This is a genomic window from Streptomyces sp. NPDC006476, assembly GCF_040612015.1.
In the GTDB taxonomy this organism is placed as follows: domain Bacteria; phylum Actinomycetota; class Actinomycetes; order Streptomycetales; family Streptomycetaceae; genus Streptomyces; species Streptomyces griseorubiginosus_B.
In genome coordinates this window covers 55,019-111,678 of sequence record NZ_JBEXPK010000002.1, presented here as the reverse complement: position 1 = coordinate 111,678, position 56,660 = coordinate 55,019, and the positions used below count along the sequence as shown (strand labels likewise).

Here is a 56,660-nt window from a genome sequence, read left to right as displayed (position 1 = left end):
CTCGCCCCAACTCCCCCTGTCCAGAAGGGGATTCCTCGTCGCCGGTGCCGGGGTCGCCGCCGGTCTCGGCCTCGCCGCCGCGCCCGCGCGAGCCGCCGAGCGAGCGCGCCCCTTCGGCCGGTACGGTTCGCCGCACCGCCGTCTCACCCCGGGGACCCTGTACGTCGACCCGCACGGCCGCGGCGACTTCACCTCCGTCCAGGCCGCCGCTGGGGGTACCTCCCGGGCTTTCGGCACTGGGGGAGGGAGCGGCCGGACGCTGGTCATCGCTCCCGGGACCTACCGGGAGACGGTCCTCCTCGACGTCACCCGCACCGAGGCCACCTGGATCGGCGCCTCCGAGGACCCCCGTGACGTCGTGATCGTCCACGACAACGCCAACGGCACCCCCAAGCCCGGCGGCGGCACCTACGGCACCTCCGGATCGGCCACGACGACCGTGCAGGCCGACGGGTTCACCGCCCGCTGGATCACCTTCGCCAACGACTGGCTGCGCGCCGACCACCCGGACATCACCGGCACCCAGGCGGTCGCCATCAAGGTGCAGGGCGACCGGAGTTCGTTCATCGGCTGCCGTTTCCTCGGCCACCAGGACACCCTGTACGCCGACTCGACGGCGCTCGGCGCCTTCGCCCGTCAGTACTTCGCGCACTGCTACGTCGAGGGCGACGTCGACTTCGTCTTCGGACGGGCGACCGCGGTGTTCGAGCACTGCCACTTCCGCACCCTGAACCGCACCGACCTCGCCGCCGCGCCCTACGGCTTCGTCTTCGCGCCCTCCACGGCGGTCGCCAACCCGCGCGGTTACCTGGTGACCAGGAGCCGGGTGAGCAGTGAGGCCCCGGACGGCTCCTACAAGCTGGCCCGTCCCTGGGTGCCGGGGTCCGACCCCACCGCCCGTCCGATGCTCACCGTCCGCGAGACCTGGCTCGGCCCCGGTATCGACGCGGTGGCCCCCTACACCAACATGTCGGACACCCATCCCTGGCAGGACCAGAGGTTCGCCGAGTACCGGAACACCGGGCCGGGCTCCGTGATCAGCGTCCCCGCGAACCGGCCCCAACTCAGCGCCTCGGAAGCGGAGTCGGCGACCCGGGAGGCCTACCTGGGCGACTGGGCGCCCTGGAAGGAGGGCTGCTGAGATGCGCCGACGCACCCTCCTGGCGGGCATCACCGGCGGCCTGCTCCCCGCAGCCGCCGGACCCGCCCTCGCCGGAGGCCGCCGTATCTTGCACGTCCGCCCCGGGGAGTCGGTCCAGGCGGCCGTCGACCGGGTGGACGGACCCGGCTGGACGATCGTCGTGCACCCGGGGACGTATCGCGAGGTCGTCAACGTCCCTGCGCGGGCAGCCGAGTTGACCGTGCGCGGTGCCGTCCGTGATCCGCGCGCCGCGGTCATCGTCTTCGACCACGCGAACGGCACGAAGAAGCCGGACGGGACCACTTACGGCACCGCGGGCTCGGCCACCTTCACCTCGGCGGCCCCCGGACTGACCGTCCGCGACCTGACCCTGGCCAACGACTGGCTGCGCGCCGACCATCCCGACATCACCGGCACCCAGGCGGTCGCCGCGTACACCCACGGCGACCGCACGCTCTTCGAGAACGTCCGGGTGCTGGCCCACCAGGACACCCTCTTCGTCGACACGACCGCGCTGGACGCCTTCGACCGGCAGTGCTTCCGGCGCTGCTACATCGAGGGCGACGTCGACTTCGTCTTCGGGCGCGCCACCGCGGTGTTCGACCGCTGCCACTTCCACACGCTGGCACGGGACGTCGACTTCACTCCCAAGGGCATGGTCTTCGCCCCCTCCACGGCCCGCGCCAACCCGCACGGCATCCTCGCCGTCCGCTCCCGGATCACCTCCGGTGCCGAGGACGGCGCGTACAAGCTGGCGCGGCCCTGGGTGCCGTCGTACGAGACCACCGCCTGGCCCTCGCTCGTTGTCCGGGACACCTGGATCGGGCCCGGCGTCGACCCGGTCGCCCCTTACACCAACATGCGCGACGCCTACCCCTGGCAGTCCATGCGCTTCAACGAGTACCGGAACACCGGTCCGGGCGCCGTGATCTCCGTTCCCGAGAACCGGCCCCAACTCACCGACTCCGAGGCCCGGTCGCACACCCCGGCGGCCTACCTCGGCGACTGGCGTCCCTGAGACGCCGACCCCGTCCCCCGACAGCACGACGAAAGGACCGCACTCCATGTCTCGTCGTACCGCCCTCACCCTCACCGCCGCTCTCGCGCTCGGCACCGGACTCGGCGTGCTCCCCGGCCAGGCGCAGGCCGCGACCGTGGTCGTCAGCAACTCGACCGATCTGACCAACGCCATCAAGAACGCCAACGCCGGCACCGTCATCCAGGTCCGCGGCGGCACCTACTACCCGACGGCCACCCTGCAGTCCACGGCCAACGGCACCTCCTCGTCGCCGATCACGCTCACCGCGTACGGCTCGGAGACCGTGAGGATCGACGGGTCCTCGCTGCCGTCCGGTTCGTGGATCTTCAAGCTGACCGCCGACTACTGGAACGTCTCCAACCTCACCTTCCAGAACTCCCCGGACAGCGCGGTGGTCTGCCAGTCCTGCACCGGCACCAACTGGAACAACGTCAAGACCATCAACGGCGGCGACTCCGGCTTCACGCTCACCGGGGACGGCACGGTCGGCAACACCGTGAAGAACCTGGACAGTTACGGCAACTACGACGCCGCCGAGCACGGCCAGAACGCCGACGGCGTCGCCATCAAGTTCGGCTCCGGCAGCGGCAACCTGGTCACCGGGGCGCGCCTCTACAACAACTCGGACGACGGGATCGACCTGTGGTCCTTCTCCTCGCCGGTCACCATCGAGCACACCTGGTCCTTCGGCAACGGCGTCAACCGCTGGGGCGACTCCGCCTTCGAGGGCAACGGCAACGGCTTCAAGCTGGGGGGCAACGGGGTGACCGTCGCCCATGTCGTCAACAACTCGGCCGCCTGGGGCAACGCGGGCAACGGGTTCACCGAGAACTCCAACACCGGGGCGATCGTCATCAACCGCACCACCGCCTACGCCAACGGCAAGTGGGGCTACTACTTCGCCACCGGCGGGGCGAAACTCGGCAAGAACCTGGCGGTGAGCAACGGCGGCGGCTCGGTGAGCAAGGGCTCCGCGGTGACCTCGGCCGGCAACAACTGGGACTCGGGGATCTCGACGCCGGCCTTCAAGTCGACGGACGCGTCGAGTTGTTACAACGCCCGCACGTCGGGCGGCTCCCTGCCGGCCACCACGTTCCTGACCACCGGCAGTACGACGATCGGAGCCACGATGAACTGAACGTTGACGGAAGGTCGGTGACGCGCGTAGAAACCTGTCATGCATAAGTCACTGCGTTTCGTGGCCGTCGCCGCCACCTGTGCCCTCGCCGGTGCCGCCCTCTACGGCGCCGGCGCGGCCACGGCCGGTCAGTCCACCGCGAACTCCACGCACGAGCCCTACAACATCGGGCTCCTGGTGAAGGACATCGACACCTACTACGGCACCACGGCGGACGCGGGGGGCGTGTACCAGGCGTCCCCGACCAGCCCGTACGCCACGGACCTGGCGCACATCGACGCCGCCGCCCGCAAGTACATCGACCAGGCGGCCCGCAAGGCGCACCACCGGGGCGAGAAGCCCGCCGTCGTCTTCGACATCGACGACACGCTGCTGCTCAGCCTCGACTACGAGAAGCGCTACAACTACACGTACAACGGCACCACCTGGGCCGACTACGTGAACAAGGCGGACCGCCCGGGCGTGTTCGGCAGCGCCGAGCTGGTCCAGTACGCGGCGAAGAAGGGGGTCGAGGTCTTCTACAACTCCGGTCTCAGCGAGGCGCAGCGTGCGGCCGCCGTCGAGAACCTGAAGAAGATCGGCGCCGACGTGAACCTCGACGCCGCGCACATGTTCCTCAAGGACAAGGCCAACCCGCCGTCCTACCTGAACTCCTGCGCCACCCCCGGCACCTGGACCTGCACGACCGTGCAGTACAAGTCCGGCACGCGCAAGCACATCGAGGACGACCTCGGGTACGAGATCGTCGCCAACTTCGGCGACCAGTACTCCGACCTGGACGGCGGCTACGCCGACCGCACGTACAAGCTGCCGAACCCGACGTACTTCGTCAGCTGAGGCCCTCCAGGGTCGGCACGACCGGCTGAAGGGTACCGTCCGCGGCGAACCACAGCCGGTCGATGGTCGTCTCCCGGTGCATGCCGTCCCCGCCGGGTCTTCCGGGGCCGTTCAGGGCGAACCGGTGGTAGATGACGTACCACTCGTCGGCGCCGGGCACCTTCACCACGGAGTGGTGGCCGGTGCCGAGGATGCCGTACTCGGGGCGCTTGGACAGGATCGTCCCCCGCTCGGTCCACGGGCCGAGCGGGGACGGTCCCGTCGCGTAGGCCACGTGGTAGTCCTCGCTGCGGGTGTCGTCCTCGGACCACATGAAGTAGTACGTGCCCTCGCGCTTGACGACGAAGGAACCCTCACGGAAGTCGCGCGGGGTGATCTCCTCGACTTTCGACGGGTCGTACGAGGTCATGTCGTCGTTCAGCGGCACGACGTACGCGTGCCCGTTGCCCCAGTAGAGATACGACGTCCCGTCGTCGTCGGTGAAGACGGCCGGGTCGATCATCTGGCCGCTGAACCGCCCCTTGGCGACCAGCGGTTCACCGAGTACGTCCGTGAAAGGGCCGGCCGGAGAGTCGGCCACCGCGACGCCGATCTGCTGCTCGGCGCAGAAGTAGAAGTAGTACCTGCCGTCGTGCTCGGCGATCGTGGGCGCCCACGCGTACGAGTCCGCCCAGGAGACGTCCGTCCCCAGTTCGAGAACGACCCCGTGGTCCTCCCAGTGGACCAGGTCCGGCGAGGAGTACGCCCGGAAACTCGTGCTGCCCCAGCCCGGGTTGCCGTCCGTCGTCGGGAAGATCCAGTACCGGCCGTCCAGATGGTGCGCGTCCGGATCGGCGGTCAGACCGGGCAGGACCGGACCGCCGGTGCGGACGGCTTCGACGGTCCAGGTGCGGGTGCTGCCGTCGGCGGCGGTCAGGGTGTACGTCCGCGGGGTGCGGAAGTCGCGGGCCGTACCGGACGCGGGGGTCAGGGCCGCACCCTCGGCCACCGCCAACTCCGGTGCGAGACGGGAGAGATCGGCGTCCGGCTCCATCGGCAGCACGACCTTCGAGGACGCCTCCGTGACGACGGCGTACGCCCGCTGACCCGCCGCCGTCGCGTCCACCACCGACGAGGGAGTGGCGGGGTACGCGGCCAGCAGCCGGTCGTACTCCTCGCGTGTCACCGGAAGTACCGTGCCGTGACGGGGACGTGTGGGCAGCTGGTGGTTGACGGACATCGTCCAGGTGCCGGAGTCGAGGTCGGTGGTCTCGAAGGGGACGTAACCGCGCCCGCCGTACTCGTCGATGAACAGGTACCACTTCTCCTCGGTGTTGGACCGGAAGACCGTGGGCCCCTCACCGTGCTCGATCGACCCGCCGCCGATGCGGTCGCCGACGAAGTCGTACGTGGTCGCGGTCAGGCTCGTCGACTTCTCCGCGGTGATGAACTTCGAGCCGGGTGAGCCGGAGGACGGGTCGCGCTCGTCCTTGGTGAAGCGGTAGTAGGTGTCCCCGTGCCCGATCACCGTCGAGTCGATCACCGAATGGCCGGGGTCGAACCAGATCCGGGGCGCGCCGAAGGTGCGGAAGTCCTTCGTGGTCGCGTACATCATGCGGTTGTGGGTGTCGGCCGTGTGGGCCGGATCGTCGTCGGCGTACAGCTTCGACGCCCAGAAGACGACGTACTCGCCGAGGGAGTCGTCCCAACAGGCCTCCGGTGCCCAGACGTTGCCCGCATGGTCGGGGGCGACCCGCACCAGGCGCCGGTCGGTCCAGTGGACCAGGTCGGTGGACTCCCAGACCATGACCGACGTGCTGCCGTGCCGCTGGACCTCGTCCCAGCTCCCGCTGCTGTCGCCGTACATGCGCAGGTCGGTCGCGATCAGGTAGAACCTGTCGCCCTCGGGGGAGCGGATCACGAACGGATCGCGCAGACCCTTCTCGCCGACGTCGGAGGCGAGAACGGGCCTGCCCTGGTTCAGTTCCCGCCAGTGCAGCGGGTCGTCGCCGCGGCTGAGGGCGTAGCGGATCTGTTCGCCGTCGGCGGTGTCCTCGCCGGTGAAGTAGACGAAGAGGTAGCCGGCGTACTTGGGGTGGTTCACAGGCAATCCTGTCGGAATGTGATTGTTTCTGTTGGGTGCGGTGTGGCTCGATGAGAGTTTCAAGGGATTTCCTGCCCCACGGCAACCTCGGCGTCAGCACACCGGCCTTGAGGTCGACGGACGCGACGAGCGCGTACGGCGCCCGCGAGGCCGACGGCTCCCTCCCCGCGACCACCTTCCTCACCACGGGGCCCACCGCCATCGGCGCGAGCATGAACTGACGCGCCTGGAGACACGGACGCCCCGCCGGTCGTCACCGGCGGGGCGTCCCTTCGCCGACGAGGGGGGCTCTGTCGGCGGCTGCCGGCCGAGGGGGGCTCAGGCCAGCAGGTCAATGCAGTCGAACGAGGTCCCGGCGCTCAGAAACCCTGTGCCGCCCGAACCGCTCACCACGTCGAGCTTCAGTACGTTGTACCGACGTACGTCCGTCTTCCACCCACTGGAAGGGACGCTGAAAGTGAAGGTGTGGTTGTTTCCCCGGTACGAACCCGTGGTGAGAGAGCGCGTCGAGGGCCGTGAGGGCGCTGTGGGAATGGCCGAAACCCAGTCGTTGACGGTGACCCGGGGCCGCCCGCGACGGCGGCGCCGGTGGCGGCCACGCCGGTCGCGGAGGCCCCGAGCACCCGTCTGCGGGTGAGGTGCTTCTTGTCTGCGCTCAAGGGTCGGGATCCCGTCGTGCTCGAATGTCGCTCAGCTGGGTGGAGGGAGCCTTGCGCTTCCTGGTTGCCGCAGCGGAGGAAAAGGGTTGCCGCCCGTCGCAGGTTTTCTTACGAGTCGCCATCGCCGGAGGTGTGCGCCGCGAAGTCGCCGCCCACGGCCCGCCGATCGCCGTCCGCCATCGCGTTGATCGTGTACGAGTCGCCCCTGGCGTCCCGGCCGCCGCGCTGGTGGTTGTACTGCCCGGCGAACACCCACTCGCCCTTGGGGACCGTACGGCCCTCCTTGAGTACCCAGGTGTAGACCAGGAACCCGTCCTGCTCGCCGACCGTGAAGGTGAAGTCCTGTTCCGGCAGCGAGCGCCAGGCCCCGGTCGAACTCACCCCGCCGCTCTGCGCGACCTTCAGCTGGACGGTCAGGGCGGTGAGCTGTGCCTGGGTCTTGAGCATGACGTCGCTCTGCGCCCAGAAGTCGTTGCTGTGCGGGTTGACCGAACCGTCCGACCACAGCGGGCCGTCGCTCTCCCCGCCGGCGGACGGCAGGACGGAGACCGGGGCCGAGGGCCGCACGGTGGACGGGGTGCCGCTGGGCCGGTGCGTCGTCCCGGAGGCCCGGCTGGGGTCCGGGTCCACCGGCGGCAGCGGCGCCCGGCTGGTCGCGTCCGGTGACGGCGTGGGCGTCGGCGAGGTCTCGACCGTCTGCTGCCGGGCGGGCGGGTCGTCCTTCACCGCCGAGGCCACCGCGTACCCGCCGACCGCGAGCATGCCGGCCACCGCCGCCGTGGCACCCGCGACCCGGGCCCAGCCCCACACCGGGGGACGGGTCGCCCGGTGGTCGCGGCGGTCCTGGCGGGTCATGCCCCGCTCGACGCGGGCCAGGATGCGGGCCCGGTCCGGCTCGTGCGCCTTGGCCGCCTCTTTCAGCCGGGCGCGCAGCTCGTCGTGCACGTCCTGCTGCCTCATCGGTCCGTTCCTCCGGTCTCGCCGCCGCGCGCCATCGCCGCGTGCACCTTCTGTGGAGCGCCCTGGGAACCGAGGATCTTCTGCAGCTCGGCCATCCCCTTGGACGTCTGGGACTTAACCGTACCCACGGAAACACCCAGGGCGAGCGCGGTGTCCTTCTCCGACAGATCGAAGGCGTGCCGCAGCACCACACAGGCCCGCTTGCGGAACGGCAGCCTGCGCAGGGCCTCCTGTACATCGACCACGCCCGCTATGTCCGGATTCTCGGTCTTCTCCTCACGCTGCGACCAGAAAAGCGAGATCCGCCGGCGCTCGCGCACCGCGCTGCGGACCCGGGTACGGGCCAGATTGGCGACGACGCCACGGGCGTAGGCGACCGGGTGATCGGCCGCACGCACGCGGTCCCAGCGGTGCCACAGGGCGAGCAGCGCGTCCGCGGCCAGATCGTCGGCCGCGTCCGCGTCGCCGGTCAACAGATGGGCGAGCCGTGACAGTTCGGCGTAGTGCTGCTCGAAGAAGGCATGGAACTCCATGGAGGCCGCGTCGTCGACGACAGTGCCCATGGGCACCCTTCCTGTGTGTGTCATGCGAATGACTTGTGATCTTCCGGGGCGCGCCCGGGCGAGATCCGGAAGCGTAGCAGTGATCGTTGTCCGGTTTCGTACGGGGCTTCGAACGCGGTGTGACGGGGCGATCGATTCCGTAACCCGAAAGGGACCTGAAAGAGGTTCAACGCGGGAACACTCCAGCCAGCATCCGCACACGATCAATCAGCCCATAGGAGCACCATCCATGTCCGACACGAAGAAAGCGGCCGACCGGCCAAGTGCCGCGCCGCCAGGGGCGAACGGTGTCGACCGGTTCTTCCGGATCTCCGAGCGGGGATCCAGCTTCGGCCGGGAGATACGCGGCGGCTTCGCCACCTTCTTCACGATGGCCTACATCCTTGTCCTGAACCCCATCATCCTGGGCAGCGCGAAGGACAAGTTCGGCCACCAGCTCGACACCGGCCAACTCGTCACCGCCACCGCGCTGGTGGCCTGTGTGATGACGATCATCATGGGCGTCGGCGGCAACCTCCCGCTCGCCATCGCCGCGGGCCTCGGCCTCAACGCCGTCGTCGCCTTCCAGCTGGCCCCGCTGATGAGCTGGCCCGACGCGATGGGCCTCGTCGTCCTCGAGGGCATCCTGATCTGCGTGCTGGTCGTCACCGGGCTCCGCAAGGCGATCATGGACGCCATCCCGCAGCAGCTGAAACAGGCCATCGGGGTCGGCATCGGGCTCTTCATCGCGTTCATCGGGTTCGTCGACGCTGGGTTCGTCAGCCGTATCCCGGACTCTGCCCAGACCACCGTGCCGGTGCAGTTGGGCGCGGTCGGCCGGCTGACGGGGTGGCCGGTGCTGGTGTTCTGCCTCGGCGTGCTGCTCACCATCGCGCTGCTCGCGCGCAAGGTGAAGGGTGCGATCCTGATCAGCATCGTGACCATGACGATCGTCGCGATCATCATCGACGCGGTGGCCGACATCAAGAGCTGGGGTCTGACCACCCCGCACGTGCCCGACAAGATCGTCTCCACGCCCGACTTCGGGCTCATCGGTCACTTCAGCCTGTTCGGCGGGTTCGCGAAGGCGGGCATCCTCACGGCCGTCCTGCTGGTGTTCACGCTGATCCTGTCCGACTTCTTCGACGCCATGGGCACGATCGTGGGCATCAGCGCGGAGGCCGGGCTGCTGGACGAGCAGGGGCAGGTGCCGGGGATCGGTCGCGTGCTGTTCATCGACGGCGCGGCGGCGGTCGCCGGCGGCCTCGGGTCGGCCTCCTCCAACACCGCGTACATCGAGTCCGCGGCGGGTGTGGGGGAGGGGGCGCGGACCGGGTTCGCGAACCTGATCACGGGCGGCCTGTTCGGGCTCGCGCTCTTCCTCACGCCGCTGCTGACGATCGTGCCGCTCCAGGCTGCCGCGCCCGCGCTGATCGCCGTGGGCTTCCTGATGATGACCCACGTCAAGCACATCGACTGGGACCGGTACGAGATCGCCATCCCGGCGTTCCTGACCATCGCCGCGATGCCGTTCACCTACTCGATCACGGACGGCATCGGAGCGGGATTCATCGCGTATGTGCTGATCAAGGCGGTGCTCGGGAAGGCGCGGGAGGTGCACTGGTTGCTGTGGGGGGTTACGGCGCTGTTCGTCTTGTACTTCGCGATTGACCCTGTGGAGCAGGTGCTGGGTGTGAAGTGAGGGTCGCTGCGCGGCGGGTGCGGGTTCGTTGTGGCTGGTCGCGCAGTTCCCCGCGCCCCTTTGGGGCGCGCTTCAGTTGAGGGCTGCTTTCATCATCGCCTTGGCCACCGGGGCTGCCAGGCCGTTGCCGCTCACCTCCGAGCGGGCCGCGTCGGACTGTTCGACGACCACCGCCACGGCGACCTGTTTGCCGCCCGCCTTGGCGTAGGAGGTGAACCAGGCGTACGGGGTCTGGCTGTTGTTCTCGCCGTGCTGGGCGGTGCCGGTCTTGCCGCCCACTGTCACGCCCGGTATCTGCGCGTTCGTACCCGTGCCCTTGTCCACCACCGTCTGCATGGCGGACTGGAGTTGGGCGGCGGTGGAGGAACTGATGATCCGCTTCGTGCCGGCGTCGTCGTCGTCGTAGTTCTTCAGGACGTCGCCGCCGCTGTCGGTGATCTGCGAGACCATGTGCGGCGAGACCAGCTTGCCGCCGTCGGCTATGGCGGCGGACACCATGGCCATCTGGAGCGGGGTCGCGGTGACGTCGTACTGACCGATGCCCGTCAGGGCCGTGGACGACTTGTCCATGTCGGACGGGTAGACGCTGGTGTATGCCCGCACCGGTACGTCCTGCTTCGTGTCGTTGAAGCCGAACTTCTCCGCCATCGCCCGCACCTTGTCCTGGCCCAGGTCGAAGGCCATCTTCGCGAAGACGTTGTTGCAGGAGAACTCCAGCGCCGTGCGGATCGAGGCGTTCGTACAGGGCGCGGACGGGTTCTCGTTGGACAGGTCGCGTGTGGTGCCCGGCAGCGTGTACGGGTCCGGGCTGTCCGTGCTCACGTCCACCGACGAGTACAGGCCGTCCTCCAGCGCGGCCGCCGCCACGACCAGCTTGAACGTCGAGCCCGGCGGCAGCGGCTGGCGCAGCGCACGGTTGGTGAGCGGCTTGTCCGGGTCCGCGTTCAGCTTCTTCCAGGCGGTTCCCGCGGTGTTGGCGTCCGTGAGCGACGTCGGGTCGTACGACGGCGTCGAGACGACCGCGAGGATCCTGCCGGTGGACGGGTCGATCGCGACGGCCCCGCCCTTCTTGTCGCCGAGCGCGTCGTAGGCGGCCTTCTGCACGTCCGGGTCGATCGTCGTGACCACGTTGCCGGGTGCGGCCCGCTGGTCGGTGACCGTGTCCATCACGGTCTTGAGCCGGCTGTCCGTGCCATTGAGGAGGTCCTGGTAGATGCCCTCCAGCTGGGTCGGCGCGTAGGCCTGCGAGGCGTACCCGGTCACCGCCGCGTACAGCGGGCCGTGTCTGTACGTGCGCTTGTACGCGAGGTCGCCGCCCGTAGTGCGCGCGGAGCCGGTGATCGAGTCGCCGGCCACGATGATGTTCCCGAGCGGGTCCGCGTACGTCTCGATCGCGTTGCGCCGGTTGTCCTTGTCGTCCGCGAGGGCCTTGCCGTCGTAGAACTGCACCCAGGTCGCCCTGATCAGCAGAGCGCACACCAGGAGCAGTACGAAGACGGAGGTCCGCCTGATCGTCTTGTTCATCATGCCGATCAAGAAGACGAACAGGACGGGGCGGACGTTCCCTCCGCCCCGGATTCTCATCGGACGCTCAGGAAGCCCGCCCGGCGGTCAGCCGCGCAGCGTCATCACGACCTCGTCGATCTCCTCGCCCCGCGCGTTCGCGAAGCCCGTCGCCGTCGCCGTGAGCCGGAAGCCGCACTTCTCCAGCACGCGCCGCGACCCGGTGTTGTCCGCCGCCGCGCGGGCGTACAGCGGCCGCTCCGGCACCTCGGCCAGCAGCCCTCTCAGCGCCGCCGTGGCCACCCCGCGCCCCCAGTACGCCCGGTCCACCCAGTAGGTGACCTCACGCTCGCCCGGCTCCCCGTACACCGCCGCGCTGCCCACCACGTCACCGTCGACCAGGATGGTCCGCAGCACGTCCGCGGAGTCCCGCACCCGTTTCCAGTGGGCGTCGAACGCCTCCCGGTCGGCGGGATCCTTCGGCGTGAACGCGGCCGTCCACAGAGCCTCAGGATCGTTCATCTGGCGGAAGAAGACCGGCAGATCACTGTCGTGCACGTCCCGCAGTACGACATCCATGGGCCCAGAGCCTAGGAGTCAGAGCCTCCTGGTCGCCAGGGTGAGTCGGTCGCGGGCGTCGAACAGGGCGTCCTTGACCATCTGTTCGTGGGCGGGAGTGAGGCGGGCCACCGGTACCGAGCAGCTGATCGCGTCGCGGGCCGGGGTGCGGTAGGGGATCGCCACACCGAAGCAGCGCAGCCCCAGCGTGTTCTCCTCGCGGTCGACGGCGAAGCCCTGCTCGCGCACCTGGTGCAGCTCCTCGATGAGCTTCTCCCGGTCGGTGATGGTGTTCTCGGTGAGCGCCGGCAGCGTCTCCGGGAGCATCTTGCGGACCTGCTCGTCGGAGTAGGTGCTCAGCAGCGCCTTGCCGAGGGAGGTCGAGTGCGCCGGGAGGCGGCGGCCCACGCGCGTGAAGGGGCGCAGGTAGTGCTGGGACTGGCGGGTGGCCAGGTAGACGACGTTGGTGCCGTCCAGCCGCGCCAGGTGGATGGTCTCCGTGGTGTCGTCCGAGAGCCGGTCCAGCGTGGGCCGGGCCGCCGCGACCACCTCGTCGCCGTCGATGTACGACGTGCCGACCAGCAGCGCCCGCACCCCGATGCCGTACCGCGTACCCGTCGCGTCCGTCTCCACCCAGCCCAGCTCCACCAGCGTGCGCAGAAGCATGTAGAGGCTGGACTTGGGATACCCGACGGCCTCCTGGACCGACGCGAGGGAGTGCATGCCGGGGCGACCGGCGAAGTATTCGAGCAGTTCCACGGTCCGCACCGCGGACTTGACCTGCGCCCCGCCGTTTGTCTCGGCTGCCGACATCGCCCTTGACCCCTTCGTTGGACGAGAAACCGAAGATATAGTCTCCAACAGCATATTCATCATCAGAGACAGCGTTCAGTATATCGAACGACCCTGGTGAATGACCCGGATATACCTGGAGGGACCCGCGGTGGCAGCAGCACCAGTCTGGAGTGTCGACCCCCGAACCGGGAAGCAGCGTGAACAGGTTGCGGTGGAGGCCACAGCACAGGAGGTCGACGCCACCGTCCGCGCCGCCCACGCGGCACGCGCCTCCCTCGCCGACCGCGCCGTCCGCTCGGCGTTCCTGCGCACCGCCGCGGAGCAGCTCGAGGCGGCCAAGGACGGACTCGTGGAGACCGCCGACGCGGAGACCGCGCTCGGCCCGGTCCGGCTCACCGGTGAACTCGCCCGCACCTGCTTCCAGCTGCGGGCCTTCGCGGACATCGTCGACGAGGGCGCCTTCCTCGACGTGATCATCAACCACCCCGACGACACCGCGACCCCGCCCATCCCGGACCTGCGCCGCTACAAGGTGCCCCTGGGCGTCGTCGCCGTCTACTCGGCCTCCAACTTCCCCTTCGCCTTCTCCGTCGCCGGCGGCGACACCGCGAGCGCGCTGGCCGCCGGCTGCCCGGTCGTCGTCAAGGCGCACCCCGACCACCCGGCCCTGTCCGAGCTGGTCGCCAAGGTGCTGCGCCGGGCCGCCGCCGCGCACGGCATCCCCGCGGGCGTCGTCGGCCTGGTCCACGGCTTCGAGGCGGGCGTCGAACTGGTCAAGCACCCCCTGGTCGCCGCGGCCGGCTTCACCGGTTCCGTACGCGGCGGCCGTGCCCTCTTCGACGCGGCCGCGGCCCGTCCCAACCCGATCCCCTTCCACGGTGAACTCGGCTCCCTCAACCCGGTCGTCGTCACCGAGGCGGCGGCGGCCGAGCGGGCCGAGACGATCGGCACCGGACTCGCCGGCTCCATGACGCTCGGGGTCGGCCAGTTCTGTGTGAAGCCCGGCCTGGTGCTGGCGCCGAACGGCGCGGCCGGGGACCGGCTGCTGAAGTCGCTCACGGACGCGGTCAGCGACACCGACGCGGGCGTGCTGCTCGACCACCGGATGCGGGACAACTTCATCGCCGGTGTGGCCGAGCGGGCGGAGCTGCCCGAGGTCGAGTCGCCGGTGACCCCGGGCGCGGGCGGCGAGCACACGGTGAGCGCGGGCTTCCTGACGGTGTCGGCGGACAAGCTGGCCGAGGAGGGGGCCTACGACCTGCTCCTGGAGGAGTGCTTCGGCCCGGTGACGGTCGTGGCCCGCTACGAGGACGAGGCCGAGGTCCGGTCCGTGCTGTCCCGGCTGCCCGGCAACCTCACGGCGACGGTCCACCTCTCGAGCGAGGAGGCGGCCGGGGAGGGCCGCGGCGCGGAGCTGCTGGCCGAGCTGACGCCGCTCGCCGGGCGCGTGCTGGTCAACGGCTGGCCGACGGGCGTCGCCGTCGCTCCGGCCCAGCACCACGGCGGCCCGTACCCGGCGACCACCTCGACGTCGACTTCGGTCGGCGGTACGGCGATCGAGCGCTGGATGCGGCCGGTGGTGTACCAGGGCGCGCCGGAGGCGCTGCTCCCGCCCGAGCTGCGGGACGACAACCCGCTCGGTCTCCCGCGCCGCTACGACGGCCGCCTCGAACGGTGAGCGACCCCACCTGACACAATCGCCGGATGGACGTCGAACTTCCCGAACTCCCCTTCGCCCTGCGCACATACGGTCCCGAGGGCAACTGGTCCTACGAGGACGGAGTGCTCACCGGATGGGCCGGGCCCCGGCAGGACCGGTTCGTCCCGCCCACCGGGGAGGCGCTGGAGCCGGCCTCCGACGCGCCCCGGCTGCTCGGCTGGCCGGAGGGGGACTTCCAGCTGATAGCCCGGGTCACCGTCGGCTTCGCCGGGGCGTTCGACGCGGGAGTGCTCTACGTCCATGTCGGCGAGCGGGCCTGGGCCAAGCTGTGCCTGGAGTACTCCCCGGACGTGCCCACCGTCTGCACGGTGGTCACCCGGGGCCACTCCGACGACGCCAACTCCTTCACCGTCGAGGGCAGTTCGGTGTGGCTCCGGGTGAGCCGCACCGGACGCGCCTTCGCCTTCCACGCCTCCCGCGACGGGAAGCGCTGGACCTTCGTCCGTCTGTTCACCCTGGGCGGTGAGAAGGAGACGGACGCGGCCCTGGTCGGCTTCATGACCCAGTCGCCGATGGGGGAGGGGTGCGTGGTGACCTACGACCACCTCGAGTTCAGGCCGAACTGGCCGCGCGACCTGCGAGACGGAAGCTGAGTCCGAAGGTCAGCAGGAGCAGGCTCGCGCCGATCACCAGGCTCAGCCGCATACCGCCCGTGAAGTCGCCGGCCACCAGCGCCCCGAACACCGCGATCCCGAGGCCGCCGGCCACCTGACGCGCCGAGTTGAGCACCCCGGCCGCCAGCCCAGCCCGTTCGGCGGGCACGGCGTCCATCATGGCGGCGGTCAGCGGCGGAACCGTCAGCGCGCAGCCCAGCGCCAGCGGTACGAGGAGCACGGCCACCAGGGACGCGGGCGTGCCCTCGTCGACGTACAGCAGAAGCAGCGAGCCCGCCGTCGCCAGTCCCTGGCCCACCAGCATCGGCAGCCGGGGGCCGTACCGGCCCGCCAGCTTGCCCGACAGGAGGTTGGTCACCCCGATCAGGCCCGTCATCGGCAGGAACATCAGCCCGGCGGAGAGCGGGGAACGGTGCTGCACCTGCTGGAAGAAGAGCGAGAAGACGAACACCATGCTGTAGAAGGCCACACTGACCGCGGCCCCCGCCGCCACGGTCACGGCCACGGTCCGGTTGCGGAACAGACCGAGCGGCACGACCGGATGCGCCGTGCGGGCCTCGATCCGCGGGAACGCGACGGCGGCGGCGACGGCCACCCCCAGCGCCGCCCACCCGGCAGGACCACCCTCGATCACGGCGAACGTCAGGGCGGTGAGACCCACCACCGCGGTCGCCTGTCCGGGCAGGTCCAGCGGGGCCGGACGGCGCGGTGAACGCGGAGCCTTCAGGAGCAGCAGCAGAATGGCCGCGCCGACCGGCAGATTGACGAAGAAGATCCCCCGCCAGTCCCACGCCGTGGTCAGCGCACCGCCCGCCAGCGGGCCGAGCGCCAGCGCCGCCGAACCACCGGCTCCCCAGGCCGCGACCGCCCGGGTCCGCCGCGCCGGGTCCGCGTACGCCTGCCGCACCAGCGCCAGCGACGCCGGCAGGACGACCGCGGCCGCCGCGCCCTGCACCACCCGCGCCCCGATCAGCGTCGGCAGGCCCGGCGCCAGTCCGCAGGCCACCGAGGCCACGGTGAACACCGAGGTGCCGAGCGCGTACGCGCGGCTCGCGCCGGCCCGGTCCGCGAAGGCGCCGGTGGAGAGCATCAGGGCGGCGAAGGCGAGGGTGTACGCGTCCACCACCCACTGCAGTCCGGACATCCCGCCGCCGAAGTCCGAACCGATCGCGGGCAGGGCCACGTTCACCACGGACGCGTCGAGGGTGATCAGCGCGAAGCCGAGGAGCGCGGCGGTGAGGGTGAGGGCGGGGGAGGGCCTCTTGGGCGCCAACTCGCCTTCGATACGGGTGATTTGCTCACCACTGAGGGTCTGGTCGGTCGACATGCGTCCATGCTGCGGGGGTGTGCCGTCGTACAGTAGTGGCCCGAATGCCAGGTGTCCGGAGGTTCTGGCCATGACCGAGCGACTCGCCCCGCACCGCATCGCCGTGATCGCGCCCTCGCCCGTCTCGCTGTTCAACCTGGCCATCCCGGAGATGCTCTTCGGCAAGGTCGAGGTGGCCGGGCGGCCGGGGTACGACGTGGTCATCTGCGCCGCCGAGCCGGGGCCCGTCCCCACCGGCGGAGGGCTCGACCTGTACGTGCCCCACGGGCTGGAGGCGGTGCGTGAGGCGGACACCGTGGTCGTCGCCGGCACCGGCGCGCCCTACGAGCCGGACGCGCGGATCGTCGCCGCCGTCCGCGAGGCGGCCGACGCCGGCAAGCGGATCGCGTCCCTGTGCACCGGCGCCTTCCAGCTCGCCGAGGCGGGCCTGCTGCACGGCCGCAGGGCCACGACGTACTGGGCGCACGCCGAGGAACTGCGCAGGCGGTACCCGCAGGTCGACCTGCAGCCGGACGTGCTGTACGTCCAGGACGGTCCGTATGTCACGGCGTCCGGGTACGCGGCCGGCATCGACCTGTGCCTGCACGTCATCCGCACCGACTACGGCGCCGCCGTCGCCAACGAGGTGGCCCGCCGCGCCCTGGTCGCCCCTGTACGGCCCGGCGGCCAGACCCAGTTCACGCAGACCCCGCTGCCGCCGGAACGCGGCACGGCCTGCGCCGACACCCGGGGCTGGGCCATGCGGAACCTCGACAAGCCCCTCACCCTCACCGACCTGGCGCGCCACGCCGGCGTCAGCGTCCGCACCCTCACCCGGCGCTTCCACGCGGAGAGCGGCGTGAGCCCCCTCCAGTGGCTCCTCCACCAACGCATCGAACGGGCCAAGGAACTCCTGGAGACCACCACCCTCCCCATGGACAGCCTGGCCCGCTCCTGCGGCCTCGGCACCGCCGACTCCCTCCGCACCCACATAACCCGCCGCACAGGCCTGACCCCCACCGCCTACCGGGCGCAGTTCAGCCGCCTGGGAACCACGGCGGCCGGGAGCACGTCCCCCGCCGCATGATCAGTAACCGAGTCGTGGGCGGCCGGATGATCCGCACGGCGCTGCCCGCCGAGGCCGAGGCGATCACGTCGCTGCACGCGCGGGCCCGTGCGACGTACTACCCGGACGGGATCCCCGAGGACGGCACGGACTGGCTCGCCGCCTGGCGAGGAGCCGTCGAGCGGGAGCACGGGCAGGTGCTGTGCTGCGTCGAGCAGGGCCGCATCCTCGCCGTCGCGTCCTTCCGCACTCCGCGCGACACCCCGGCGGAAACGGTCAAGCTGTACCAGTTCCACGTCGACCCCGACACCTGGCGCCGCGGCATCGGCACGGCCCTGCACACCGCCTGCGTCGCACAGTGGCGCGCCGACGGCAGACGTACGGCCGTCCTCGACGTGCACGTCGACAACCATCGCGCCCTGGCCTTCTACGCCCGCCAGGGCTGGGTGCCCGACCCCGAGAATCCGCCGGCCGAAGGCGATCACCATCTGTTCCTGCGGTACACGGTGACCGGGGAATGATCCCCGCTGCTTGAATGTTCAGCGATCAGGCGGAGGCGGCCTCCGTACACACCCGTAGCTGCTGGAGAGAACATGAAGGTCGAGATCTGGTCGGACATAGCGTGCCCCTGGTGCTATGTCGGCAAGGCCCGTTTCGAGAAGGCGCTCGAGGCCTTCCCGTACCGTGACCAGGTCGAGGTGGTGCACCGCTCCTTCGAGCTGGACCCGGGCCGCGCCAAGGGCGACGTGCAGACCGTGACCTCCATGCTCTCCAAGAAGTACGGCATGAGCGAGGCACAGGCCGAGGCCGGCGAGGACAACCTCGGTGCCCAGGCCGCCGCCGAGGGCCTGGCGTACCGCACCCGCGGCCGAGACCACGGCAACACCTTCGACATGCACCGCCTGCTCCACTTCGCCAAGGAGCAGGGCCGGCAGGACGAGCTGATCCAGATCCTCTACAAGGCGAACTTCGCCGAGGAGCGCAGCCTGTTCACCGAGGGCGACGAGCGGCTCGTCGAGCTGGCCGTCGAGGCCGGCCTGGACGCCGGCGACGCCCGCAAGGTCCTCGCCGACCCCACCGCCTACGCCGACGACGTCCGCGCCGACGAACGCGAGGCCGCCCAGCTCGGCGCGAACGGCGTCCCCTTCTTCGTCCTCGACCGCAAGTACGGCGTCTCCGGCGCCCAGCCCGCCGAGGTCTTCGCCCAGGCGCTGACCCAGGCCTGGGGGGAGCGCTCACCGCTGAAGCTGATCGACCAGGGTGACGCGGACGCCTGCGGCCCCGACGGCTGCGCGGTGCCTCAGCACTGAAACACCAGGTCAGCGCCGATCCATAAGGGTTCCTTAGCGAAACCACACACAATTCGGCAATGGACCAGGACCTCTCCCGGGCCCACAGTGGACGCATGGAGACCTTCGAGAGCCTCGTCCGAGCCGAGTTCGCCCCGAAGAACATCTATCTGAACACCGCCAGCACCGGCCTGGTACCCGCCCGCACCGTCGCCGCCCTGCGCACCGCCGTGGCGGCCTCGGCCGCGGGCGAGCCGACCGACATGTTCGGGGACGTGGAGGCGAGCCGCGCCTGCTTCGCGCGGCTCGTCGGCGTACCGGCGCACCGCGTCGCGGCCGGCGCCTCGGTCGCCGTCTACAGCGGACTGATCGCCGCCTCCCTCCCCGAGGGCGCCGAAGTCCTCACCGCGGAGGGCGACTTCAGCTCTGTGGTGAACCCCTTCCACGTCCGCCCCGACCTCAAGGTCCGCGCCGTGCCGCTGGAGCGCGTCGCCGAGTCCGTCCGCCCCGGCACCGCCCTGGTGGCCGTCAGCGCGGCCCAGTCCGCCGACGGCCGGATCGCCGACCTGCCCGCGATCCGGCAGGCGGCCCGCGAGCACGGCGCACGCACCTATGTCGACGCCTCCCAGGCCGTCGGCTGGCTGGACCTCGACGCGGACACATACGACTACTGCGCCTGCGTCGCCTTCAAGTGGCTCGTGTGCCCGCGAGGTGTGGCCTTCCTGGTCGTGCCGGAGGACCTCGGCGGACTCACTCCGGTGTTCGCCGGCTGGGTGGCGGGCGAGCGCCCCTGGGACGCGTGCTACGGCCCCATCGACGAACTCGCCCATTCCGCCCGTCGGTTCGACGAGAGCCCCGCTCTCTTCTCCTACGCCGGCGCCCGCCGCTCCCTCGAACTCCTCGAGGAACTCGGTGTGGACACCATCCGCGCCCACGACCTCGCCCTCGCCGACCGCTTCCGCACCGGCCTCGCCGCCCTCGGCCACGAACCCGTCCCCGCACCGGGCTCACCCATCGTCTCCGTGCCCGGACTCGGCCACCGACAGCCGGAGTTGAGCGCCGCCGGAGTCGAGGTCTCCGACCGCGCCGGACATCTGCGCGCCGCGTTCCACCTCTACAACACCCCCGCCGACGTGGACCGTCTGCTGGACACCCTGTGCGGCTGACGACTCTTTGGCCGACCCGCCGGACCCGGCGCTCGCAAGGGGCGCATGATGGCGGCAGACTGCTTGCCGGTGAGAGGAGGCGCAGGGTGACCGACGACGACCACGAGAGGGTCCGCGACCTGCTCGCGGCCTGGGCCTTCGGCACCCTCCCGCCCGAGGAGCGGCAGACGGTCGCCGACCACCTGGCCGAGTGCGCGAGCTGCGCGGCCGAGGCGGAACGGCTGCGGGAGACGGTACGGCTCCTGGACGGGCCCGCGGGCAACGGCGCGGACGGGCAGCCGGACGCCGCGCCCACCGCCGACCTGTACGCCGAGTCCGCGCAGGACCTCTCCGGTGTGCTGTCCGCAGCCCTGCGCGCCCGCCCCGCACTGCCCCGGGTGGCGGGGCACGCCGTCCCCTACGCCGCCGCGGTCGCCGGGCTGAAGGCGCTGCTGCCCGAGGCGGAGGGCCGCTGGCCGACGCCGGTCGTGCACGACTGGGACGTGCACGCGCCCCTCGCCCATCTCCTCGCCGCCGACGAGCCCCTCGCCGGGCGCCTGGGCATCGGTCCGCGCGTCCCGGGCACGCCCGTCGAAGGCGAAAGCGAAGGCGAAGGCGAAGGCGAGGGCGAGGGCGAGGCGGACTGGGCAGGCGCCTGGAACCGCCGTACCGCCGAGGTCATCGCGCACGAGCACGGCCGTACACCCGCCGAGACGGTCGCCGACTGGTCCGCGCAGGCCGCCGCGCTGCTCGCCGCACCGGAGGCCCACGACCCCGAACTGGCGGCGCGGGCAACGACGTTGATGGGAGTCCGGCTGCCGGTCGCCGAGCACTTCCTGGTGCGGGCCTTCGAGACGTGGATCCACACCGACGACATCGGACGCGCCCTGGGCCTGGCCGTGCCGCCCCCGCCCGCCGACCACCTGGGGCAACTGGTGCGGCTGGCCGTCCGCATCCTCGGCCTCGCCCTCGGACCCACCGCGCCCCCGGTACTGTTCGCGGTGACCGGCGGCGAACAGTGGGTGCTGGGCTCCGAGGACGAGCCCGTGGGAGCCGAACTCACCCTGGATCCGGTCGACTTCTGCCTCCTGGTGGGCGGCCGGTACGCACCGGAGGAGGTCCCGCGCGGCACCACGGGCGACGAGGCGGCCGTACGGAACGTGCTGGAGCGGGCCGCGTCGCTGTCCTGGCTGTAGCGGGCGCGGTGTGACGCGGATCGGCCCGGCCCCCTCTCAGGGGCCGGGCCGACTCGTTGCGTCAAACGAAGCGTCAGCGCACCGGGGTGAAGTCCCGTGCTCCGATGAACTCCGGTCGCCGTACGGGCGCCGCGAACGGCTCCACGGCCGCGTTCTCCACGCTGTTGAACACGATGAACACGTTGCTGCGCGGGAACGGCGTGATGTTGTCGCCGGAGCCGTGCATGCAGTTGCAGTCGAACCAGGTCGCCGAACCGGCCTTGCCCGTGAAGAGCTTGATGCCGTACTCGCTCGCCATCTTGGTCAGCGCCTCGTCCGAGGGCGTGCCCGCGTCCTGCATCTGCAGCGACTTCTTGTAGTTGTCCTTGGGCGTGGCGCCGGCGCAGCCCAGGAACGTCCGGTGCGAGCCGGGCATGATCATCAGCCCGCCGTTGGTGTCGTAGTTCTCGGTCAGCGCGATCGAGACGGACACCGTGCGCATGTTGGGCAGGCCGTCCTCGGCGTGCCAGGTCTCGAAGTCCGAGTGCCAGTAGAAGCCGCTGGCCCCGAAACCAGGCTTGACGTTGATCCGTGACTGGTGGACGTACACGTCCGAGCCGAGGATCTGCCGGGCCCGGCCGACGACCCGCTCGTCGCGGACCAGGTTCGCGAACACCTCGCTGATCCGGTGCACTTCGAAGACCGAGCGGATCTCCTTGGACTTCGGCTCGATGATCGAGCGCTCGTCCGCGCGGATCTCCGGGTCGGAGGTCAGCCGCTCCAACTCACGCTGGTAGACGCCGACTTCGTCCGGACCGATCAGCTCGTCGATGGCCAGGAAGCCGTCCCGCTCGAAGGACTGCAGGTCGGTCTCGGGGATCGGGCCCGGGGTGTCGGGGGACCCCCAGACGACGGGGTCCTGACGCGGAATCGACACTTCGGCGGGGCCGCGGCTGGGGTAGAGATCGGTGACGGTGGTCATGGGGTTCTCACACCTCCTCGGGCTCGGTGAGCAGGGGGTAGACGCCGTTCTCGTCGTGGTCCTCCCGGCCGGTCACGGGCGGGTTGAACACGCAGATGCAGTGGAAGTCCTCCTTGACCTTGAGGGTGTGCCGCTCATGGCCGTTGAGGAGGTACATGGTGCCGGGCGTGATGTGGTACGTCCGCCCGGTCTCGCGGTCGGTCAGCTCGGCGTCGCCCTGGGTGCAGACGACGGCCTCGATGTGGTTGGCGTACCACATGTGCGTCTCCGTACCCGCGTACAGGATCGTCTCGTGCACCGAGAATCCGACCCTCTCCTTGGCCAGGACGATGCGCTTGCTCTCCCAGGTGCCGGACGCGGATTTCACATGCCGGTCGGTGCCCTCGATCTCCTTGAACGAACGGACGATCACAGTGCTGCACTTCTCCTTTGTCTCAGTGGGTTGTCAGCGGGTTCTCAGTGGGTTCTCAGTGGGTTTCGCGCACGGCGCGGGCGACGATGCTGAGGCCCTCGTCGAGCTCGTCGGCGGTGACGGTGAGCGCCGGGAGGAGTTTGACGACCTCGCTCTCCGGGCCCGACGTCTCGATGAGCAGGCCGAGTTCGAAGGCGCGCCGGGCGACCCGGCCTGCGCGCTCCTTGTCGTGGAACTCCATGCCCCACACCAGCCCGCGGCCCCGGTACTCCTTGACGTCGGCGCGGTTCTCGTCGCTGATCGCGGCGAGCGCCCGCTCGACCTGTTCGCCGCGCGTCCGGGTCTGCTTCTCCATCGCGGACCCGTCCGCCCAGTACGACTCCAGGGCGGCCGTGGCCGTGACGAAGGCGGGGTTGTTGCCGCGGAAGGTTCCGTTGTGCTCGCCCGGCTCCCAGATGTCCAGCTCGGGCTTGAACAGGCAGAGCGACATGGGCAGGCCGTAGCCGCTGATGGACTTGGAGACGGTGACGATGTCCGGGGTGATGCCCGCCTCCTCGAAGGAGAAGAAGGCACCGGTCCGCCCGCACCCCATCTGGATGTCGTCGACGATCAGCAGCATGTCCTGCCGCTCGCACAGCTCGGCCAGCGCGCGCAGCCACTCCGGCCGCGCCACGTTGATGCCGCCCTCGCCCTGCACGGTCTCCACGATCACGGCGGCGGGCTTGTTGAGCCCGGAGCCCTGGTCCTCCAGCAGCCTCTCGAACCACAGGAAGTCCGGGACCGTGCCCTCGAAGTAGTTGTCGAAGGGCATGGGCGTGCCGTGCACCAGCGGGATGCCCGCCCCGGCCCGCTTGAAGGCGTTGCCGGTGACGGCCAGCGACCCCAGCGACATCCCGTGGAAGGCGTTGGTGAACGACACGATCGCCTCGCGCCCCTTCACCTTCCGCGCCAGCTTCAGCGCGGACTCCACGGCGTTGGTGCCCGTCGGCCCCGGGAACATGACCTTGTACGGCAGATCGCGCGGCCGCAGCACCAGGTCCTGGAAGGTCTGCAGGAAGGTCCGCTTGGCGGTGGTCGACATGTCGAGCCCGTGCGTGACGCCGTCCCGCTCCAGGTAGTCGATCAACGCCCGTTTCAGCACCGGGTTGTTGTGGCCGTAGTTGAGTGAGCCGGCGCCGGCGAAGAAGTCCAGGTACTCGTGGCCGTCCTCGTCGTACATGCGGCTGCCCTGCGCACGGTCGAAGACGGTGGGCCAGCCGCGGCAGTAGCTGCGCACCTCGGACTCGAGGGTCTCGAAGACACTGAGGTCGGGCTGGGTGATGGTCACGACGAATCGCTCCTCGTTGCGTGGGGGGAGTGTGTGGGGTCGTCCGTGGGCGGCTGGTGAGGGGGGCGGTCAGAGGGAGAGGGGACCGATGCGGTACAGGACCTCGGGGTCGTGCGGCCCGTCCGGGAACGCCTCGGAGGCGAACAGCACCTCGCGCTCGACCCCGGCGCCGTGCCGCTCGGCGAACGAGGTGAACAGCCGCTCCGAGGCGGTGTTGCCGGGGGTGATGGTGGTCTCGACGGCGGTGATCCGGTGGGTGGCCGAACTCCGCGCGACGAGCCCGTCCAGCAACTGGGCGGCGAGTCCGCGGCCCCGGTACGGCCCGTCGACCGCCACCTGCCACACCAGCAGGGTGCGGGGGCGGTCCGGCCGTACGTAGCCGGTGACGAAGCCGACCGGTTCGCCGCGGCCGTCGCGGGCCACGGCGGAGGTGGCGGCGAAGTCGCGGCACCACAGCAGATAGCTGTACGACGAGTTCAGGTCGAGCGTCTTCGAGTCCCGCGCGATTCGCCACAGCGCGGCACCGTCCGCCACCGTCGGACGGTCGATTTTCAGTTCTGCTCGGGGTTCTGCTCGGTCTGCTTGTGCGGCAGTCATGCGAAATGAACTTACCGAGCGGAAATGAAAAATGCATGGCCGGACGGGGTTACGTACGGGCGCTCGGTGTGTTATCGCGCGGGCGCGAGTTCATGGGTGGGCCCGGCGGCGAATCACCTGATTTGCGCGGCACATACGGTGCAAAACAACCAGCATGTGTAACGCGTCACAACCCGGTAACCCTCACGAGATCTGCCCGAATTAACCCCGCTGGCGTTCGCGAAATCTTTGCGTTTAGGGAGATGAAAAGCGGGCAGAAGAATACGGGAAGCTGCCCGGAAAAGTACCAAGAAAAGAATGCCACTAATCACGCAGAATTCAGGCCCCGGTCACCCCGTCGATACACTCCGAAGAATATCCGCGTGCCCGTCGTGCCGCGCGTACTCCTCGACCAGATGAACGAACATCCACCCCAGACTGACGTTGCGTCAGCGTCGGTGGGCCAGGTGCGCAGCAATTCAGCCCCTCCGGCGTTTGAGGAGCGGGGGTCCGGGGGCCGGCCCCCGGGGACGGGGTCGAAGGGGGCGGCGCCTCCTGGAGATGGGACGGGTAGGGGTGGCGGGGGCGAAGAACGCGGACCTCAGCCCCAGTTGGCCTCCACCGCCCGTCGCGCTCCCGCCACGTCCACCCTCAGGCCCTTCTCCTCCAGTGCCGTGCCCAGGGCCGTCAGGGCGGCGCGTACCGCCTCATCCGTCGCGTCCGGGCCGTAGTGGTTGACCCGGATCATCTCCTTGGCCAGGGCGCCGCCGCCCGCGGCCAGCGGGAGGGTGGGGTCCGTGGTCAGGGCCCGGGTCACCAGTTCCGACGCCACCACCCCGGCCGGCACCCGCAGCGTCGTCGCCACCGGGGCCGCCTCGCGCGCCTCGTACACGTACGGCTCCAGGCCGCCGCCCAGCGCGAGCGCCCCCGCCCGTGTCGCGGCGGCAGCCGACGCGTGCCGGGCCATCACCGTCTCCAGCCCGACCGTCTCGATCCGCTCGACACACGCCTCCAGCGCCAGCATCTCCAGCTGCGCCGGAGCGTGCGGCAGCGTGGTGCGGCCGCCGTCGGTCCAGCGCTCCTTCCAGTCCAGGAGGGAGAGGTACGACCGTCGCGGCGCCCCCGGGTTCGCCGCCATCCGCGCCCACGCCCGCTCGCTCACCGACACCGCCGACACTCCGGCCGGCCCGCCCATCGCCTTCTGCGCCCCGATGACGCACAGGTCCACACCCCAGGGGTCGGGGAGGACCGGCTCGGCCCCGATCGATGCCACCGCGTCCAGGTAGAACAGCGCCCCCCGCTCCCGTACGACCTCGCCGATCTCCGCGATCGGATTGGTGTTGCCGGTCGCCGCCTCCGCGTGCACCAGGGACACGAAGTCGATCTCCGGGTGCTCGGCGAAGGCGTCCCGGACCTGGTCGGCGGTCACCGCCGTGTGGAAGGGCACCGCCAGATCGACCACCGTCGCACCGCAGTCCCGCAGCCAGTTCCCGAAGGTCTGCCCGTACGGCCCGGTGATCACGTTCAGCGCGGTCGTCCCGGGGCCCGCCGCACCCCGGATTGCCCCCTCCAGCGGCAGCAGCGCCTCACCCTGCATGATCACGACGTCCTGCCCGGTGTCCAGCAAACGGGCGACCCGATCCTCGATCGCGGCGAAGCGCGTGGCGCTCAGCGGGGCCAGGTCAAGGAACGGGTGTGTCACGGCGGTGCCTTCTCCTCGGTCATGGGGTACAGGTGTCGAGAGTAACCGGCACCCCACTTCCATCCCTGCCGGTCACTCCGCACTCCCGCCCCACCGGAGGTTCCCGTGTACACCGTCCCCGGCCGCAGAAGCCACGCCCGGTCCCGCGCCCTGGCCGCCACCACCGTCACCGCCTCGCTGGTGCTCGTGGCCGCCTGCACCTCCACCGGCAGCGGCGGCAGCGGAAGCAAGACCGCCGCCGGCGGCGTCGAGCTGGTGAAGGCGGGACAGCTCACCACCTGCACCCATCTGCCGTACCCGCCCTTCCAGTCCGAGATCAACGGCACCGTGCAGGGCTTCGACGTGTCGATGATCGACCTCGTCGCCAAGGACCTCGGCGTGAAGCAGAAGATCCTCGACACGCCCTTCGAGAACTTCAAGACCGGCGCCTTCCTCAACTCCGGCGAGTGCGACCTGGCCGCCGCCGGCATGACCATCACCGCCGAGCGCAAGAAGAACGTCGACTTCTCCGACCCGTACTTCGACGCCACCCAGGCCCTCCTCGTCGCCAAGAGCAGCGGCATCACCTCCCTCGCCGACGCCAAGGCCAAGAAGGCCAAGCTCGGCGCGCAGGCGCAGACCACGGGTGAGGACTTCGCCAAGAAGCAGGGCTTCGACCCCGTTTCCTTCGAGTCCTCCGACGCCGTCCTCAACGGGCTGCGCACCGGCCAGGTCAAGGCCGTCATCATCGACTACCCGGTCGTCCAGGGCTGGTTGAAGACCAAGGCCAACGCGGACGCCTTCAAGCTTGCCGACAACATCAACACCGGTGAGCAGTACGGCTTCACGGTCAAGAAGGGCAACACCAAGCTCCTGGCCGCCATCAACAAGGCGATCAAGGACGCGAAGGTCGACGGCACGTACAAGAAGCTGTACGAGAAGTGGATCGGCCCCTACGACCAGTCCGCGGCGTCCCCGTCGGCCTCATGACCGCCACGGACGTACGACTCCCGCCGAAGAAGAAGGGCCTGACGCGGCGTCAGAAGCGCAGTCTGTCGCGCGGTGCGCAGTACGTCGTGTTCGTCGCCGCCGTCATCGTCTTCGCGGTCTCGGCGGACTGGGGCCGGCTGAAGAACCAGTTCGCCCAGGGCAGCATCGCCAAGCAGATGTTCCCCGACGTCATCACGCTGGCGCTGAAGAACACCGTGCTCTACACGCTGTCCGGCTTCGTGGTCGGACTCGCCCTCGGCATGGTCATCGCGCTGATGCGACTGTCGTCCGTCGGCCCCTACCGCTGGGTCGCCGGCATCTACATCGAGATTTTCCGCGGACTCCCCGCCCTGCTGATCTTCATCTTCATCGGCGTCGCGGTCCCGCTCGCCTTCCCGGGCACGGAGATCGTCGGCGGTACGTACGGGAAGGTCGCCCTCGCCCTCGGCCTGGTCGCCGCCGCGTACATGGCCGAGACGATCCGCGCCGGCATCCAGGCGGTGCCCAAGGGGCAGATGGAGGCGGCCCGTTCCCTGGGCTTCTCCCCGGCCCGCGCGATGATCTCCATCATCATCCCGCAGGCGTTCCGCATCATCCTCCCGCCGCTGACCAACGAACTCGTCCTGCTCTTCAAGGACTCCTCGCTGGTCCTCTTCCTCGGCGTCACCCTGGAGGAGCGCGAACTGTCCAAGTACGGCCGGGACCTGGCCAGTACGACCGCCAACTCCACGCCGATCCTGGTCGCCGGCCTGTGCTACCTGCTGGTGACCATCCCGCTCGGCTTCGTCGTGCGCCGGATGGAGGCCAAGGCCCAGGAGGCCGTCAAATGAGCGAGCAGCAGTCCGCGGCGGGCCCGGAGATCGAGGTCCGGGGCCTGCACAAGTCGTTCGGCGACAACGAGGTCCTGCGCGGCATCGACCTGGAGATCCGCCAGGGCGAGGTCGTGTGCGTCATCGGCCCCTCCGGCTCCGGCAAGTCGACTCTGCTGCGGTGCGTGAACCTCCTGGAGGAGCCGACCAAGGGCCAGGTCTTCGTCGGCGGTACCGAACTCACCGATCCCGACGTCGACATCGACGCCATGCGCCGCCGTATCGGCATGGTCTTCCAGCAGTTCAACCTCTTCCCGCACCTCACGGTCACCGAGAACCTCACGCTGCCGCAGCGGCGGGTGCTGCGCCGGGACAAGGCGACGGCGGCGAAGGTGGCCGCCGAGAACCTGGAGCGGGTGGGCCTGTCGGAGAAGGCGGACGCCTACCCCGCCTCCCTCTCCGGCGGCCAGCAGCAGCGCGTCGCCATCGCCCGCTCGCTGTCGATGGGCCCCGAGGTGATGCTCTTCGACGAGCCCACCTCGGCCCTGGACCCGGAGCTGGTGGGGGACGTCCTCGCGGTCATGCGGATGCTCGCGCAGGAGGGCATGACCATGATGGTCGTCACCCATGAGATGACCTTCGCGAGGGAGGTCGCCGACCGCGTTGTCTTCATGGACGGCGGGGTGATCGTCGAGGACGGCACCCCCGACCAGGTCATCGGCGCCCCCACTCACGACCGCACCCGCCACTTCCTCTCCCGGCTGCTCGACCCCGCCATGGCCCAGGTGGAGGAGGAGACCTCGGACCAGGTCGGCGGGGCCGGCTGACGGCCCTCCCGGGCCGTCCGCACCGGGGACCGGCGGTCGTCCTAGGCTGAGCCCCATGAGCGATCAGGCGGTACTGCACGTGAAGGGGCGGGTCCTTGTGGGGCCCGAGGACGTCCGCGACGAACTGTGGGTGGTCGGCGGTCGTGTCTCCTACGACCGTCCGTCCGGCGTCCGCGACGTGCGGACCGTCGACGGCTGGGCCCTGCCCGGCCTCGTCGACGCCCACTGCCACGTCGGCCTCGGCCCGCACGGGCCGGTCGAGCAGGACGTCGCCGAGAAGCAGGCGCTGACCGACCGGGACGCGGGCACCCTGCTGATCCGCGACGCCGGCTCGCCCTCGGACACCCGCTGGGTCGACGACCGCGAGGACCTGCCGGAGATCATCAGGGCCGGCCGGCACATCGCCCGCACCCGCCGCTACATGCGCGGCTACGCCCACGAGATCGAGCCCGAGGACCTCGTCGAGTACGTCGCCCGGGAGGCGCGGCGAGGCGACGGCTGGGTCAAGCTGGTCGGCGACTGGATCGACCGCGACCTCGGCGACCTCGCTCCCAGCTGGCCGCGCGACGCGGTGGAGGCGGCCATCGCCGAGGCCCACCGGCTCGGCGCCCGGGTCACCGCGCACTGCTTCGCAGAGAACTCCCTGAAGGACCTGGTCGAGGCCGGCATCGACTGCATCGAGCACGCCACCGGCCTGACCGACGACCTGATCCCGCTCTTCGCCGAGCGCGGGGTCGCCATCGTCCCGACCCTCGTCAACATCGCGACCTTCCCGCAGCTCGCGGCCGGGGGCGAGGCCAGGTTCCCGCAGTGGGCGGCCCATATGCGGAGCCTGTACGAGCGCCGCTACGACACGGTGCGCGGCGCCCACGACGCCGGTGTCCCGGTCTTCGTCGGCACCGACGCCGGGGGACACCTCGCGCACGGCCTGGTCGCGGGCGAGGTCGCCGAGCTGGTCACCGCCGGCATCCCGGCCGTCGAGGCACTGTCGGCGACGACGTGGGGCGCGCGGCGGTGGCTCGGCCGACCGGGCCTGGAGGAGGGGGCACCGGCCGACCTGGTCGTCTATGACGAGGACCCACGCGCCGACGTACGCGTCCTGGCGGCCCCACGACGGATCGTGCTGAACGGGGCGGTCGTCGGCTAGTTGACGCGACGCGCGCCGTCTCGCGCGCCCCTGCGCCCACCTCCGGGCCCGGACCCAAGGGGGTATGGCGGTGAAAAGGTGGAACGTCAGTGCCGGAGAATTCGAAAACGTTCACGCAGAACCCACGATGGGGTGAACTGGCGCCGGAACGCCGCCAGTTCACTCGTCGTGGGTAATTCTTGGCGGGTCCCGAGCACGTCTCCTCCGAGGGGTCCCCACCTTGAACGGCAAGAACTTCCGCATGCCCGCACGCCGTCTGGCCACCGTCGCGACGGCCACCGCCCTGGCCGCCGGTCCCGCGGCCCTGGCCGGCGCGGGCACCGCGCACGCGACCGGTGACCAGGGCCGGGCGAGCGCCGTCGTGCTGCGCACCGGGCTCGACGTGGCCCTGGCCGACAAGACCGTGAACGTCCCGCTCGCGGTCGCCCTCAACCAGGTCGAGGCGCCGCGCAGTGCCGAACGGACCGCGCTGAGCGCGAAGTTGGACGGGGTGGACGGCGGAAGGCCGTTCAGTGTGCTGGACGCGCGGACGGCGACCGCGAAGGCCACGGTCACCGGCACCGGGGCCGAGGCCTACACCAATCTCGCCGACGCCAAGGTGCATGTCCCGGGCCTGCCCCTGCTGTCCCTCGTGGAGATCGAGCAGGTCACCTCCAGGGCGACCTGCGCGGCGGGCCGGGCGCCGGTCGCCGAGACGACCCTGCCCGGCGCGGTCACCGTGCTCGGCAGGAAGGTCACCGTGACGGCCGGCGGCACGACCGACGTCAAGGTCCCGGGCGTCGGCGAGGTCCGCCTCGACCTGTCGAAGCGGGAGACGGCGTCCCGCACGGCCGCCGCCACCGCCCTCGTCCTCAACGTCTCCGTCAACCCGTTGAAGCTCAACGTCGCCGACGTCAAGGGCACCCTCATCCTCGCCAAGGCCACCTGCGAGACCCCGGCAGCCCCCGCGGCGGCGGATCCGAGCACGGAGCCCGCCGGAGACGTCGAGCCGCAGGGCGCCCCCGCCAAGAAGGCGGTCGAGCCCCAGGGCGCCCCCGCCAAGAAGGCGGACCTGGCCGAGACCGGCGGCAGCTCCCTGACCCCCTACCTCGCGGGCGGCGCGATCGCCCTGGTGCTGGCGGGCGGGGGAGCGGTGGCGGTGGCCCGGCGCAACCGCAGCTGACCCCATCCGCAGTTCAGGCCCTGGCCAGCGTCATCGCCTGGTCCAGGGCCTGCAGGAACGTGTTCACCGTCGCCCGGTCCCGTACCGCCAGCCGCAGCCACTCCTCGCCCAGCCCCGGGAAGGTGTCACCTCGCCGCACCGCGAACCCCAGGTCGCGCAGGTGCCGGCGCACGGCGGCGGCCCGGGGCAGCCGGACGAGGACGAAGGGGCCTTCGGCGGGCTCGACGACCCGTAGCCCGTCCGGGGCGAACTCGCCGAGCCCGGCGACCAGATGGGCCCGGTCGGCGGCGCCGCGGTGTGCCGCGTGGGCCGCCTCCGCCAGCGCCCGCGGCGCCACACAGGCCTCGGCGGCGGCCAGCGCCGGCGTGGACACCGGCCACAGCGGCTGGGCGCGCTCCAGTTCGGCGATGGTCTCCGGGGCGGCGAGGACGTATCCGACGCGCAGCCCGGCCAGACCCCAGGTCTTGGTCAGGCTGCGCAGAACGACGAGTCCGGGTACGTCGGTCCGCCCGGCCAGCGCCTCGCGCTCACCCGGCACCGCGTCCATGAAGGCCTCGTCGACCACCAACGTCCGCCCGGGGCGGGCGAGTCGGGCGATCGTGTCGGCCGGATGCAGCACGGACGTCGGATTGGTCGGGTTGCCGATCACCACCAGGTCCGCGTCCTCGGGAACCGCTCCCGGACCGAGCCGGAAGCCGTCCTCCTCCCGCAGCAGCACCCGGTCCACGGTGTGCCCGGCGTCCCGCAGCGCCGCCTCCGGCTCGGTGAACTGCGGGTGCACCACGACCGGTTGACGGACCTTCAGCGCACGGGCGAGCAGGACGAAGGCCTCCGCTGCCCCCGCCGTCAGCAGCACCCGCTCCACCGGCACCCCGTGCCGCGCCGCCACCGCCGCCCGGGCCGCCCGCCCGTCCGGATAGGCGGCCAGCGACCCCAGCGAGCCCGCGATCAGCTCCCGGAGCCACACCGGGGGCGTGTCCGCGCGGACGTTCACGGCCAGGTCGACGAGTGCGGCGCCGTCGTCACGCACCTCGGCGTCGCCGTGGTGCCGCAGGTCGTGTTCAGTGCGCATGCGCGTGTCCGCCGTGGTGGTGATGCCCGTGGTGGTGATGGTGGCCGTCGTCGTCGGGGTGGAAGTGCGGCTGCTGCGCCAGCCCAACCTTGTCCTCGAAGCCCGGCAGCGCGATGCGGTACACGCACGAGTCGCAGTTCATCCGCAGATCGCCCTTCACCGCCTCCTGGTACCGCTCCATCACCAGGTCGAGCAACTCCGGCTCCGGCCCGATGACCTCGGCGGACCGCACCTCGATCTCCGGGTGCGCGCCCGCCCACTCCTCGGTCTGCCGCCTCACCCGGTCCGGCAGGATGCCGGTGAACAGGAAGTACGGCAGGACGACGATCCGGCGCGCCCCGAGCTTCCGGCACCGCTCGAGCCCGCTCGGCACGTCCGGCGCCGCGAGCGACACGAACGCCGTCTCCACCCCGGCGTACCCGCGCCCCTCCCACAGCAGCCGCGCCGCCTTGTGCACCTCGGCGTTGGCGTCCGGGTCCGTCGAGCCGCGCCCGACCAGCAGCACGGTCACCTCGGCCCGGTCCTCGGGGCCGTCGGCGCCGAGCGCCTCGTCGAGCCGGCGCTCCAGCACCGCCAGCAGCGAGGGGTGCGGGCCCAACGGGCGGCCGTAGGTGTACGAGATCCCCGGGTGCCGTTCCTTCTCGCGGGACAGCGCGGCCGGGATGTCGCCCTTGGCGTGTCCGGCGGACACCAGCATCAGGGGTACGGCCGCGAACCGCCGTACCCCCCGCTCCACCAGTTCGGCCACCGCCTCGCCCAGCGGCGGTGGGGACAGCTCGATGAAGCCGCCCGCGACGGGCAGCTCGGGGTGACGGCGGCCGAGCTCCCGCACGAAGTCGCGGAACGCCTCGGCTCCGGCCTCGTCCCGGGTGCCGTGACCGGCGATGAGCAGGGCGGGCGGCGGGGTGGTCACGATGTCTCCTCGGACGGTGAAGTGGGGTGGTACAGCAGGGCGTTGAGGGCGGCGGAGGCCACCGCGGAACCGCCCTTCTCGGACACGTTGCTCACGGCGGGCAGCCCGCTCTCGCGCAACGCGGCCTTGGACTCGACCGCGCCGACGAAGCCGACGGGCAGGCCGATGACGAGCACCGGGTCCGCGTCCAGGGTCAGCAACTCCTCCAGAGCGGTGGGGGCGTTGCCGATCACCCAGAGGGCGCCCGGGCCCACCTGCTCGTACGCGAGCCGGATCGCGTGCGCCGAACGGGTCAGCCCGGGACCGGCCTTGGCGTCCCGGAGCCGGCAGACGGTCTCGCGCCGGGTGATCCCGGCGGCCACCATCTCGACGTCGACCACGACCGGCGCCCCGGCGTGCAGCGCCGCGTGCGCCCTCACCAACTCGCCCTCGTCCATGACGAGATCGGTCGCGTAGTCGAGGTCGGCGGCCGAGTGGACGACCCGCTCCACCACGGCCCGGGTCAGCGGCGGGAAGTGGGAGGTGTCCAGCCGGGCGCGCATCCGACGGTAGGACTCCACCTCGATGGGGTGAACGACGCGGTCCACTCGCCCCGCGACGGAGTCGCTCATGACGCGGCCTCCTGCCAGCGGTAGCCGCGCGGCGTGACCATGCGCCCCGCGATGTCGCGGGTCGCGGTGTTGCCCACGGTCACGACCGTCATCATGTCGACCGTCGCCGGATCCAGCGCGGCCAGCGTCGTCAGCCGACTGGACTCGTCGGGCCGTGAGGCGTTGCGTACGACACCGACCGGAGTCGTCGGCTCACGGTGTCCGGCGAGGATCGCGAGCGCCTTGGGCAGCTGCCAGTCCCGGCCCCGGGAGCGGGGGTTGTAGAAGGTGACCACGAGATCCGCCTCGGCGGCGGCCCGCACCCGGCGTTCGATGACCTCCCACGGGGTGTGCAGGTCGGAGAGGCTGATCGACACGTGGTCGTGCCCGAGCGGCGCCCCGAGGATCGCCCCGGCCGCCAGCGCCGCCGTCACGCCCGGCACGCCGATCACGTCGATGTCGTCGGAGGCCTCGGCGAGGGCGGGCGAGGCCATGGCGTAGACGCCCGCGTCACCACTGCCGATCAGGGCGACGGCCTGTCCCCTGCGCGCCTCGGCCACCGCGGTCCGCGCCCGCTCCTCCTCGGCCCCGAGCCCCGACTCCAGGATCCGGGTGCCGGGACGCAGCAGGTCGCGGATCTGGTCGACGTACTGGTCGAGCCCAACGAGCACGGAGGCCCGCCGCAGCTCCGCCCTGGCGCGCGGGGTGAGCAGGTCGCGGGCGCCGGGACCGAGCCCGACCACCGCGAGCCGGCCGCGCGCGGGACGTCGTACGACGGCGCAGGTCGCCATGGAGGCGTGTCCATCCCCACGTGCCGACTTCCGCTTGGGCACCAGGAGTTCACCGCCTTCCGCGAGCGCGGCGGCCTCGGCGACGGACGGGGTGCCGACGGCAACGAGGGGCGCGTCGGAGGGGTTGGGAACCTCGACCGCCGCCAGCTCCGCGGCGCTGTGGGTCACCAGGGGTACCCCCAGCCGTCGCGCCGCCTCCACGATGCCCGGTTCGTCGGACTTGGCGTCGACGGTGGCGAGTTCGGCGAGGGACCGCACGGACAGTCCCGCGTCCCGCAACGCGTCCTCGATCAGTCCCAGCACCTCCTCGGCGGGCGCGCCCTTCGAGGCGCCGACGCCGACGACGAGGGACGGTGGGCGCAACAGCACCTCGCGCTCGGAGGGTTGGGCCGCGCGGTCGGTGACCCGGATGACGTGGGACCCCTCGGCGGCCACCGGCAGGGGCGGCAGCGGCCAGCTCACCTCGGTGTCCAGGACGACCGGTTCGCCGTCGAGGAGCGCCCGGGAGACAGCCGCGACGGCGCCCTCCACCGGCAGCCCCAGGGTGTCCAGGCCCGCCACGCCGGTGGCGTCGGTCGCCGTCGTCACCACGGGCTGGGCGTCCAGCAACTCGCCCACTGCGACGGCGAGTTCGTTGGCCCCGCCGCCGTGCCCGCCGACCAGCGACACGGCGAACCGCCCTCCCTCGTCGACGCACACCACACCCGGGTCGGTCGTCTTGTCACCCAGCAGCGGCGCCAGGAGCCGTACCACCGCCCCCGTGGCGAGGAAGCACACGAGCTGCTCGCACTCCGCGAACGCGGCCCGCACGGCGTCCCCGACGGGACCCTCGTACACGCGCGTACGGTCCGGCCACGCGGCGGCCAGCCGGTCCCGCGCAGCCGTCCCCGCCGCGGTGGCGGAAATGAGGCCGATCACTGAGCGACTCCTTCACGACAGACGGGAGTTCTGACTCCCCACAGCAGGAAAACGGGATTGGTCGCCGCCAGCCGGGTCACGTCACCGGGCAGCGGTGTGAGCCGGGAGGACTGCAGCAGCACGCCGTCGCAGTCGAACCCGGCGCCGGTGAGGGCCTCGCGGGCGGCCGGTACGCGGTCCAGGGCCGCCATGGCGACCACGACCGTCCGCCGGGCGCGGCGCGCGCAGGCGGTGACGATGGCGGGCAGCTCGCGCCCACCGCCGCCGACGAACACGGCGTCGGGGTCGTCGAGTCCGTCCAGCGCGGCGGGCGCCGAGCCGTGCACGACCCGTACGTCCACGCCGTGCGCGGCGGCGTTGGCGCGGATCCGTCCGACGCCGTCCGGGGACTTCTCGATCGCGGTGACGGCGGCGCCGAACCGGGCGCACTCGACGGCCACGGAGCCGGAGCCCGCGCCGACGTCCCAGACCAGCTCGCCGAGCCGGGGCCCCAACCGGGCCAGGGCGAGGGCCCGCACCTCGAACTTGGTGATCATCGAGTCCCGGTGCGCGAACTCGTCCTCGTCCAGCGCCCAGCGCGCGGGACCGACGTCGGCCCCCGCGACCGTCCGCACACCGCCGAGCACCCGAGCCTCGTCGAGACACAGCACGACACTGACGTCCGCCCCCCAGTCCCGGCCGGCGGCCGCGGCGGGCGTGACCCGCTCGACCCGCTCACCGGCGGCACCGAGCGCGGAGGCGACGACCAGGACCCGGGCGTCCGACCTCAGAGCGGCTCCGAGTTCGGCGGGCCCACTGCCCGGGCCCGTCAGCACCGCCACCTTCGGATGGGCCCGGCACGCGTTGACCGCGGTGCGCAGGTCCCGGCCGTGGGCGCTGACCACCACCGCGTCGTCCCAGGGCAGCCCGGCACGGGCGAAGGCGGCGGCGACGGAGGACACCCCCGGCCGTACGTCCAGCCGGTCCGCTCCGAACCGTTCCGCCAGCACCCGCACGATCCCGAAGAACCCGGGATCCCCGGAGGCCAACACGACGACGTGGCCCTCCTTCTCCAGGTGCCGCTCGATGACGTCCAGGGCCGGCGCCAGCGGGCCCAGGACGACCTGCTCGGCGTCGTGCGGCACCGGGGCCGCTTCGAGATGCCGCCTGCCGCCCACGACCAGCCGGGCACCGTCCAGCACGTCGGCGGGAAGCGGCGCCCCCGTCCCCGTACCGACGACCGTGATCGGGCCGCTCACGTACTCGCCCCTCGCTCGCGCAGCGCCCTGCGGGCCTCCGGGTCGGCCTTGCGGTAGCCGTGGAAGTGGCCGGGGTGGTACAGGTGCGAGCGCGTGCCCTCGGCGTCCAGGGCCGGGCCGACCAGGAAGAGGGTGTGCTTCCAGAGCTTGTGCTCCTTGACCGTCTCCTCCAGCGTGCCGATCGTGCACCGCACCAGCAGCTCCTCCGGCCATGTCGCCTGGTAGGCGACCACGACCGGCGTGGAGGTCGGATAGCCGCCCTCCAGCAGCTCCCGCACCAGCTGACCGCTGCGGGCCGCCGACAGGAAGACCGCCATGGTCGTGCCGTGCCGCGCGAACTCCCGCACCTCCTCACCGGGCGGCATCGGCGTCTTGCCGCCGCCGAGCCGGGTGAGGATCACGGACTGCGCGACCTCGGGGATGGTCAGCTCGCGCCGGGCGAGCGCGGCGACGGCGGAGAACGCGGAGACGCCCGGGACGACCTCGGTCGCGATGCCGATGCCCGCGCACCGGTCGAGCTGCTCCTGCGTGCCGCCCCACAGGGCCGGGTCGCCGGAGTGGATCCGGGCGACGCGCAGCCCCTCGGCGTGCGCGCGCTCGTAGACGGCCACCACGTCCTCCAGGGACATGGTCGCCGAGTCGAGGATCTCCGCATCCTCGCGCGCGTGGTCGAGGACCTCCGCCTGGACCAGGCTCGCCGCCCAGATCACGACGTCGGCCTCGGCGATGGCGCGGGCGGCACGGAACGTCAGCAGATCGGCGGCGCCGGGGCCGGCACCGACGAAGGTCACCTTGCCGGTGGGGGCATCGGCCATGGAAATCGGGTCCTCTCTGTACAAAAGTGTCACGGGTGCCGTCGCCTCGGCCGTCCGATGTGCGCGAACGGCCGTTGATCGGATAACAAGTCCCCATGGCGGTCTTCGTCGCGCTCGGCGCGTTCCTGATGACGCTGGCCGGCGGCTGGACGGCACAGCGGGTGACCGACCGTCGCCACCTGGTCCTCGGCCTGGCCGGCGGACTGATGCTGGGGGTGGTCGGCCTCGATCTGCTGCCGGAGGCGCTGGAGGCGGCCGGCGACGAGATCTTCGGCGTGCCCGCGGCCCTGCTGCTCTTCGTGGGCGGCTTCCTCCTCGCCCACCTCGTGGAGCGCACCCTCGCCGCCCGCCAGGCCTCGCACGGCGGTGAGGAGCACTCCCACCGGGCTCCCGAGGTGGGGCTGACGGCGGCCGCGGCGATGGTCGGTCACAGCGCGATGGACGGCGTGGCGATCGGCGCGGCCTTCCAGGTCGGCGGCGGCATGGGCGCGGCGGTCGCCCTGGCCGTGGTCGCCCACGACTTCGCGGACGGCTTCAACACGTACACGATCACCAGCCTGTACGGGAACGCCCGCCGCAAGGCCATGACCATGCTGTTCGCGGACGCGGCGGCCCCGGTGGTCGGCGCCGCCTCGACGACGTTCGTCACCATCCCCGAAGGCCTGCTCGGCGGCTATCTCGGTCTCTTCGGCGGCGTACTGCTCTATCTCGCGGCCGCCGAGATCCTCCCCGAGGCCCACCACGAACACCCCGCGCGCTCGACCCTGCTGTGCACGGTCGCGGGCGTGCTGTTCATCTGGCTGGTGGTGGGCCTGGCCGCCTGAGCCGGGCGCTGCGGGGGCTGTCACAACTTGCCGCCCCGCCCGCCGCCGCGCCGCGCGGGCGCGATGAGCGTGGAGAGGTACGGCAGCGGGGCCCCGTCGAGCTCGGCGGCCGGCCGGATGGACTCGCTCTCCAGCCCGAGCGCCGACCCCCACACCGCGTCACCGAGCCGCCCGGTCTCCCGCAGGGCCTCGGCGACCTCGGCCGCCTGCCGCCCGAACTTGTAGGCCACGACCGTCCCGGGCCCGTTCAGCGCGTCCTTGAGCACGGCGGACCCGGCGGTGACGGGGACGAGGGTGAGCGGCTCGGTGCCCTCGGTCAGCACGGCTCCGGAGCGCGCCGCGAGGTCTTGCATGGCGGTGATGCCGGGCACGGTCTCGACGACGGTCCCCGGGACCAGCTCGGCGATGGTCTGCGCGAGATAGGTGAACGTCGAGTACACGTTCGGGTCGCCGATGGTGGCGAAGGCGACGACGGAATGCGCGGTGAGCAGCGCGGCGACCCGCGTCCCGGCCGCGTCCCAGGCGTCCTCGCGCCGCTGCCGGTCACTGCGCTCGTTCAGCGCGAACACGACCCGGACGACCTTCTCCGCGGGCACGTAGTGCAGCACGGTCGCCTCGGCACGGCCCGGCTCGCCGCCGTCCCTCCCGTCGGGCGCCGCCATCACGGGCACGACGACGACATCGGCGGCGCGCAGCGCGTTGACGCCCTTGACGGTGACGAGTTCCGGATCTCCGGGTCCCACTCCGACCCCGATCAGCCTGCTGTTGCTCATGACGTCCGGCACCTCTCCACGAACCGACGGGCGACACCGGGCTCGGACGCCCAGTGCGTGTGCAGATAACTCGCGTGCACACCTTGCTGTACGAAGCCTTCGACCCGCCGGTCGGCGCCGCGCACGCCCCACGTGGGAGCCGCCCCCGCCCCCGGCTCGACGACGGTCCGATGGAACTCGTGCCCCCGCATCCGCGTCCCGGCGGGCGCGAGCACGCTGTCGCCGACCGCGACGGCGTCCCGGTACCCGAGCGTCAGCCGCTCGGACATACGGGCGTCGGCGCCGATCACCCCGCACATCGGCCGCCCGTCCAGCTCACGGCACAGATACAGCAGTCCGGCGCACTCGGCGGCGACGGGAGCACCGCTCTCGGCCAGCGCCGCGACGGCCTTGCGCAGGGGCTCGTTGGCGGACAGCTCGGCGGCGTACACCTCGGGAAACCCGCCGCCGATCACCAACCCGGCGGTCCCGTCGGGCAGTTGCTCGTCGCGGAGCGGATCGAAGACCACGACCTCGGCTCCGGCGGCGGCGAGCAGCTCGGCGTGCTCGGCGTAGGAGAAGGTGAAGGCGGCACCGCCGGCGACGGCGACCACCGCCCGCTTCTCCGTCGCCGTGAAGGGCGGTTCCCACGCCTCCTCCGTCAACGCCCCCGCACTGAACGCCAGTTCCAGCAACGCCTCCAGATCGCACCCGCGCTCGACCTGTGCCGCCATCGCCGCCACGGCGTCCACGGCGGCGGCCTGCCGCTCGGCAACAGGCACCAAACCCAGATGCCGGGACGGCGTGTCCACCTGCGGAGCCCGCCGCAACACCCCCAGCACCGGCACCCCGGCGGACTCCAACGCCTCCCGCAGCAGCTCTTCGTGCCGGTCGGACGCCACCTTGTTCAGGATCACGCCGCCGACCCGCACCTGCGGATCCCAGGAGGCGAACCCGTGCACCAGGGCCGCCACCGACCGGGACTGCGAGGACGCGTCCACGACCAGCACCACGGGCGCCCGCAGCAGCTTGGCGACCTGGGCCGTGGACGCCAGCTCGCCCTCCCCGGCAGCCCCGTCGTACATCCCCATCACACCCTCGACGACGGCGAGTTCGCACCCGCGCGCGCCGTGCGCGAACAGCGGACCGATCAACTCCGGCCCGCACAGGTACGCGTCGAGATTCCGCCCCACCCGCCCCGTGGCGAGCGCGTGGTACCCGGGGTCGATGTAGTCCGGTCCGACCTTGTGCGGGGACACGGCGAGCCCCCGCGCGGCGAACGCGGCCATCAGCCCCGTGGCGACGGTGGTCTTGCCGCTGCCGGAGGACGGCGCGGCGACGACCAGCCGTGGGACGGACGAGGTCACCACTCGATGCCCCTCTGCCCCTTCTGCCCGACGTCCATCGGATGCTTCACCTTGGACATGTCGGTCACCAGGTCCGCGAACTCGACGAGCTTCTCGGGCGCGTTGCGTCCGGTGATCACGACATGCTGGGTCCCCGGCCGGTTCCGCAGCACCTCCACGACCTCGTCCGTGTCCACCCAGCCCCAGTGCATCGGGTAGGCGAACTCGTCGAGCACGTACAGCTTGTAGGTCTCGGCGGCCAGGTCCCGCTTGACCTGCTCCCAGCCCTCCCGGGCCTTCTCCTCGTTGTCCAGCTGCTCGTCGCGCTGCACCCACGACCAGCCCTCGCCCATCTTGTGCCAGTCGACGCTGCCGCCCTCGCCGGAGGCGCCCAGCACGCGCAGCGCGTTCTCCTCGCCGACCTTCCACTTGGCGGACTTGACGAACTGGAACACCCCGATCGGCCACCCCTGGTTCCAGGCCCGCAGCGCGAGCCCGAACGCGGCGGTGGACTTGCCCTTCCCGATCCCGGTGTGCACGACCACCAGGGGACGGTTGCGGCGCTGACGGGTCGTGAGTCCGTCGTCCGGTACGACGCTCGGCTGCCCCTGCGGCATTACGCGGCCCTCCTCTGTACGTCCTTCACCAGCCCGGCGATGGAGTCCGCCCGCAACTCGTCGAGCGTCACCGCCGTACCGCCCAGCTCACCGGCGAGCTGCCCCGCCAGCCCCAGCCGCACGGGCCCCGACTCGCAGTCGACGACCACCGAGGCGACCGACTCGGCCGCGAACAGCCGGGCCGCACGTCCGGCGAGGGCCACGGGCTCGGGACCGCCGGTGGCCCGTCCGTCCGTCACCACGACCACGAGCGGCCGCCGCGCGGGATCCCGCAGCCGCTCCACCCGCAGCACGTCATGCGCCTTGAGCAGCCCCGCGGCGAGCGGCGTCCGCCCACCCGTCGGCAGCGACTCCAGCCGGGCCGCGGCCGCGTCGACGGACGACGTCGGCGGCAACGCCACCTCGGCCGCCGCGCCTCGGAAGGTCACCAGCCCCACCTTGTCCCGCCGTTGATAGGCGTCCAGCAGCAGCGACAGGACGGCGCCCTTCACGGCGCTCATCCGCTGCCGCGCCGCCATCGACCCGGAGGCGTCGACCACGAACAGCACGAGGTTGCCCTCGCGCCCCTCCCGCGTCGCCTGCCGCAGATCGTCCCGCCGCACGACCAGCCCCGGCCCGGACCGTCCCCGCGCCCGCTGATGCGGCGCCGCGGCCTGCACGGTCGCCGCCAGGTGCAGCTTGGTGAGCGCCCCCCGGGGCCGCCTGGCCCCGGTCGTCCGCCCGTACTCGGTCCGCGCCCGCGAACGCCGGCCCGCCGCGCCCTCACCGATCCCGGGCACGCTCAGCACCTTGGTCCGGAAGGGCTCGGCGGCCCGTACGGCGGACTGCTCGCCGGCGCCGGAGGCCTGCGGTTCGCCGTCCTCCCCGGCCTCGGGCCGCGCGCCCGTCTCTCCGCCGCCCTGCGGTCCCTCGTCCGGCGTCGGCTGCCCGCCGCCCCCGCCGGGACCGTCGCCGTCGGGTTCCGGGTCGTCGTCCTCGGCGTACTGCTCCAGCGTCTCGTCGAGCTTGTCCTCGTCGAGGCCGGGCGCGTCGAAGGGGTTGCGGCGGCGCCGGTGCGGCAGCGCCAGCAGGGCAGCCTGCCGTACGTCCTCGGCGAGCACCTCGGTGCGTCCGGCCCAGGCGGCCAGCGCGGTCGCGGTGCGGGCCATCACGATGTCGGCCCGCATGCCGTCCACCTCGAAGGCGGCACAGGTCGCCGCGATCTGCCGCAGCGCCCCGTCGCCCAGCCGCACCGACGGCAACAACTCCCGGGCGGCGACGATCCGTTGCCGTACCGCCGTCTCCTCGTCCGCCCAACGGGCCGCGAAACCGGCCGGATCGTCGTCGTAGGCCAGCCTGCGCCGTACGACCTCCACCCGCTGGTCGGGCTCGCGCGAGGCGGCCACCTCCACCGTCAGGCCGAACCGGTCGAGCAACTGCGGCCGCAGCTCGCCCTCTTCGGGGTTCATGGTGCCGACGAGCAGGAAACGCGCCGCGTGGCGCACCGACACGCCCTCGCGCTCGACGTAGGAGGCGCCCATCGCGGCCGCGTCCAGCAGCAGGTCGACAAGGTGGTCGTGGAGGAGATTGACCTCGTCGACGTACAGGATCCCGCGGTGGGCGTCGGCGAGCAGACCCGGCTCGAAGGCCTTCACGCCCTCCGCCAGCGCCCGCTCGATGTCCAGGGCGCCCACGAGCCGGTCCTCCGAGGCACCCACAGGCAGCTCGACCATCCGCGCCGGACGCGTCTCGAACGCCCCCGGCTCGTGCGGGCCGTCCGGACAGCCCGGGTCGGGGGAGTCGGGGTCGCAGGAGAAACGGCAGCCGGAGACCACGTTCAGCTCCGGCATGAGCGCCGAAAGGGCCCTGACCGCCGTGGACTTGGCAGTGCCCTTCTCGCCGCGCACCAGCACTCCGCCGACCGCCGGGGAGACGGCGTTCAGCAGCAGTGCGAGGCGCAGGTCGTCCTGGCCGACGACCGCCGTAAAGGGGAAGGGGGTGGTCACTGGTCGCCCTCCAGGTCGCCTTCGAGTTCCAGGTACGTGGCGCGCAGCCGCTCCAGCGTCTCCGCGTCCGGCTCGGCCCACAGGCCGCGTTCGGCGGCTTCGAGGAGCCGCTCGGTAATGCCGCGCAGCGCCCACGGGTTGGACTTCTTCATGAACTCCCGGTTCTCCGGGGCGAAGACGTACTCGGCGCTGAGCTTCTCGTACATCCAGTCGTCGACGACGCCGGCCGTGGCGTCGTAGCCGAAGAGGTAGTCCACGGTCGCCGCCATCTCGAAGGCGCCCTTGTAGCCGTGGCGCCGCATGGCAGCCATCCAGCGGGGGTTGACCACACGGGCGCGGAAGACGCGGTGGGTCTCCTCGCCGAGCGTGCGGGTCCTCACCTGGTCCGGGGTGGCGGAGTCGCCGACGTACGCCTCCGGGGAGGCGCCGGTGAGGTGGCGGACCATGGCGACCATGCCGCCGTGGTACTGGAAGTAGTCGTCGGCGTCGACCAGGTCGTGCTCGCGGGTGTCGACGTTCTTGGCGGCGACGGCGATCCGCTTGAACGCCGTCTCCATGTCCCCGCGCGCGGCCCGCCCGTCGAGTCCGCGGCCGTAGGCGTAACCGCCCCACACCGCGTACACCTCGGCGAGGTCGGCGTCCGAGCGCCAGTTGCGGGCGTCGATCAGCGGCAGCAGCCCGGCACCGTACGCGCCCGGCTTGGAGCCGAAGATGCGGGCGGTGGCCCGGCGCCGGTCACCGTGCTCGGCGGTGTCGGCGTCGGCGTGGGCCCGCACGAAGTTGCGGTCGGCGGGCTCGTCCAGCTCGGCCACCTTGCGGACCGCGTCGTCGATCAGCCCGACCACATGCGGGAACGCGTCCCGGAAAAAGCCGGAGATGCGGACCGTGACGTCGATGCGGGGCCGGCCCAGCTCCGCCAAGGGGATCACCTCGAACCCCGTCACCCGGCGCGAGGCGTCGTCCCACACCGGCCGGCAGCCCAGCAGCGCAAGGATCTCCGCGATGTCGTCGCCCTGGGTCCGCATGGCCGAGGTGCCCCACACCGTCAGGCCCACCGACTTGGGGTACTCGCCGGTGTCCTGCAGATAGCGCTGCACGAGGGAGTCGGCGAGCGACTGGCCGACCTCCCAACTCAGCCTGGACGGGATCGCCTTGGGGTCGACCGAGTAGAAGTTGCGGCCGGTCGGCAGGACGTTGACCAGACCGCGGGTGGGGGAGCCGGACGGGCCGGCGGGGACGTAACCGCCGTCCAGCGCCTTGAGGATGTGCCCGATCTCGTCGGTGGTCCTCGCGAGCCGCGGCACCACCTCGGCGCAGGCGAACTCCAACACCGCCACCGCGTCCGGGAGTTCGGTGCCGAGGACGTCACGGACGAGTGCGGGGACGGCGCCCGCGTCCCAGCCCCGCGCCTCCATGCCCTCCGCGACCCGCCGGCACAGCTGCTCCAGCAGGTCCACGGCGTCCGCGGCCGTGCGGGAGGGTCCCTCGACCAGATCCGTCAGCTCCACCGGCACCTTCACCGGCGCCCCGGGCTCGGCCAGCAACTCCTTCTCCACCAGCCCGAAATGAGCCGCCAGCGCGGCCCGCAGCCCCGGCAGCGCGTCGGCCCGACCTCCCCACACCTGGGAGGCGCGCAGCACGGCGAGCACGAGGTTCACGCGCGGCTCACCGACCGGACCGCCGCCCAGGATGTGCAGACCGTCCCTGATCTGCACGTCCTTGATCTCGCACAGATAGCCGTCGATGTGCATGACGAACTCGTCGAACGCCTCGTCGTCCGGCTGCTCGTCGACGTGCAGGTCGTGGTGCAGCTCGGCCGCTTTCACCAGCGTCCAGATCTGCGCGCGCACCGCCGGTGCCTTCGTCGGGTCCAGGTCGGAGACGAGGGCGTACTCGTCGAGCAACTGCTCCAGCTTCGCCAGGTCGCCGTAGGTGTCGGCGCGGGCCATCGGCGGTACCAGGTGGTCGACGACCGTGGCGTGGCCGCGCCGCTTGGCCTGGGTGCCCTCGCCGGGGTCGTTGACGATGAACGGGTAGATCAGCGGGAGTTCACCGAGTACGGCGTCCGGGGCGCAACCGCCGCTGAGCCCGAGCCCCTTGCCCGGCAGCCACTCCATCGTTCCGTGCTTGCCCATGTGCACGATCGCGTCGGCGCCAAAGCTGTTTTCCAGCCACCGGTAGGCCGCCATGTAGTGGTGCGACGGCGGCATGTCGGGATCGTGGTAGATCGCGATCGGGTTCTCCCCGAAGCCGCGCGGGGGCTGGATCATCACGACGACGTTCCCGAACCGCAGGGACGCGAGCACGATGTCGTCCCCGTCGACGTACAGCGAGCCCGGCGGCTCGCCCCACGCATCGAGCATCCCGTCGCGCAGCTCCGGATCGAGCTTGTCGAACCAGGCCCGGTAGTCGGCGAGCGGCACCCGCGCGGGCGCCGCGGCCAGCTGCTCCTCGGTCAGCCACTCCACGTCGTGACCGCCGGCCTCGATGAGCCGGTGGATCAACTCGTCGCCGTTGTCGGGGTACTCGGTGAGCGCGTACCCGGCGTCGCGCAGCGCGTCCAGCACCCGCACGGCCGACGCGGGCGTGTCGAGCCCCACCGCGTTGCCGACGCGCGAGTGCTTCGTCGGGTAGGCGGTGAACACGAGCGCCAGCTTCTTCTCGGCGTTCGGCTTGTGCTTCAACTGCGCGTGGCGCGCGGCGATCCCGGCCACCCGCGCGGCCCGCTCGGGGTCGGCGACGTACACCGGGACGTCGTCGGGGCCCTGCTCCTTGAAGGAGAACGGCACGGTGATCAGACGGCCGTCGAACTCCGGGATCGCGACCTGCATGGCCGCGTCCATGGGGGAGAGGGCGGCGTCCGAGGCGTCCCAGGTCTCCCGCGAGGAGGTGAGACAGAGCGCCTGCAGCACGGGCACGTTGAGGTCCGCGAGGGCCCCGATGTCCCACGCCTCCTCGTCGCCGCCTGCCGAGGCCTGCGAGGCGTGCGTGCCGCCGGCGGCCAGCACGGTGGCGACCAGCGAGTCGGCTCCGGCGAGGATCTCGTACAGCCCCGCGTCCGCGCCGCGCAGCGAACCGCAGTAGACAGGAAGGGCGTTGGCGCCCCGCGCCTCGATCGCCTGGCACAGGGTGTCCACGAAGGCGGTGTTGCCGCTCAGTTCATGGGCCCGGTAGAAGAGCACGCCCACGGTCGGACGGCCGTCGAGCCGGTCGTACGAGCCGTGGACGCCGTACTCCGGCATCTTCCGCGGCTCGACGAACCCCTCACCGGTCAGCAGCACGGTGTCCGAGAGGAACCGGGCGAGTTCGGTGAGGTTGTCGGGGCCGCCCTCGACGAGGTACTTCAGCGCCTCGGCCACCACACCCGCCGGCACGGACGACTCCGCCATCAACTCCGCGTCCGGGACGGCCTCCCCGCCGAGCAGCACGGTCGGAACGCCGGACGCCCTCAGCGCGGCCAGCCCGTCCTCCCACGCCCGTTTCCCGCCGAGCAGCCGTACGACGGCGATGTCGGCGCCGTCGAGAAGAGCGGGCAGCTCCTCTCCGACGTCGACGCGCGTCGGGTTGCCGATCCGGTAGTCGGCACCGGAGGCGGCCCGGGCCGCCAGCAGGTCCGTGTCGGCGGTCGACAACAACAACACTGTGCTCATGCGGGCGCTCCCGGTGGAATGAAAGGCAGTCCTTGCGGCGCGCCCGACTCGATGAGCCGCCACAGCGCGTCCGTGTCCGCGTGCTGTTCGATCAGGTCGCCGAGCCGGTCGAGCTGCTCCTCGCGCAGCGCGGCGAACGACGTGTCCTCGGCCGGCACGAAACGGCGGCCCGCGGCGGCCGCCACCTCGCGCAGAAAGGCCCGCCGGAAGCCGTCCGACTCCAGCGAACCGTGCCAGTGGGTGCCCCAGGTCTGGCCGACCCGGCAGCCGTCCAGGAAGGCATTCCCACCGGTCACTTCGGCGACGCCGTGGTGGATCTCGTACCCCTCGACCCGCTCGCCGAGGGCCTCTCCCACGGGCCGGGTGAGCGTCTTCTCCCGGGCGAACCGCACGCGTACGGGCAGCAGACCGAGCCCGTCCACCGTGCCGGCCCGCGACTCGACCTCGTCCTCGATGCGCTCACCGAGGATCTGGAAGCCGCCGCAGATGCCGAGAACGGGCCGCCGCTCGGCGACCCTGCGCCGCAACGCGTCCGCGAGGCCGCGTTCCCGCAGCCACTCCAGGGCCCGGACCGTGCCCCGCGTCCCCGGGATCACGACGAGATCGGCGTCGGCCAGCTCCTCCGGCCGGTCCACGAACCGCACCACGACCCCGGGTTCGGCGGCCAGGGCGTCCACGTCGGTGAAGTTCGACATGAGCGGGATCGCGCAGACGGCGACCCGCAGCACGTCCTCACCCACCGGAGGGGCGACGTTCGACTCCCGTACGGTCCCGCGCAGGGAGACCCGCAGCCCGTCCTCCTCGTCGATGCCCAGTCCGTGCCGGAAGGGCAGAACACCGTAGGTGCGCCGCCCGGTGAGCCCGTGCAGCATGTCGAGGCCCGGTTCGAGCAGCGACACGTCACCCCGGAACTTGTTCACCAGGAACCCGGCGACGAGCCGCTGGTCCTCCTCCGACAGCAGCGCCACCGTCCCGAAGAACGAGGCGAACACGCCCCCGCGGTCGATGTCACCGACCACGAGGACGGGAAGCCCGGCGTTGCGGGCGATCCCCATGTTCACGATGTCGGTCCGGCGCAGATTGATCTCCGCGGGACTGCCCGCCCCCTCACAGATCACCGCGTCATACGTGCCCCGCAACTCGGCGAGACACTCCAGCACGGTCCCGAGGAGCTTCTGCTGCCGCCCACCGTGGTACCCCCGCGCGCTCAGCTCGCCCACGGGCCTGCCCATGAGCACGACCTGGCTGCTCTGTTCGCCCCCCGGCTTCAGCAGCACGGGGTTCATCTGCGCCGTCGGCTCGATCCGGCACGCCTGTGCCTGCATGGCCTGCGCCCGCCCGATCTCGGCGCCCTCGCGGGTCACGAAGGAGTTGAGCGACATGTTCTGCGCCTTGAAGGGAGCCACCTTGACCCCTTGGCGCACCAGCCACCGGCAGATCCCGGCGGTGACGACACTCTTGCCGGCGTCGGAGGTGGTGCCGGCGACGAGGAGACCCCCGCTCATGACGTACGTCCCTTCACCAACAGGCGCGCGGCGGCACTGACGCCGAGCGCGAGCAGACCGACGCGCCGGGAGAGCCGTACGGCCCGCTCGATGTCAGGTACGGCGACGGCGCGGCCCGGTGCGTTGAGCACGGGCCGGTGCTCGACCCGCCCGCCGTAGGAGAGGGTTCCGCCCAGGCGCACGCCGAGCGCTCCCGCGAACGAGGCCTCCACAGGACCGGCGTTGGGGCTCGGATGCTTCCCCGCGTCCGCACGCCAGGCCCGTGCCGCTCCGCGCGGGTCGCCGCCCGCGACCGTCGCCAGTGCCGCGGTCAGCCGGGCCCCCGGCCAGCCGGCCACGTCGTCCAGCCGCGCGGAGGCCCACCCGTAGCGCCGGTACCGCGCCGACCTGTGACCGACCATGGCGTCCAGCGTGTTGACGGCCCGGAACCCGAGCAGCCCCGGCACCCCGCCGACGGCCCCCCACACCAACGCCCCGACCACGGCGTCCGAGGTGTTCTCGGCGACCGACTCCACCACGGCCCGGGCGATCCCGTCCGCGTCCAGCGCCTGCGGATCCCGCCCGCACAGATGCGGCAACCGCTCCCGGGCCCCCTCGACGTCACCCGCCTCCAGGGCCCGCCCGATGACCCGCGCCTCGCGCGCGAGCGAGCTGCCGCCGACAACCGCCCAGGTGGCGGCGGCGGTCAGCGCCACGGAAGCGGTACGGGACGGACGTACGACCTTCTCCGCCACGGCGCCCAGCGCCACGGCACCTCCGACGCACACGGCGGTGTGCAGCGTGCCCCACCCGCGGTGGTCCCGCCACAGCACCCGTTCCACGGCACCCGCGGCCCGTCCGAAAGCGGCGACCGGGTGCCCCCGGCGCGGATCGCCGAGCAGTTGGTCGCCGAGGAGCCCGGCGGCGGCGCCGTACGCGAAGACGCGACCGGCACGCATCGGCTCAGCCGGCCGTGGGGCCGGGCAGCGACCCGGGGCCCTTCGGAAGGATCCCGGTCCAGTACCTCAAACGGCAGGCGAGCATGGCTGTATGTCCTCACTCAGGGTGTCCGCGCCCTGGTTCGACGAGACCGGCGGTGGGAGTTCCTGGCTCCCGGGGCTACCTACCCCGGTGACAGTGGCGGGACCGCGCCGGACTCGCACCGGCTTCCTCCCTTGCCGCCGTACATGGCTCCGGCAGTCCACCACGCACCCGAACGGCAGTCAACTTGCCGTTGACCTGCGACGGGAGAGTGTGCTGAGGCCCACATGCGAGGGGTCGCCGTGGTCACGGAAACGCGAGGTGCCGGGACGGATCACCGTCCCGGCACCAACAGGAGGTCAGGGCTCAGCCCTTGGCCATGATCAAATTGATTCCGTACGCCACCGCCGCCGCGCACCCCGCGAAGGCCACGTACGCTCCGGCCGTCGCGAGGGCTGCCGAGCCGCCCTGCGCGGTGGCCCGCTCGCGGTGCGACAGGCCCATGACGCCGAGGGTGAAGAGGGCCACGAGGCCCACGGTGACCGCGAGGCTGACACCGAAGACGGAGCCCAGGGCCGACCAGTCGATCTTCATGCTGCTGATTCCTTCGTTACCGGGTGGCCGGGGCTCAGACGGCGGCCGGCGGGGCCGCCGGTTCCGTGGTGGTGACCGGCGCGGCGATCGTGGCCGTCAGACCCTCCGTCACCGCGCCCGGGGGAGGAGGGGTGACGGCGGCGATCGCCGTGGTGACGACGCCGGCCGGCTCCTCGGTCTCGTTGACGTTCGACGCGTCGACGACCTCGCGGCGCGAGACCTTCCAGATCGCGGCGCTCGCGGCGACGAGGAAGACGGCGACGACGGCGGTGCCCCAGTCCCCGAGGTCCGTCACGGACTCCGCGCCCGCGCCGACCAGGGCGGCGGCCGGCAGCGTCAGGACCCAGGCGACCAGCATCCGGGTCGCGGTGGACCAGCGCACCACCCCGCCCTTGCGGCCGAGGCCCGCGCCCATCACCGAACCGGAGACGACGTGCGTGGTGGAGAGGGAGAAACCGAGGTGGGAGGAGGCCAGGATGGCCGTCGCCGCGCTGGTCTGGGCGGCGAAGCCCTGACGCGGCTGAAGCTCGGTCAGGCCCTTGCCCATCGTGCGGATGATGCGCCAGCCGCCGATGTACGTGCCGAGGGCGATGGCCAGACCCGCGGAGAGGATGACCCAGGTGGGCGGGTCGGATTCGGGGGCGACGGCGCCGCCGGCGACCAGGGCGAGGGTGATGATGCCCATCGTCTTCTGCGCGTCGTTGGTGCCGTGGGCCAGCGAGACCAGGCCGGCCGAGGCGATCTGCCCGGCGCGGTAGCCCTTCTCGGCCGCCTTGCCGTCGGCCTTGCGGTCGAGTGCGTAGGAGAAGCGGGTCGCCAGCGTCGCGGCGAGCCCGGCGACGACCGGGGCGGCGAGCGCCGGCAGCAGCACCTTGGTGACGAGCACGTCGCCGTGGACCGCGCCGAAGCCGGCCGAGGCGACGGTGGCGCCGATCAGACCGCCCATCAGGGCGTGCGAGGAACTGGAGGGCAGGCCCACCAGCCAGGTCACCAGGTTCCAGAGGATCGCGCCGACCAGGGCGGCGAAGATGACCTCGGGACGGATGCCGTTCTCATCGACGAGACCCTTGGAGATCGTGTTCGCGACCTCCACGGAGAGGAAGGCGCCAACAAGGTTGAGCGCGGCGGACATGGCCACCGCGACCTTGGGCTTGAGTGCGCCGGTCGAGATGGTGGTGGCCATCGCGTTGGCGGTGTCGTGGAAACCGTTCGTGAAATCGAACGCGAGTGCGGTGATCACCACAATCGCGAGGATCAGCGAGAAGTTTTCCATTTACCCAGGCAATCGTTCGAAGTCATCGGTCGGTTGACCGTAGGAAACCTGGGTGAACAGAAGATGAACTGGGGTGGGCGTCAGAGTGTCGCGGTGGGTGGTCCCGAGCGAACTCGGTTCCCGGTCGATATGCGCCTGGGATGATCGCGGCATGGGCGAACAGCAGCGGGACGGGCACAACGTACGAGGAGAGCGGGGCGCGCTGCCCGAGGAGACGCGGGCCTGGGAGGAGCTCGTGGCGACGGCCCGCCGCACCGTCGCCGACGGCCTGGTCGTCGGCACCTCGGGCAACGTCTCGGCGCGCGTCGGGGACACCGTGCTGGTCACGCCCTCGGGCGTCCCCTACGACCGCCTCGCACCGGACGACATCACCGGCGTCGACCTCGACGGCCGGCAGGTCCTCGGCACCCTGGTCCCGACCAGCGAGCTGCCGATGCATCTCGCCGTATACCGTTCGACCGGCGCGCGGGCGGTCGTCCACACCCACGCCGTCCACGCGACGGCGGTCTCCACCCTCGTCCCCGAGCTCCCGACGATCCACTACATGGCAGCGGCCCTGGGCGGCCCGGTCCGAGTCGCCCCGTACGCGACCTACGGCACCGACGAGTTGGCCGAGAACATGCTCCGCGCCCTCGCCGACCGCTCCGCCTGCCTCCTGCAGAACCACGGCACGGTCGCCCATGGCGCGAGTCTGTCCCAGGCCTACGACCGCACGGCCCAGCTGGAGTGGATGTGCCGCCTGTGGCTCACCGCCTCCTCGGTGCCGGGCATGTCCCCGAACCTGCTCTCCCTCGCCCAGGTGGAGGAGGTCGGCGAAAAGCTGCGGGGGTACGGGCAGCAGAGGTGACGTCACGGGGTACCGGGGTGGAGTGAGCACACCACACCGCCGCCGACGGACGGCATCACCCCGCTTCCTCCTTCCGCTGGCCGGGCACCGGGACCGCCAGGACACTGGACAGGTGCGCACTGTCAAAGCGACGGCCGCCGCCGTCACCGTAGCCCTGGCCGCCGGCGCGGCCTCCGTGGCCGCAGGCCGGTTCGCCAGCGACGCCGCGCTCAAGGCGCCGCCCGGCCGCCCCCTGCCCACCGAACCCCGGCTCACCGTGCACGCCACGGCGGCCGGCCAGATCGCCCTCACCCGCGACCTCGCCGCCCTGCGCCCCGGCACCTACGGCCTGGCGGGCGACGGCACCCACGCGGTCGTCGGTCCCGTCCTCGCCCACGCGACGCACTCCGCCGACACCGTCGTACGCCGCCTCGAACGCGTCACGCACGGCACCCTCGAACCCGGCGACAAGGTGTGGCTCACCCCCAACCTGTACGTCGGCAACCCCCGCGACTCCCTCGGCCTCGACCACACCGACGTCCACATTCCCGGCGAACTCGGCACCCTGCCTGCCTGGTTCGTGCCCGGCGCGCGCAGCACCTGGGTCATCGCCGTGCACGGCCTCGGCACCACCCGCGAACTCACCATGAACGTCATGGAGTTCCTGCACCGCCAGCGCTTCCCGGTGCTCGCCCTCGCCTACCGCGGCGACCCCGGCGCCCCCCGCTCCCCGGACGGCCTGAACCACCTCGGCGAGACCGAGTGGCGCGACCTGGACGCGGCCATCCGGCACGCCGTCGGCAACGGCGCCCAACGGGTCGTGCTGCTCGGCTGGTCCACCGGCGCCACCATGGCGATGCGCGCCACCGCCCACTCGGGACTGCGCGACCGCGTCTCCGGGCTGATCCTGGACTCGCCCGTGCTCAGCTGGGCGACCACCCTGCGCGCCCTCGCCGCCGCCCGCCGCACCCCGGGCGCGCTGCTGCCGCTCGCGGTGCGCGCCGCGCAGGGCCGCACCGGCATGGAGGGCGACCGCTCCGCCGCGGCCGCCGCCGAACCGAGCGTGCCGACCCTCGTCATCCACGGCCCGGACGACACCCTCGCCCCCTGGCAGTTCTCCCGCAGCCTCGCCGAGGGCCGCCCGAACCTGGTCGCCCTGCACACCGTCCGCCGGGCCCCGCACGCGGCGATGTGGAACGCGGATCCGCAAGGCTACGAGGAGGCGCTGCGCCGATTCCTCACCCCGCTGATGTGAACCCGTCGTGAGGAATCGGCGCTGAACGGTCGACCCGATTCCGTTTAAGGCCGTACCACTGGCCTGTTCCAGGCCCTTCACCGCCCCATGGGCCCCGTCCCTTGGCCACGCCCGTCGCCCCCGGTGACGTTCCGTTTGGGTTTTCGGACGGTCAACCGGAAGACTGCACCCGTGACGTCCCGTATCCCGCGCGACTCCAGGCTTCGACTCGTCCGCCCGCGACCCCTGGCCGCCGCCCCCACAGCCGTGAACCAGCGGCGCCCACGGCGCCCGGCACCGCGCCCGCCGGAGGGCACACCGGCACCCGCGGAGCTGGCCAGAATGGCGCGCTCAGGTCTTGCCGACGCGGCCCGTGTCGCCCACTGGGCCGACGCCGCCCTCGGCCCCGGCAGCGAGGGCGCGCGGGCCGACGGCAAGGCCACCCTCTCCGACGCGACCGCCGAACGGGCGGCCCGGGACCTCGGCCTGACCGTCGCTCAGGTCCGCGCCGACTGGGACACCGCGCGGCTCGCGGGCCTCGTCGAGGTGCACGGCGACAGCGCCCGCCCCGGCTGGCGGCTGCGCGCCTGGGACCGGGACGACAGCGCCGTGCTGCGCGGCTGGGTCGCCCTGTTCGACGCCTGGTCGCTGGCCCACGCGGAACCCTCGGAGCACGAGCCCGCCGCCGTCGCCGAGGTCGTCTCGGCGATGCCGCAGGTGCTCTCCTTCCTCCAGCTGTCCGCCGGGCCCGTCCCGGTGGAGCAACTGCTGGACCTGCTGGAGCAGCGGGTCGTCGAACTGCGCACGGAGCGCTGCGAGATCCCCTACGGCCCGCAGCCCGAGCCCGTCGAGCAGCCCGAGGCGCCCGACGCCCCGCTCGCCCCCCTTCTCGACTGGGCCCTGCACGCCCTCGCCTCCGTCGGCGCCCTCACCTACGGCGACGGACACGCGACGCTCACCCCGCTCGGCAACTGGGCGGTGTGGGTCAAGCTGGAGCAGATCTGCGTCGCCGCGCAGAGCCCGGCCGGGAACATCGAGGCCGTCGCCGAGGAGATGCTGCGCGGCTGCGCCCAGCTGCGCCCGAACGCCGCCCGCGCCGAGTACCGCGCCTGGCTCGCCGCCCGACCCGTCGGCAGCGCGGTCACCGAGCTCATCGCCGCCGCCCGCGGCGACGATGCCCTGCTGCGCGGTCTCGCCTTCGAGGCGCTGCGCGTGGTCGGCGCCCCCGCCGAGCCCGACGTCCGAGCCGTCGCCGACGAGCCCACCCTGCGCCCGTACGCCCTGCTGTGGCTGGCCGAGCACGACGGCGTCGACCCCGAGGACGCGCACGAGGTGCTCACTCGCGAGGAGGCCACCTGGCTGTGGGTCGACACCGCGGCCGCCGTCGCCGACCACGGCGAGGCCCCCATGCTGGTACGGCACCTGGAGTCCGCCGTGCAGCCCACGGTGCCGATGCTGCTCGACGAGGTCCGCGCCGTCGGCCACCCGCGCACCGTCCAGGTCCTGGTCGCCCTGGCCGCCGCCCACCCCGACCCGGCCCTCGCCAAGGCCGTGCGCCGCGCCGCCTTCCAGGTGCACACCGGAGGGAACTGACAAGTGCCGTAACGAACACCTGGACGTAGAAAATGCGCTTGCACGGCCCCGTTAGACTTGGCCCATGGCCATTCTCCTCGCGCATTAGACGGCGGGAACGTCCTCAGCCGCCCATCCGTCAACCCCCTGTCCGCCCTGGAGCATGTCCGTGATCTCCGCCACCGGTATCGAGCTGCGCGCCGGCGCCCGAGTCCTCATCGAGTCCGCCACCTTCCGAGTCGCCAAGGGCGACCGCATCGGCCTGGTCGGACGCAATGGCGCCGGCAAGACCACCCTCACCAAGTGCCTCGCCGGCGAGGGCATCCCCGCCGCCGGCCAAATCACCCGCTCCGGAGAGGTCGGCTACCTCCCGCAGGACCCCCGCACCGGCGACCTCGACGTCCTCGCCCGCGACCGCATCCTCTCCGCGCGCGGCCTGGACGTCCTGCTGCGCAAGATGCGCGAGAACGAGCAGCGCATCGCCAACGGCCAGGGCGCCACGCGGGAGAAGGCCCTCAGGCAGTACGAGCGCCAGGAGACGGAGTTCCTGACGAAGGGCGGGTACGCCGCCGAGGCCGAGGCCGCCACCATCGCCGCCGCGCTCAACCTGCCCGACCGGGTCCTCGGCCAGCCGCTGCACACGCTCTCCGGCGGTCAGCGCCGCCGTATCGAGCTGGCGCGCATCCTGTTCTCCGACGCGGACACCCTGCTGCTCGACGAGCCGACCAACCACCTCGACGCCGACTCGATCATCTGGCTGCGGGACTACCTCAAGACCTACCGCGGCGGCTTCATCGTCATCTCCCACGACGTCGACCTGGTCGAGACGGTCGTCAACAAGGTGTTCTACCTGGACGCCAACCGCGCCCAGATCGACGTCTACAACATGGGCTGGAAGCTCTACCAGCAGCAGCGCGAGGCCGACGAGAAGCGGCGCAAGCGCGAGCGCGCCAACGCCGAGAAGAAGGCCGCCGCGCTGCACTCGCAGGCCGACAAGATGCGGGCCAAGGCGACCAAGACCGTCGCCGCTCAGAACATGGCCCGCCGCGCGGACAAGCTCCTCGCCGGCCTGGAGGCGGTCCGTCAGTCGGACAAGGTCGCCAAGCTGCGCTTCCCCGAGCCCGCGCCCTGCGGCAAGACCCCGCTGATGGCCGAGGGTCTGTCGAAGTCCTACGGCTCGCTGGAGATCTTCACCGACGTCGACCTGGCCATCGACAAGGGCTCCAGGGTCGTCATCCTCGGCCTCAACGGTGCCGGAAAGACCACCCTGCTCCGGCTCCTCGCGGGCGTCGAGCAGCCCGACACGGGCGGTGTCGTCCCCGGGCACGGCCTCAAGCTCGGCTACTACGCCCAGGAGCACGAGACCCTCGACGCCGACCGCACGGTCCTGGAGAACATGCGCTCGGCCGCCCCCGACATGGACCTCGTCGAGGTCCGCAAGGTGCTCGGCTCGTTCCTGTTCTCCGGCGACGACGTCGACAAGCCGGCCGGCGTCCTCTCCGGCGGCGAGAAGACCCGGCTGGCCCTCGCGACCCTGGTGGTCTCCTCCGCCAACGTGCTGCTCCTGGACGAGCCCACCAACAACCTCGACCCCGCCAGCCGCGAGGAGATCCTGGGCGCCCTGCGCACCTACAAGGGAGCGGTCGTCCTGGTCACCCACGACGAGGGCGCCGTGGAAGCACTCCAGCCGGAGCGCATCATCCTGCTGCCCGACGGGGTCGAGGATCTGTGGGGATCCGACTACGCGGACCTCGTCGCGCTCGCTTGATCGAATACGTGATCACCGCGTGATCAACGCCGTATGGATCATTCGGCCCATCGGTGATCCACCATCTGTGTGAGATCTCCTCGTACCGAGGTGTGTCCTACATCAATTTCCCGGCCGAGCCCTCCGTCCCCGAAGGGCTCGGCCGCGTCACGTCCTGACCTGGCACTTCGTGGATCAACCCGTTCGGCCGAACGAACACGACAACGCGGAATTCCGTATTCCGTATGTGGGG

50 protein-coding genes, 2 pseudogenes and 1 riboswitch (1 of these 53 cut by a window edge) are annotated in these 56,660 nt (G+C 71.7%); of the genes and pseudogenes, 23 read left to right on the top strand and 29 right to left on the bottom strand.

Features of this window, described 5'->3' with window-relative positions:
- The 4 genes in view from ABZZ74_RS02600 to ABZZ74_RS02585 are tightly spaced (at most 46 nt apart) and all read left to right on the top strand, a layout consistent with a single transcriptional unit that may run on beyond the window.
- Positions 1–1,141 carry the 3' portion of a pectinesterase family protein gene (locus ABZZ74_RS02600; RefSeq protein WP_356761256.1) on the top strand. 5 nt of this gene lie to the left of the window's left edge, so only the last 1,141 of its 1,146 coding nucleotides appear in the window; its start codon lies off the left edge, out of view; its stop codon occupies positions 1,139–1,141.
- Between the two features lies 1 nt (position 1,142).
- Entirely contained in the window at positions 1,143–2,159 is a 1,017-nt protein-coding gene (locus ABZZ74_RS02595) for a pectinesterase family protein (protein ID WP_356761254.1), read from the top strand.
- A 46-nt stretch (positions 2,160–2,205) separates the two neighbouring features.
- A complete protein-coding gene (locus tag ABZZ74_RS02590) occupies positions 2,206–3,318 on the top strand; it encodes a chondroitinase-B domain-containing protein (RefSeq protein ID WP_356761253.1) in 1,113 nt (370 codons plus the stop codon).
- A gap of 39 nt (positions 3,319–3,357) precedes the next feature.
- Complete coding sequence (locus ABZZ74_RS02585; protein WP_356761252.1) at positions 3,358–4,155, top strand: HAD family acid phosphatase; 798 nt, start codon at positions 3,358–3,360, stop codon at positions 4,153–4,155.
- Here ABZZ74_RS02585 and ABZZ74_RS02580 read toward each other — a convergent pair.
- Entirely contained in the window at positions 4,148–6,244 is a 2,097-nt protein-coding gene (locus tag ABZZ74_RS02580; RefSeq protein WP_356761251.1) for a family 43 glycosylhydrolase, read from the bottom strand. The genes ABZZ74_RS02585 and ABZZ74_RS02580 overlap by 8 nt on opposite strands.
- A 77-nt stretch (positions 6,245–6,321) precedes the next feature.
- On the opposite strand from ABZZ74_RS02580, the pseudogene ABZZ74_RS02575 reads away from it, so the two are divergent.
- Positions 6,322–6,459, top strand: a pseudogene (locus tag ABZZ74_RS02575) (pectate lyase); the annotation flags it as partial.
- Between the two features lie 97 nt (positions 6,460–6,556).
- Here the strand turns inward: ABZZ74_RS02575 and ABZZ74_RS02570 are convergent.
- The 3 genes and pseudogenes from ABZZ74_RS02570 to ABZZ74_RS02560 form a co-directional block, all read right to left on the bottom strand.
- A pseudogene (locus ABZZ74_RS02570) lies at positions 6,557–6,811 on the bottom strand (polysaccharide lyase family protein); the annotation flags it as partial.
- A 194-nt stretch (positions 6,812–7,005) separates the two neighbouring features.
- Complete coding sequence (locus ABZZ74_RS02565) at positions 7,006–7,857, bottom strand: hypothetical protein (RefSeq protein ID WP_356761250.1); 852 nt, start codon at positions 7,855–7,857, stop codon at positions 7,006–7,008.
- Positions 7,854–8,420, bottom strand: a complete 567-nt coding sequence (locus ABZZ74_RS02560) for a SigE family RNA polymerase sigma factor (protein WP_356761248.1) — start codon at positions 8,418–8,420, stop codon at positions 7,854–7,856. Before ABZZ74_RS02560 ends, ABZZ74_RS02565 begins: the two co-directional genes overlap by 4 nt.
- Positions 8,421–8,649: 229 nt before the next feature.
- Between ABZZ74_RS02560 and ABZZ74_RS02555 the strand changes: the two genes are divergently transcribed.
- Positions 8,650–10,101 carry an NCS2 family permease gene (locus tag ABZZ74_RS02555; RefSeq protein ID WP_356761246.1) on the top strand — a complete coding sequence of 484 codons (1,452 nt, stop codon included), beginning with the start codon at positions 8,650–8,652 and terminating at the stop codon, positions 10,099–10,101.
- Between the two features lie 72 nt (positions 10,102–10,173).
- Here ABZZ74_RS02555 and ABZZ74_RS02550 read toward each other — a convergent pair whose 3' ends face one another.
- The 3 genes from ABZZ74_RS02550 to ABZZ74_RS02540 all read right to left on the bottom strand — a co-directional run bounded on the left by ABZZ74_RS02550 (position 10,174) and on the right by ABZZ74_RS02540 (position 12,975).
- On the bottom strand, positions 10,174–11,625 hold the full coding sequence (locus tag ABZZ74_RS02550) for a penicillin-binding transpeptidase domain-containing protein (protein ID WP_356761699.1): 1,452 nt from the start codon (positions 11,623–11,625) through the stop codon (positions 10,174–10,176).
- An 87-nt stretch (positions 11,626–11,712) separates the two neighbouring features.
- Positions 11,713–12,183: a GNAT family N-acetyltransferase gene (locus tag ABZZ74_RS02545; RefSeq protein WP_356761245.1), complete on the bottom strand. Its 471-nt coding sequence runs from the start codon at positions 12,181–12,183 to the stop codon at positions 11,713–11,715.
- Positions 12,184–12,201: 18 nt separating this feature from the next.
- A complete protein-coding gene (locus tag ABZZ74_RS02540; protein ID WP_356761244.1) occupies positions 12,202–12,975 on the bottom strand; it encodes an IclR family transcriptional regulator in 774 nt (257 codons plus the stop codon).
- A gap of 130 nt (positions 12,976–13,105) precedes the next feature.
- Between ABZZ74_RS02540 and ABZZ74_RS02535 the strand changes: the two genes are divergently transcribed.
- Complete coding sequence (locus ABZZ74_RS02535) at positions 13,106–14,635, top strand: aldehyde dehydrogenase (NADP(+)) (protein WP_356761242.1); 1,530 nt, start codon at positions 13,106–13,108, stop codon at positions 14,633–14,635.
- Positions 14,636–14,661: 26 nt separating this feature from the next.
- Positions 14,662–15,270, top strand: coding sequence for a DUF1349 domain-containing protein (locus tag ABZZ74_RS02530; RefSeq protein ID WP_133048193.1), 609 nt, complete (start codon positions 14,662–14,664; stop codon positions 15,268–15,270).
- Here the strand turns inward: ABZZ74_RS02530 and ABZZ74_RS02525 are convergent.
- Entirely contained in the window at positions 15,230–16,618 is a 1,389-nt protein-coding gene (locus tag ABZZ74_RS02525) for an MFS transporter (RefSeq protein WP_356761241.1), read from the bottom strand. The genes ABZZ74_RS02530 and ABZZ74_RS02525 overlap by 41 nt on opposite strands.
- A gap of 70 nt (positions 16,619–16,688) precedes the next feature.
- On the opposite strand from ABZZ74_RS02525, the gene ABZZ74_RS02520 reads away from it, so the two are divergent.
- The 5 genes from ABZZ74_RS02520 (at position 16,689) to ABZZ74_RS02500 (ending at position 21,293) form a co-directional block, all read left to right on the top strand.
- On the top strand, positions 16,689–17,684 hold the full coding sequence (locus ABZZ74_RS02520) for a helix-turn-helix domain-containing protein (RefSeq protein ID WP_356761239.1): 996 nt from the start codon (positions 16,689–16,691) through the stop codon (positions 17,682–17,684).
- The gene (locus ABZZ74_RS02515; RefSeq protein ID WP_356761237.1) at positions 17,681–18,184 is read left to right on the top strand and encodes a GNAT family N-acetyltransferase; all 504 of its coding nucleotides are present in this window, start codon (positions 17,681–17,683) and stop codon (positions 18,182–18,184) included. The genes ABZZ74_RS02520 and ABZZ74_RS02515 overlap by 4 nt, the downstream gene beginning before the upstream one ends.
- 72 nt (positions 18,185–18,256) lie before the next feature.
- Entirely contained in the window at positions 18,257–18,973 is a 717-nt protein-coding gene (locus ABZZ74_RS02510; RefSeq protein WP_356761236.1) for a DsbA family oxidoreductase, read from the top strand.
- Between the two features lie 59 nt (positions 18,974–19,032).
- On the top strand, positions 19,033–20,118 hold the full coding sequence (locus ABZZ74_RS02505) for an aminotransferase class V-fold PLP-dependent enzyme (RefSeq protein ID WP_356761234.1): 1,086 nt from the start codon (positions 19,033–19,035) through the stop codon (positions 20,116–20,118).
- Between the two features lie 86 nt (positions 20,119–20,204).
- Positions 20,205–21,293 carry a maleylpyruvate isomerase family mycothiol-dependent enzyme gene (locus ABZZ74_RS02500; protein ID WP_356761232.1) on the top strand — a complete coding sequence of 363 codons (1,089 nt, stop codon included), beginning with the start codon at positions 20,205–20,207 and terminating at the stop codon, positions 21,291–21,293.
- 73 nt (positions 21,294–21,366) lie between these two features.
- Here the strand turns inward: ABZZ74_RS02500 and thpD are convergent, their stop codons facing one another.
- The 6 genes from thpD to ABZZ74_RS02470 all read right to left on the bottom strand — a co-directional run bounded on the left by thpD (position 21,367) and on the right by ABZZ74_RS02470 (position 26,271).
- On the bottom strand, positions 21,367–22,254 hold the full coding sequence (gene thpD, locus ABZZ74_RS02495) for an ectoine hydroxylase (protein ID WP_356761231.1): 888 nt from the start codon (positions 22,252–22,254) through the stop codon (positions 21,367–21,369).
- A gap of 7 nt (positions 22,255–22,261) precedes the next feature.
- The gene (locus ABZZ74_RS02490; protein WP_356761229.1) at positions 22,262–22,666 is read right to left on the bottom strand and encodes an ectoine synthase; all 405 of its coding nucleotides are present in this window, start codon (positions 22,664–22,666) and stop codon (positions 22,262–22,264) included.
- Between the two features lie 55 nt (positions 22,667–22,721).
- Positions 22,722–23,993: a diaminobutyrate--2-oxoglutarate transaminase gene (gene ectB, locus ABZZ74_RS02485; RefSeq protein ID WP_356761227.1), complete on the bottom strand. Its 1,272-nt coding sequence runs from the start codon at positions 23,991–23,993 to the stop codon at positions 22,722–22,724.
- A gap of 69 nt (positions 23,994–24,062) precedes the next feature.
- Complete coding sequence (gene ectA, locus ABZZ74_RS02480; RefSeq protein WP_356761225.1) at positions 24,063–24,590, bottom strand: diaminobutyrate acetyltransferase; 528 nt, start codon at positions 24,588–24,590, stop codon at positions 24,063–24,065.
- A 329-nt stretch (positions 24,591–24,919) separates the two neighbouring features.
- Positions 24,920–24,997, bottom strand: coding sequence for a DUF664 domain-containing protein (locus ABZZ74_RS02475; protein ID WP_356761697.1), 78 nt, complete (start codon positions 24,995–24,997; stop codon positions 24,920–24,922).
- Between the two features lie 173 nt (positions 24,998–25,170).
- On the bottom strand, positions 25,171–26,271 hold the full coding sequence (locus ABZZ74_RS02470; protein WP_356761224.1) for an aminotransferase class V-fold PLP-dependent enzyme: 1,101 nt from the start codon (positions 26,269–26,271) through the stop codon (positions 25,171–25,173).
- A 105-nt stretch (positions 26,272–26,376) separates the two neighbouring features.
- Here ABZZ74_RS02470 and ABZZ74_RS02465 point away from each other — a divergent pair, with 105 nt between their 5' ends.
- From ABZZ74_RS02465 to ABZZ74_RS02445, 5 genes are all read left to right on the top strand, one after another.
- Positions 26,377–27,240 (top strand): transporter substrate-binding domain-containing protein, encoded by an 864-nt coding sequence (locus ABZZ74_RS02465; RefSeq protein WP_356761222.1) that lies wholly within the window; start codon positions 26,377–26,379, stop codon positions 27,238–27,240.
- On the top strand, positions 27,237–28,070 hold the full coding sequence (locus tag ABZZ74_RS02460) for an amino acid ABC transporter permease (RefSeq protein WP_356761221.1): 834 nt from the start codon (positions 27,237–27,239) through the stop codon (positions 28,068–28,070). Before ABZZ74_RS02465 ends, ABZZ74_RS02460 begins: the two co-directional genes overlap by 4 nt.
- On the top strand, positions 28,067–28,876 hold the full coding sequence (locus ABZZ74_RS02455; RefSeq protein ID WP_356761219.1) for an amino acid ABC transporter ATP-binding protein: 810 nt from the start codon (positions 28,067–28,069) through the stop codon (positions 28,874–28,876). Before ABZZ74_RS02460 ends, ABZZ74_RS02455 begins: the two co-directional genes overlap by 4 nt.
- A gap of 55 nt (positions 28,877–28,931) precedes the next feature.
- On the top strand, positions 28,932–30,023 hold the full coding sequence (locus ABZZ74_RS02450; protein WP_356761217.1) for an amidohydrolase family protein: 1,092 nt from the start codon (positions 28,932–28,934) through the stop codon (positions 30,021–30,023).
- Positions 30,024–30,243: 220 nt separating this feature from the next.
- Positions 30,244–31,185 carry an SCO1860 family LAETG-anchored protein gene (locus ABZZ74_RS02445; protein ID WP_356761215.1) on the top strand — a complete coding sequence of 314 codons (942 nt, stop codon included), beginning with the start codon at positions 30,244–30,246 and terminating at the stop codon, positions 31,183–31,185.
- A gap of 13 nt (positions 31,186–31,198) precedes the next feature.
- Here ABZZ74_RS02445 and cobC read toward each other — a convergent pair whose 3' ends face one another.
- The 6 genes from cobC to cobM are packed head-to-tail and all read right to left on the bottom strand — an operon-like array spanning position 31,199 to position 37,522.
- Entirely contained in the window at positions 31,199–32,257 is a 1,059-nt protein-coding gene (gene cobC / locus ABZZ74_RS02440) for an Rv2231c family pyridoxal phosphate-dependent protein CobC (RefSeq protein ID WP_356761214.1), read from the bottom strand.
- Entirely contained in the window at positions 32,247–33,170 is a 924-nt protein-coding gene (locus ABZZ74_RS02435) for a sirohydrochlorin chelatase (RefSeq protein WP_356761212.1), read from the bottom strand. Before ABZZ74_RS02435 ends, cobC begins: the two co-directional genes overlap by 11 nt.
- Entirely contained in the window at positions 33,167–33,757 is a 591-nt protein-coding gene (locus ABZZ74_RS02430) for a precorrin-8X methylmutase (protein WP_356761696.1), read from the bottom strand. Before ABZZ74_RS02430 ends, ABZZ74_RS02435 begins: the two co-directional genes overlap by 4 nt.
- A gap of 20 nt (positions 33,758–33,777) precedes the next feature.
- On the bottom strand, positions 33,778–35,469 hold the full coding sequence (cobJ, locus tag ABZZ74_RS02425) for a precorrin-3B C(17)-methyltransferase (RefSeq protein ID WP_356761210.1): 1,692 nt from the start codon (positions 35,467–35,469) through the stop codon (positions 33,778–33,780).
- Positions 35,466–36,707: a precorrin-6y C5,15-methyltransferase (decarboxylating) subunit CbiE gene (gene cbiE / locus ABZZ74_RS02420; protein WP_356761208.1), complete on the bottom strand. Its 1,242-nt coding sequence runs from the start codon at positions 36,705–36,707 to the stop codon at positions 35,466–35,468. Before cbiE ends, cobJ begins: the two co-directional genes overlap by 4 nt.
- Positions 36,704–37,522, bottom strand: a complete 819-nt coding sequence (gene cobM / locus ABZZ74_RS02415; protein ID WP_356761207.1) for a precorrin-4 C(11)-methyltransferase — start codon at positions 37,520–37,522, stop codon at positions 36,704–36,706. The genes cbiE and cobM overlap by 4 nt, the downstream gene beginning before the upstream one ends.
- A 95-nt stretch (positions 37,523–37,617) precedes the next feature.
- Between cobM and ABZZ74_RS02410 the strand changes: the two genes are divergently transcribed.
- Complete coding sequence (locus tag ABZZ74_RS02410; protein WP_356761205.1) at positions 37,618–38,346, top strand: ZIP family metal transporter; 729 nt, start codon at positions 37,618–37,620, stop codon at positions 38,344–38,346.
- Positions 38,347–38,366: 20 nt separating this feature from the next.
- Here ABZZ74_RS02410 and cobI read toward each other — a convergent pair whose 3' ends face one another.
- The 9 genes from cobI to ABZZ74_RS02365 all read right to left on the bottom strand — a co-directional run bounded on the left by cobI (position 38,367) and on the right by ABZZ74_RS02365 (position 51,028).
- Complete coding sequence (gene cobI / locus ABZZ74_RS02405; protein ID WP_356761204.1) at positions 38,367–39,119, bottom strand: precorrin-2 C(20)-methyltransferase; 753 nt, start codon at positions 39,117–39,119, stop codon at positions 38,367–38,369.
- Complete coding sequence (locus ABZZ74_RS02400; RefSeq protein ID WP_356761202.1) at positions 39,116–40,465, bottom strand: cobyrinate a,c-diamide synthase; 1,350 nt, start codon at positions 40,463–40,465, stop codon at positions 39,116–39,118. The genes cobI and ABZZ74_RS02400 overlap by 4 nt, the downstream gene beginning before the upstream one ends.
- Complete coding sequence (gene cobO, locus ABZZ74_RS02395; RefSeq protein ID WP_240862989.1) at positions 40,462–41,061, bottom strand: cob(I)yrinic acid a,c-diamide adenosyltransferase; 600 nt, start codon at positions 41,059–41,061, stop codon at positions 40,462–40,464. The genes ABZZ74_RS02400 and cobO overlap by 4 nt, the downstream gene beginning before the upstream one ends.
- Complete coding sequence (locus tag ABZZ74_RS02390) at positions 41,061–43,046, bottom strand: putative cobaltochelatase (RefSeq protein ID WP_356761201.1); 1,986 nt, start codon at positions 43,044–43,046, stop codon at positions 41,061–41,063. Before ABZZ74_RS02390 ends, cobO begins: the two co-directional genes overlap by 1 nt.
- On the bottom strand, positions 43,043–46,696 hold the full coding sequence (gene cobN, locus ABZZ74_RS02385) for a cobaltochelatase subunit CobN (RefSeq protein WP_356761199.1): 3,654 nt from the start codon (positions 46,694–46,696) through the stop codon (positions 43,043–43,045). The genes ABZZ74_RS02390 and cobN overlap by 4 nt, the downstream gene beginning before the upstream one ends.
- Entirely contained in the window at positions 46,693–48,201 is a 1,509-nt protein-coding gene (locus tag ABZZ74_RS02380) for a cobyric acid synthase (protein ID WP_356761198.1), read from the bottom strand. The genes cobN and ABZZ74_RS02380 overlap by 4 nt, the downstream gene beginning before the upstream one ends.
- Positions 48,198–49,139, bottom strand: coding sequence for a cobalamin biosynthesis protein (locus tag ABZZ74_RS02375; protein WP_356761196.1), 942 nt, complete (start codon positions 49,137–49,139; stop codon positions 48,198–48,200). Before ABZZ74_RS02375 ends, ABZZ74_RS02380 begins: the two co-directional genes overlap by 4 nt.
- 120 nt (positions 49,140–49,259) lie before the next feature.
- Positions 49,260–49,402, bottom strand: a riboswitch (cobalamin riboswitch).
- Between the two features lie 125 nt (positions 49,403–49,527).
- Positions 49,528–49,755: a hypothetical protein gene (locus ABZZ74_RS02370; protein WP_133048219.1), complete on the bottom strand. Its 228-nt coding sequence runs from the start codon at positions 49,753–49,755 to the stop codon at positions 49,528–49,530.
- A 34-nt stretch (positions 49,756–49,789) separates the two neighbouring features.
- Positions 49,790–51,028, bottom strand: a complete 1,239-nt coding sequence (locus ABZZ74_RS02365) for an inorganic phosphate transporter (protein WP_356761194.1) — start codon at positions 51,026–51,028, stop codon at positions 49,790–49,792.
- Positions 51,029–51,179: 151 nt separating this feature from the next.
- Here ABZZ74_RS02365 and ABZZ74_RS02360 point away from each other — a divergent pair, with 151 nt between their 5' ends.
- The 4 genes from ABZZ74_RS02360 to ABZZ74_RS02345 all read left to right on the top strand — a co-directional run bounded on the left by ABZZ74_RS02360 (position 51,180) and on the right by ABZZ74_RS02345 (position 56,428).
- Positions 51,180–51,875, top strand: a complete 696-nt coding sequence (locus ABZZ74_RS02360) for a class II aldolase/adducin family protein (RefSeq protein WP_356761193.1) — start codon at positions 51,180–51,182, stop codon at positions 51,873–51,875.
- A 112-nt stretch (positions 51,876–51,987) separates the two neighbouring features.
- A complete protein-coding gene (locus ABZZ74_RS02355; RefSeq protein ID WP_356761192.1) occupies positions 51,988–53,109 on the top strand; it encodes an alpha/beta hydrolase in 1,122 nt (373 codons plus the stop codon).
- A 171-nt stretch (positions 53,110–53,280) separates the two neighbouring features.
- On the top strand, positions 53,281–54,681 hold the full coding sequence (locus tag ABZZ74_RS02350) for a hypothetical protein (RefSeq protein WP_356761190.1): 1,401 nt from the start codon (positions 53,281–53,283) through the stop codon (positions 54,679–54,681).
- Between the two features lie 148 nt (positions 54,682–54,829).
- On the top strand, positions 54,830–56,428 hold the full coding sequence (locus ABZZ74_RS02345; protein WP_208785436.1) for an ABC-F family ATP-binding cassette domain-containing protein: 1,599 nt from the start codon (positions 54,830–54,832) through the stop codon (positions 56,426–56,428).
- Positions 56,429–56,660 lie beyond the last annotated feature (232 nt).

What these genes read in the sequence shown, in the direction of transcription:
- ABZZ74_RS02540 (WP_356761244.1), bottom strand. Translation starts at nt 12,975, where the DNA reads ATGTCGGCAGCCGAGACAAACGGCGGGGCGCAGGTCAAGTCCGCGGTG.
- cobM (WP_356761207.1), bottom strand. Translation starts at nt 37,522, where the DNA reads ATGGCCGATGCCCCCACCGGCAAGGTGACCTTCGTCGGTGCCGGCCCC.
- ABZZ74_RS02595 (WP_356761254.1), top strand. Translation starts at nt 1,143, where the DNA reads ATGCGCCGACGCACCCTCCTGGCGGGCATCACCGGCGGCCTGCTCCCC.
- ABZZ74_RS02545 (WP_356761245.1), bottom strand. Translation starts at nt 12,183, where the DNA reads ATGGATGTCGTACTGCGGGACGTGCACGACAGTGATCTGCCGGTCTTC.
- ABZZ74_RS02525 (WP_356761241.1), bottom strand. Translation starts at nt 16,618, where the DNA reads ATGTCGACCGACCAGACCCTCAGTGGTGAGCAAATCACCCGTATCGAA.
- ABZZ74_RS02380 (WP_356761198.1), bottom strand. Translation starts at nt 48,201, where the DNA reads ATGAGCGGGGGTCTCCTCGTCGCCGGCACCACCTCCGACGCCGGCAAG.
- ABZZ74_RS02555 (WP_356761246.1), top strand. Translation starts at nt 8,650, where the DNA reads ATGTCCGACACGAAGAAAGCGGCCGACCGGCCAAGTGCCGCGCCGCCA.
- ABZZ74_RS02590 (WP_356761253.1), top strand. Translation starts at nt 2,206, where the DNA reads ATGTCTCGTCGTACCGCCCTCACCCTCACCGCCGCTCTCGCGCTCGGC.
- ABZZ74_RS02460 (WP_356761221.1), top strand. Translation starts at nt 27,237, where the DNA reads ATGACCGCCACGGACGTACGACTCCCGCCGAAGAAGAAGGGCCTGACG.
- ectA (WP_356761225.1), bottom strand. Translation starts at nt 24,590, where the DNA reads ATGACTGCCGCACAAGCAGACCGAGCAGAACCCCGAGCAGAACTGAAA.
- ABZZ74_RS02560 (WP_356761248.1), bottom strand. Translation starts at nt 8,420, where the DNA reads ATGGGCACTGTCGTCGACGACGCGGCCTCCATGGAGTTCCATGCCTTC.
- ABZZ74_RS02375 (WP_356761196.1), bottom strand. Translation starts at nt 49,139, where the DNA reads ATGCGTGCCGGTCGCGTCTTCGCGTACGGCGCCGCCGCCGGGCTCCTC.
- ABZZ74_RS02505 (WP_356761234.1), top strand. Translation starts at nt 19,033, where the DNA reads ATGGACCAGGACCTCTCCCGGGCCCACAGTGGACGCATGGAGACCTTC.
- ABZZ74_RS02510 (WP_356761236.1), top strand. Translation starts at nt 18,257, where the DNA reads ATGAAGGTCGAGATCTGGTCGGACATAGCGTGCCCCTGGTGCTATGTC.
- thpD (WP_356761231.1), bottom strand. Translation starts at nt 22,254, where the DNA reads ATGACCACCGTCACCGATCTCTACCCCAGCCGCGGCCCCGCCGAAGTG.
- ABZZ74_RS02585 (WP_356761252.1), top strand. Translation starts at nt 3,358, where the DNA reads ATGCATAAGTCACTGCGTTTCGTGGCCGTCGCCGCCACCTGTGCCCTC.
- ABZZ74_RS02360 (WP_356761193.1), top strand. Translation starts at nt 51,180, where the DNA reads ATGGGCGAACAGCAGCGGGACGGGCACAACGTACGAGGAGAGCGGGGC.
- ABZZ74_RS02565 (WP_356761250.1), bottom strand. Translation starts at nt 7,857, where the DNA reads ATGAGGCAGCAGGACGTGCACGACGAGCTGCGCGCCCGGCTGAAAGAG.
- cobN (WP_356761199.1), bottom strand. Translation starts at nt 46,696, where the DNA reads ATGAGCACAGTGTTGTTGTTGTCGACCGCCGACACGGACCTGCTGGCG.
- ABZZ74_RS02410 (WP_356761205.1), top strand. Translation starts at nt 37,618, where the DNA reads ATGGCGGTCTTCGTCGCGCTCGGCGCGTTCCTGATGACGCTGGCCGGC.
- ABZZ74_RS02530 (WP_133048193.1), top strand. Translation starts at nt 14,662, where the DNA reads ATGGACGTCGAACTTCCCGAACTCCCCTTCGCCCTGCGCACATACGGT.
- ABZZ74_RS02365 (WP_356761194.1), bottom strand. Translation starts at nt 51,028, where the DNA reads ATGGAAAACTTCTCGCTGATCCTCGCGATTGTGGTGATCACCGCACTC.
- ABZZ74_RS02550 (WP_356761699.1), bottom strand. Translation starts at nt 11,625, where the DNA reads ATGAACAAGACGATCAGGCGGACCTCCGTCTTCGTACTGCTCCTGGTG.
- ABZZ74_RS02455 (WP_356761219.1), top strand. Translation starts at nt 28,067, where the DNA reads ATGAGCGAGCAGCAGTCCGCGGCGGGCCCGGAGATCGAGGTCCGGGGC.
- ABZZ74_RS02450 (WP_356761217.1), top strand. Translation starts at nt 28,932, where the DNA reads ATGAGCGATCAGGCGGTACTGCACGTGAAGGGGCGGGTCCTTGTGGGG.
- cobO (WP_240862989.1), bottom strand. Translation starts at nt 41,061, where the DNA reads ATGCCGCAGGGGCAGCCGAGCGTCGTACCGGACGACGGACTCACGACC.
- cobC (WP_356761214.1), bottom strand. Translation starts at nt 32,257, where the DNA reads ATGCGCACTGAACACGACCTGCGGCACCACGGCGACGCCGAGGTGCGT.
- ABZZ74_RS02370 (WP_133048219.1), bottom strand. Translation starts at nt 49,755, where the DNA reads ATGAAGATCGACTGGTCGGCCCTGGGCTCCGTCTTCGGTGTCAGCCTC.
- ABZZ74_RS02520 (WP_356761239.1), top strand. Translation starts at nt 16,689, where the DNA reads ATGACCGAGCGACTCGCCCCGCACCGCATCGCCGTGATCGCGCCCTCG.
- cobI (WP_356761204.1), bottom strand. Translation starts at nt 39,119, where the DNA reads ATGAGCAACAGCAGGCTGATCGGGGTCGGAGTGGGACCCGGAGATCCG.
- ABZZ74_RS02475 (WP_356761697.1), bottom strand. Translation starts at nt 24,997, where the DNA reads ATGTTCGTTCATCTGGTCGAGGAGTACGCGCGGCACGACGGGCACGCG.
- ABZZ74_RS02515 (WP_356761237.1), top strand. Translation starts at nt 17,681, where the DNA reads ATGATCAGTAACCGAGTCGTGGGCGGCCGGATGATCCGCACGGCGCTG.